The sequence below is a fragment of the Aurantiacibacter odishensis genome, from assembly GCF_003605195.1.
Classification (GTDB): Bacteria; Pseudomonadota; Alphaproteobacteria; order Sphingomonadales; family Sphingomonadaceae; genus Alteraurantiacibacter; species Alteraurantiacibacter odishensis.
Genome location: NZ_QYOS01000021.1, coordinates 222,914 through 280,085 on the forward strand (window position 1 = coordinate 222,914; position 57,172 = coordinate 280,085).

Sequence of the window (57,172 nt, forward strand, 5' to 3'; positions counted from 1 at the left end):
ACCCGCGCCGACGAGGAACTGGGCTGGCTTGCCGCCGCTCTCGATCACTCTGCCTACGAAGCGCAGTGGCGGATCCCGTCGTTCACCGCGTTCAGCGAGAATCGTGATCCCTCGCCGCTCTACCGCGAGTTTACTCGCGTGTTGCGGACGGACGCGAATTGGCACGAGAATGCCCATCGGCCGCGCGTCCTGAAAGTGCCGCAGTTCTCCGAGGACTTGCCTGCCCTGCTGGCACAGTTTCCCGACGCACGCGTGGTGAGGACCAATCGCTGCCCGGACGATACGGCGGCCAGCGCGGCTTCGCTGATTGCCAACCAGATGGCGATGCAGTCAGACACGGTCGACTACGCCTGGATAGAGGCGGAAGTTGCCCGCAAGATTGCGCTGAGAGAGGCGCGGATGGATGCAGCGCTTGCCGGTTTCGAAGGGCCACTGACCACCATCAATTTTGATGCCCTCAACCTCGACTGGAAATCCGAGGTCCGACGCGTCTATCAAGACCTGTCCCTTCCGCTGACCTCCGATGCGCTGGAGGCTATGAGCGGCGAACAGGAACGCGCCCAAGATTCGCCTCATAAGGCGCACAGCCGGCAAATGCGCACCTTCTCTGAAACGGCTGCGTAACGGGCTATTGAAGGCTTGGTTACGCGGAGGTGCGCGAACCCGGCGCATCGAGATTGAAGGAAATGCCAGCCTTTTCAGGCAATAACATTCGCGCAAGCGGCATGGCTTCCGCGCCGTAGCTTTGCCAGAATGCCAGCTTTCCCGCATCGACCCGCGCTCGCCAAAGTTTGTCCGTTGCCAACTGCGGGTTGCTGGCCCGCGCCTTGCCTCGCACCAGCACTTCGTCACCGCGCAGCACGATGTCTTGCTCGTCGATTTGGAAATCCGCATCCATGTCGAAAAAAGCACGCGTTGCCACCAAGGCGTTCTCGCGGCCTTCAACCCAGCCGCCGGTGCTATCGACGAAACGACAGTTCTCGGCCAAGATTGCGGCAATATCTTCGTAGTTACGCGTGTTTAGCGCCGAAATATAACGGCGAACAACTGAAACCGGAGAACTCTTGCGGGATCGGAAGATAGCGATCTCCAAGCAAAGCCGATGGCGGGGACGAACACATTTTCGCCGAATTATCGACTCCGGATACACTTGATACCACAGGCAGAACGGAGCGCCTAACGCTCCCGTACATCTGGCGCTTCTACATCAGCGGAACCGAGCTTTCGCACTAACTGCGCTGCCCCGTTACTTGCGCAATCATCGATGGCGTCAACTTGTTGCTGTAGGACTGCCATTCCAACATCCGGCCACCTTTCACACAGGCGCGCCACTGCGTTGCCGCCCCCATTTCGGTGCTGGTCGTTTCGGACTTGCCGGAGACCAGCACGTCCTCGCCGCGCTCCGCCATGTCGCTGACGTGCAACTGATAGTCGGGAGCAAGTTCGGCCACCCGTCGAAACAGCTCCATGGCCGGGGCTGCCCCGCGCAACTGCTTGTTGGAATTGTCGATGATGCAGAAGTCTTCGGCCAGCAACCGCTCCACGGTTGCGAAATCGCGCGCATTCAGGGCGTCCACGAAGGCACGGACCGTCTGAGACGGCGACTTTCTGAGCCAGGAAAACACATCAACCTCCCGCGACCCTTCGTTCGGACACGTGCGGTCTTTGGGGAAAAACTGTTTAAAAACAGAAACCCCCTGCGACCCGTGGCAACGATACCACCGATCGAGGGGGTCTGAAAAGCAGTTCCGAAGAACGCTAAGGTTAATTAGCCGACGATTTCGTCTTCGTTGAAGAAGTATTCGATTTCGATCTTGGCGTTTTCATCGCTGTCCGAACCGTGGACCGAGTTCGCCTCGATGCTCTCGGCATAGGTCTTGCGGATGGTGCCTTCGTCGGCATCGGCCGGGTTGGTCGCGCCCATCACCTTACGGTTGCGCAGCACGGCGTCTTCGCCTTCCAGCACCTGCACTACAACCGGGCCGCTGATCATGAAGTCGACCAGTTCGCCGAAGAATGGGCGTTCCTTGTGAACGGCGTAGAAGCCTTCTGCCTGTTCGCGGGTCATCTGGATGCGCTTGGAAGCGACAACGCGCAGGCCGGCGTCTTCCAGCATCTTGGTGACGGCGCCCGTCAGGTTGCGGCGGGTGGCATCGGGCTTGATGATCGAGAAGGTGCGGGTAACCGCCATGGGAAGTTCCTTTGCGAAGTAATGTTCTGTTGTTGAGATTGCGCGCGCGCCCTAGCGCCCTCGCCCACGCAGGGCAAGATGGCTTGCGTGGCGGAGCAACCGAAGGCGGCTCAGCCGGGGTGGATCAGTTCAGGCCCTGTCCGACGACGAGTTGCCCGGTTGTGGTGTCATCAGTGCCGGACGCGTTGAAGCTGAACGTCTGGCCGTTCTCACCCTCGCCGCCGATCATCATGCTGCCGTTCGTGGTCATCTCCATCTGGATCTGGACTCCGGCGGCCTCTGCCTGTCGGCGATAGAACGAAACCATGTCCTCGGGCGACGAATCGCTCTGCATGATTACGAGCGCGCCCTGCCCGTCCCCTTGGTTCATCGTCGTCGTGGAAACGACGCTTGCGCCGGGATAGAGCGAGAAGCCGTCGGGCAGGTCTACCGCGGAGCCCGTGCCGGAATTGATGACCATTGCCTGGCCGTCTTCCCCGGTGATCCGCATGGACGTGTCGCCGCCGTCGCGGTCGACTTCGTAGGAGACAGTCTCGCCGTCTTCGGTCTCGATCGTGCCTTCATCGGAGCCGCCGCAGGCAGCAAGAAGCAAGACAGCGGCGGAGAGGGTGAGAAGTGTGCGCATGTTTTTCCCCCGGTTGTAGCGCAGGGAATGTCCGCCTGCCGAGCGTGAAGGTCAAGGCCCCTCGACCCAGCGACCGGCCTGCTGCTTCCAGAACTTGCGCTCCATACCCTCGCGGTCCTGCAGGGCTTTCCACGTCTGCCGGGCCCCGGAGATGGTTTCCTGGTCGAACAGGAACAGCACCCGCTGGAAGCTGTCGCCCGGTTCGCGCCACTGGCCATCGGCGATCAGGAGGAAGCTGGCACCGTTGGCGGGATCGACCTCGTTCGACAGCAGGATGGGTTGCACCGCGTCGTGTTCGTCCCCCGCAATGCCATTGGCAAGGAACGCTTCGGGCTGGGCTTCCCACAGCGCCTTGCTCACCTCTTCCAGCAGCGACAGGTCGTCCGCCACAACCAGCAGCCGTTCGCCCGCCTGCCGCACCTTGCTGGCGAGCAGGGCGACGGCAGCGGGAGCAGGGTCGGTGGAAAGGAGGTAGAAATCCACTCTCATACCGGGTTCTGTCCCTTCGAGCGTTTGCAGCGTTCGGAACAGTATTTCACGTTGTCCCAGTCGCGCTCCCACTTCTTGCGCCAAGTGAACGGCAGGCCGCAGGCAGCACAAGTCTTCGTGGGCAGGTCTGCCTTCTTTCGCATCCTGCCCACGAGAGCGCTTAACCCTTCACCGTGTTGCGGATGAAGCGGTCGAGCAGGCGCACGCCGTAGCCGGTCGCGCCCTTGTCCCAGGTCGCGCCGGGCTTGTCGGACCAGACCATGCCGGCAACGTCGAGGTGTGCCCAGGGCGTGTCATTCTCGATGAAGCGACCGAGGAACTGCGCGGCGGTGATCGAGCCTGCGTAGCGGCCACCAATGTTCTTCATGTCGGCGATCGGGCTGTCGAGCAGCTTGTCGTATTCCGGCGCGAGCGGGAAACGCCACAGCTTGTCGCCCGACTGCTTGCCTGCGTGCAGCAGGTCCTCCGCCAGATCGTCGTTGTTGGAGAAGACGCCTGCGTGCTCATGGCCCAGCGCGATCAGCATCGCGCCAGTGAGCGTGGCAAGGTCCACGATGCGCGAGGGCTTGAATTCCTTCTGCACCCAGGTCAGCGCGTCGCACAGCACCAGCCTGCCTTCGGCATCGGTGTTGAGCACTTCGATGGTCTGCCCCGACATGGAAGTCACCACGTCACCGGGGCGCATCGCCTTGCCGTCGGGCATGTTTTCAACCAGGCCGCAGACACCGATAACGTTGGCTTTCGCCTTGCGCAGCACCAGCGCCAGCATGGCCCCGGCCACGGCGCCTGCGCCGCCCATGTCCCACTTCATGTCTTCCATGCCCGGCCCGGGCTTCAGCGAGATGCCGCCGGTGTCGAAAGTCACGCCCTTGCCGACAAAAGCCACCGGCGCCTCGCCCTTGGTGCCGCCCATCCACTTGATGGCAAGCAGGCGCGACGGGCGTTCGGAGCCCAGGCCCACGCCTAGCAGCGCGCCCATGCCCAGCTTTTCCATCTCCGCGTCGTCGAGCACCACCAGTTCCGCCCCGGTTCCCTCGAACCGCTTGTTGCAGCGTTCAACGAAGCTCTCGGGGTAGATGATGTTGGCAGGCTCGGCCACGAGTTCGCGGGTGAACTCCACGCCGGTCGCCACGGCCTGCGCGTCTTCCCATTCGGCCTCTGCGCCTTCGGGAGCGCCGATCACGACGACCTTGGTCAGCGTGCGCTTCTGTTCGTCACGCAGCTTGGTGCGATAGTGGTCCCACCGCCAGGAACGAAGGCGCGCGCCCATCAGAACGGCGGCGGTCTCTTCCGCGTCGAGGCCACTGGCCTCGGCATCAAGCGCGATCTCGGTCTCGCCGCTCGTCAGATACTTCGCCGCCAGCGCTGCACCGGCTTTCTCGAGCGAAGCATGGCGATTCTCGGCCTTCTTCTTGCCCGCACCGGCCAGAGCGAGTCGCACCAGTTTGCCGCCGTCTTCGGCGAAGCCATCGAACACCTGGCCCGGCTTGCCGGTGAAACGGGTGGCTTTCGCGCCCTCGGCAACGGGCATCGGCAGGTCGGTGGGCAGCTTGTCCTGCTCCACGATGCGGGCGACGATGCGGGGGGTGTCGGTTTCCTGCGAGGGGCGGAATTCGATATCCATAAAGGGGGGCTCCGTTGAGGATTGTGGTTTTTGCGCCGCAGCCTGTCGCAGCGCGGCAAAGCTTGCGTTGCGATTACGTGCGCGTGGTGCAATAGGCAAGCCATGCTCCCCGGCCGGCTTCCCGCATTGCCCGACTGTTCGCTTCGCGTGTCCCTTGTCGGCGCGGCGACTGCGCTCGTGCTCGGCGGCTCCATGCCCGCGCTGGCCCAGCAAGGCGCCGCCCCCGGTGTGGAGACAGCGATCGAGCCCGTGCAGACCCCGGAACCGGGGGACGACGAGGAACAGGGCTTCCCGCTGATCGACGATTCAATCCTCGCAGCGCAGGATGCCGACGGCTCTCCGCGAGAAATTGCGTTTGAGGCGAGCGAACTGCGATACGACCAGGATACGGACACCATCACGGCTGCGGGCGATGTCATCCTGCGATCGGGCGACCAGTCGGTGCGCGCCGATGCCGTCACCTGGAACCGCATGACCGGAGAAATCGTCGCAACCGGGTCAATCCGGCTGGTGGACGAAAACGGGAATCAGCTGTTCACAGATCGCCTCGTGCTGACGGACGAACTGGAAGCCGGCGCGATGGACAACCTGCTGCTGGCGTTCCGTCAGGGCGGCAGGCTGGCCGCGCTGGAAGCTGCGCGCACCGCGAACGGCGATATAGAACTGACCCGCGCCGTGTATTCCAGCTGCGCTGTGACGGATGCCAACGGCTGCGACAAGAGCCCTAGCTGGCGGGTGACTGCAGAGCGGGTCTATTACGATCAGGAAACCGCGCGCATCCGCTTCCGCGGCGCCTACCTCGAACTGTTCGGCGCGCGCATTCTGCCGCTGCCCGGCCTTACCGTGCGGGCCGACGGCGGGCCGAGTTCGGGCTTCTTCATCCCCGATATCGGCCTCACCGCTTCCAACGGTATCGAGATTACGGACAGTTATTACTGGCGGCTTGCCGACAACCGCGACCTTACGCTGTCCGGCTACATCTACACCGAAGCCGCGCCGATGATTTCGGGTCAGTACCGCCACCTGACAGGCAACGGCGCGTTCCAGGTGACGGCCTATGCCACCTACGGCAGCCGCATCCCGCTCAATTCCACACAGGTCACCAGCGAGAAGGACGTTCGCGGATATTTCTTCGCCAACGGCCGCTTCCAGCTCGACGAGAACTGGACCGCGCAAGGCTCCATCCGTTACGCCAGCGACCGCACGTTCCTGCGCCGTTACGACATCAGCCGCGAGGATCGCATCCGTTCTGTGGTGGAACTCAGGCGCCAGGACGAGAACTCCTACGTTTCCATTGCCGGCTGGGGCACGCAGGCGCTACTGGTCAGCACGGACCAGGGGCAAGTGCCGCTTGCCCTCCCGCTGATCGACGCGCGCTACCGGCTGGAAGACCCAGTCCTGGGCGGACAGGTGGAATTGCAGGCGAACACGCTGGCCATCACCCGCGCCGACGGGCAGGACACGCAGCGCGCATTTGCCCGCGCGCGCTGGGACATGCGCCGCATTACGCCGATGGGGCAGGAAATCACCCTCACCGGCCTCGTGCGCGGCGACATCTATCATTCGGACGAAAACCTGCTGACTTCGGTGGATCTCTACCGCGGGGAAGAAGGCTGGCAGACCCGCGGCGTCGCCACGGCAGCGCTGGATATCAAGTGGCCCTTCATCGGCGAGTTCCTGGGCGGATCGCAGATTCTCACGCCGCGGGTACAGTTCGTCGCCTCCCCCGAAATCCGCAATCTCGACATCCCGAACGAGGATGCGCGCGCCATCGACCTCGAGGACTCCAACCTCTTCGCCCTCAACCGTTTTCCCGGCTACGACCGCGTGGAAGACGGCGTCCGGATGACCTATGGCGTCGACTGGCAGGCGACCTTCCCCGGCTGGCGACTGGAAACCTCCGTGGGCCAGTCCTACCGCCTTAACGATGCCTTCGATCTGTTTCCCGACGGCACCGGTCTCAACGAACAATGGTCGGACTTCGTTGGCCGCACCGAGGTTCGCTATCGCGATTTCCTGAAGTTCACCCACCGTTTCCGGCTCGACAAGGATAACCTCGCCGTGCGCCGCAACGAGGTGGACGCGACTGTCGGCACGGACCGCACCTATGTCGAGCTGGGCTACCTGCAGCTCAACCGCGATATCGACTTCACCCTCGAAGACTTGCAGGACCGCGAGGAGATCCGCCTGGCAGGCCGCGTTGCCTTTGCCCGCTACTGGTCAGTCTTCGGCTCTGCTGTCGTCAACCTGACGGACCGCAACGAGGACCCCCTGCTTCAGGCCGACGGGTTCGAACCGCTGCGCACGCGCCTCGGCATTGCCTACGCCGACGATTGCCTGGAATTCGGTTTCACCTGGCGGCGCGATTACATCCAGCTGGCCGACGCGCAATCGGGCAGCAGCTTCCGCATCTACTTCAACCTGCGCAATCTCGGCTTCAACTAGGGGCATCCCTTCGCGTCTTTTGCCCGCTTTTTGACTGCGATCATTGGCAGGCCTTCATCATTTGGTTAGGAGGATCCGGCTCAGCGGGGGTTAAGCTGCGGTTCGCCAATGCCACCCTTGCCCCAGGGTGCCTTTTTGCAAAGGGCACCCACACACAAGACAAGGTAACAACTGATCGTGTTTGCGACGAAAATGCTGAAATATTCTGCCGCCGCAGTCGGCGCCGCGCTGCTCGCCACCTCTGCAAACGGGCAGGTGCAGGTGCAGGGTTCCGATGCCTTCAACCTGCCGGACGATATTTCCTTTGTTATCGAGCCGCAGGACCCCAACGTCCGCCGTGCCACGGCTCGCGTCAACGGCAACATCATCACCGGTACCGATGTCGACCACCGCGTCGCCCTGATCCTTTCCGCGCAGGAGCAGGAGTTCCCGCCCGAGGAAATCCAGCGCCTGCGCCTGCAGGTGCTGCGCAACCTGATCGACGAGACCCTGCAGGTGCAGGAAGCCGCCGCGCAGGAAATGGAAGTCACTTCGGAAGAGGTCGAAGCTGCCTACGAACGCTTCGCGCAGGAAGCGCGCGGCATGACGAAGGAAGAACTGGACGCCTATCTGCGCTCCATCGGTTCGTCGCCGCGTTCCATCAAGCGCCAGATTCAGGGCGAACTGGCCTGGGATCGGCTGCTGCGCCGTAACGTCCAGCCTTTCGTCAACGTGTCGGAAGGCGAGGTCAACGAATTGGTCGAACGTCTGAACGCCTCGCGCGGCACGACTGAATACCGGCTCGGCGAGATCTTCCTTTCTGCCAACAGCGCGAACAGCGAGCAGGTGAAGACGAACGCCGACCAGATTATCGAACAGCTTCGCGCAGGCGGCAGCTTCGTTGCCTATGCGCGCCAGTATTCGCAGGCTTCCAGCGCCATCGTGGGTGGCGATCTTGGCTGGATCCGCCTCGAGCAGTTGCAGCAGCCGACGCTGGAAGCGGCAGCCCGGCAGATGACGCCTGGCCAGCTGGTAGGCCCGCTGGAAATCCCCGGCGGCTACTCCATCCTGCTGATGATCGACCAGCGCCAGATCGGCATGGCCGACCCGCGCGATGCCATTCTCAGCCTGAAGCAGATCAGCATCAATTTCCCCGCCGGCACTCCGCAAGCGGAAGCCGAGGAGCGTGGTGCCGCCTTCGTGGAAGCGGTGGAAAGCATGAACGGCTGCGGCGATGCCAACCTGCGCGCCGCCGCAATCGGCGCGCAGACGGTCGACAACGATCAAATCCAAGTTCGCCAGCTGCCCGAGGCTCTGCAGCAGGTGATGCTTCAGATGAACGTGGGCGAGACGACGCCGCCGTTCGGCGACCTTTCCGAAGGCATCCGTGTGCTGATGCTATGCGGCCGAGACGATCCGCAAGAAACGCAGGGTCCCAGCACCGACCAGATCATGGCCCAGCTGGAGGACGAGCGCGTCAACCGCCGTGCCCAGCGTTACCTGCGTGACCTTCGCCGCGACGCGGTGATCGAATACAACTGACACGCCGTGCCCGATTCCCTGCCGCTTGCCGTAACTATCGGCGACCCGGCAGGGGTCGGCCCGGAAATCATCCTCGAGGCATGGTCCCGGCGCGACGAATTGCGCCTGCCCCCCTTCGTGGTTTGCGGCAGCGCCCGCGTCCTGCATATGGCAGCGCGCGGTCTCGGCATTGCTTTCCCCGATAGCCTGATCGTCGATGCGGGCGTTGATGCCGCCTACACGCCGGGAGAGCCGAAACGCGATGGCGCGGCGCTGGCCCGCGCGGCCCTCGCGGAGGCGCTGGAAATAGTGAAGTCGGGTGAAGCTGCTGGCGTCGTCACCGCGCCCGTGTCGAAAGCCGCGATCTACGCCGTGGACGATACTTTTGTCGGCCAGACCGAGTTTTGCGCCGATGCCTGCGGAGCGCCGCGTGACAGCGCCGTGATGATGCTCGCCGGTCCCTCCCTGCGCACCGTTCCCATGACGGTGCATTGCGCCCTTGCCGAAGTGCCTGCGCGCATCACACACGACTTGATCGTGGATCGCACCCGGATCGTGGCCCGCGCGATGAACACCGATTACGGGATCGAGTCCCCGCGCATAGCCCTCGCCGGCCTGAACCCGCACGCAGGCGAAGACGGCCGCATGGGCCGCGAGGAGATCGAGGTCATCGCGCCTGCCATTGTGCAACTTCGCAGCGAGGGGATCGACGCCACCGGCCCGCACCCGGCCGACACGTTGTTTGCGCCGCACAAGCGTGGGACCTATGACGTCGCGATCGCAATGTATCACGATCAGGCGCTCGTCCCTCTCAAGACGCTCGATTTCGACGAGGGCGTGAATGTCACTCTCGGCCTGCCGGTTGTGCGCACCTCGCCCGACCATGGAACGGCCTTCGATATCGCGGGCAAGGGGATCGCTCGGCCCAACGCCATGATCGCGGCGATCCGCATGGCCGGAGAGATTGCCGCGCGCCGGGCTTCTCTCGGATGAGCCTTCCTCCGCTACGCGAAATGATCGCCCGGCATGGTCTCTCCGCCAGCAAGGCGCTGGGCCAGAACTTCCTGTTCGACGAACAATTGCTGGACCGCATCGTTGCCATTCCCGGCGATCTCGAAGGCAAGGCGGTCCTCGAAATCGGTCCTGGTCCCGGCGGCCTGACGCGCGCTCTCCTCCGCGCCGGTGCGCGAGTGACCGCCATCGAACGCGACAGCCGCTGCATCCCCGCCCTTGCCGAACTGGAGCAGGCATTTCCGGGCCAGCTACGCGTGCTCGAAGACGACGCCCTGGCCATCGATCACGCCGAGTTGATGGGAGGGCCCTTCGCCGTTGCGGCGAACCTGCCGTACAATATCGGTACCTTGCTGTTCACCAGGTGGATGGGCGGGGAGACCTGGCCGCCTGCGTGGTCGAGCCTGACGTTGATGTTCCAGCAGGAAGTCGCCCAACGGATCGTCGCGAAGCCCGATACCAGCGCTTATGGCCGGCTGGCCGTGCTGGCCCAGTGGCGCGCCGTGCCGAAGCTGGCGATGAAGGTTCACCGCAGTGCCTTTACCCCTCCGCCCAAGGTGATGAGCGCCATCGTGCATATGGAGCCGCGCGAGGCGCCTGCCGGCGTTTCGGCGCGGGTGCTGGAACGACTGACCGAAGCCGCTTTCGGCCAGCGCCGCAAGATGCTGCGCCAGAGCCTGAAAGGACTGCCCGGCGCGCTCGATGCGCTGGAAGCCTGCGACATCGACAACACCCGCCGCGCGGAAACGCTCACCGTAGAGGAGTTCGTAACCGTCGCCCGCGCGCTTGGCGATCAGAAGATGAGGTAGGTGACGATCAGGTAGGCGGTGGAAAGTGCCGTAAGACCAAGCACAGAATAAACGGTGACGAAGCTTATCAACGACGCATCTTCCTCGATGCGCACGGGTTCCGGCTTCTTGCCGACCCTCCGCTTCGCGTTGCGCCCGTCCATCAGCGAATGGGCATCTATCTTTTCGCCGAGGCGAACTCCGAAACGGCGGCCTTCGACCCAGCGAACTTGCCCGGCAACTTCGCGGGACTGGAAGTGGATCGTCACGAATTCGCCCCGTGCGGGCGGCTGCGCCATGTTGCCGAGCAGTCCGCGCGAGCTGACATCCGAAATGCGCGCTTCACGGCTGCCTCGAGAGTCCGCGAGTTGCGCCTGCAGCATCACGTTTTCGCGCTGTTCTGCCCTTGGCTGCCTGCCGCCTGCCAGCATCTTTTCCTCACAAGAATGGGATTGCGCACGATCTAGCTGCAAAGCGTTAGGGCTTGGTAAAGCATCTGCGGCGGATTCCCCTCATTTCTCCCGCTTCAGAAGCCGCTGGCGCAGGAGAGTTGCATTGGACCGCCCGAAGCGTCATGTGGTTTTCCATGCAACCACTCTCCCAGACCGAACGCGACCTCGTCTCCGGCATCGACCAGCAACGGATGTTGTCCCGAACGCAGGAGTGGGCAGCGATCAATTCCGGTACCGACAACCTCGAAGGGCTGGCCCGCATGGCGCAGGCGCTGTCCGAGGCGTTTGCCGCTCTGCCCGGCGATGTAACCCTGCGCGATCCCGCGCCCGTCGTCGTTGTCGACGCCGACGGGAGAGAGGTCGAGAAACCGCATGGTCGTCACCTGGTCTGCAGCGTGCGTCCGGAGGCGGAGAGACGCTTTCTCCTGACCGGTCACATGGACACCGTTTTCGCGGTGGATCATCCTTTCCAGGAACAGCAGTGGCTGGACGACGAGACATTGAACGGTCCCGGCACCGCCGACATGAAAGGCGGCATCGCAATCATTGCCGAGGCGCTGATGGCGCTGGAAACCAGCGATGTGGCATCCAGCATCGGTTACGACGTGATGATCAATGCGGACGAGGAAACAGGCTCGCTCTCCTCCGCCGCGCTGATCGACGAACTCGCGCGCGGCAAGTTCGCCGCGCTCACTTACGAGCCGAGCGCCCTGCCCAATGGCACGCTGGCCCATGCGCGCGGAGGCAGCGGCAATTTCTCGGTCACGTTCACCGGCAAGAGCGCCCATGCCGGGCGCAACCCGCAGGACGGACGCAATGCGATCGTCGCCGCCGCCGACTGCGCCGTGCGATTGAAAGCGATGCAGCACGCCGACCTGCCGATCAATCCCGCCAAGATCGATGGCGGGGCAGCCAACAACGTCGTGCCCGATCACGCGATCCTGCGCTTCAATATCCGCCCTAAGACGACCCAAGCCGCCGAGGAATTCTCCCGCAATCTCGATGCCCTGGTGCAAACTCTTGCCAGGGAACATGATCTTGCGGTTGTCCTGCACGGCGGCATTTCGCGTCCGCCGAAACCCGTGGATGAGAAGGCGCAGAAGCTGTTCGATCTCGTCCGCGATACAGGCGCTGCGCTGGGCCATACCATCGGCTGGCAGAGCACCGGCGGCGTCTGCGATGGCAACAACATTGCCGCCAACCACGTTCCGGTGGTCGACACCATGGGCGTGCGCGGCGGCAAGATCCATTCGCCGGACGAATTCATGATCGCCCCCTCGCTCACCGAACGCGCGCAGCTTTCCGCGATCGTGCTGCACCGCCTTGCCACCGGAGACATGCTTTGAGCTTCGTAATCCGCCCCGCTGCGACCGACGACCTGCAGCACCTTTACGAGATGGCCAAGCTGACCGGCGGCGGTTTCACCAACCTGCCGCCCGATCGCAATTCGCTGACCAGCAAGCTCGAAGGCTCGGAAGCGGCGTTCCTGCGCGAGGGGCAGGAAATCGTCGGCGAGACCTTCGTGCTGGTGCTGGAGAACACCAAGACGAACGAGGTGCGCGGCACGTGCCAGCTGTTCACAGCCGTTGGGCACCAGTACCCCTTCTATTCCTACCGCATCAACACGCTGACCCAGTATTCCAAGGAACTGGACCGGGCGGTGACGGCGGAACTGCTCAGCCTGGTGAACGATCTTGGCGGCACCAGCGAAGTGGGTGGGTTGTTTCTGCATCCCAACGAGCGCGCGGGTGGCCTCGGCCTCCTGCTGGCGCGCAGCCGCTATCTCTTCGTCGCGGCCCACCGCCATCGGTTCGGCAGCCGCATTCTGGCAGAACTGCGCGGCATTATCGATGAACGCGGCGGCTCGCCCTTCTGGGATGCCATCGGGGGCAAGTTCTTCGGCATGAGCTTCCAGGAGGCAGACGAGTTCAACGCCATTCACGGCAACCAGTTCATCGCCGACCTGATGCCCAAGCACCCCGTCTATATCGCCATGCTGGACGAGGAAGCGCGCAAGGTCATCGGCCTGCCCCACCCCAGCGGTCGCGCGGCCATGCGGATGCTGGAGAACGAGGGTTTCTCCTATCAGGGCTATGTCGACATTTTCGATGGTGGCCCGACGATGCTGGCCGATACGGACAAGGTCCGCTCCATCGCCGATGCCCACCACGGCGAAGTGCTGGAAGACACCCTGGAAAAGGGCGAAAAGGCGCTTATCGCAGCGGGCGAGTTCAAAGATTTTCGCTGTTGCTACGGCGCGCGAGAGATTCGCGAGGACGGCATTGCCATCGACGCGCAGGCGGCGGAACTGCTGCACGTCGGCAAGGGAGACAAGGTCTGGAGTATCGCGCGATGAGCAAGCTCGTTGAAATCAATTTCGACGGCATTGTCGGACCGAGCCATAACTATGCCGGTCTCAGCCTCGGCAACCTCGCCGCGACGAAGAATGCCGGTGCCACCAGCTACCCGCGCGCTGCTGCGCTGCAGGGCGTGGCCAAGATGCGCGGCAACATGGCGATGGGACTGGCGCAAGGCTTCCTCCTCCCCCTGCCCCGCCCCGATACTGACTGGCTTGACGATCTGGCGGCCGACCCCGACACCGACCCCGCGCTGGTGGCAGGCGCATGGTCGGCCAGTTCGATGTGGACGGCCAACGCTGCCACTGTCAGCCCCGCGCCCGATACGGCGGACGGAAAGTGCCACCTGACTGTCGCCAATCTCGTAACCATGCCCCATCGCAGCCACGAATGGCCTGACACGCTGGCGCAGTTGCAGCTGGCCTTTGCCGACGGCGATCACTTCGCCGTTCACAGCCCGGTCCCACCCTGTTTCGGTGACGAGGGCGCGGCCAATCACATGCGCTTTGCCGGAAACCACGGCGAGCCGGGGCTGGAAGTTTTCGTATATGGCAGGCCCGGCGGCAGGTTCCCCGCCCGCCAGCATGAAGAGGCGAGCCGCATCGTCGCGCGCAAGCACGGCCTTGATCCCGCGCGGGTGCTGTTCGTTGAACAAAGCCCGGAGGCTATCGAGGCGGGCGCGTTTCATAACGACGTGGTTGCCGTGGCGAACGAAGGCGTCTTGTTCACGCACGAACTGGCTTTTGCGGACCCGCAGGGCACATACGACACGATCATAGCGCGCTGTCCCGGCACGCAGGTGGTGGAAGTGCCCGCAGACCGCGTCAGCCTTGACGATGCGATCACGTCCTATCTCTTCAACGCTCAGTTGCTTACTCCGCCCTCCGGCGAAATGACGCTGGTCGTGCCGGAGGAATGCCGCGACAATTCCAACGTCTGGAACTGGTTGCAGGATATGCTGGCCAGCAACGGGCCGATCCGTCACGTGAACGTGGTGGACGTGCGCCAGTCCATGGCCAACGGCGGCGGCCCGGCCTGCCTGCGCCTGCGCGTCGTGGCAGACCCTGCAACAGTAGACCCGCGCTTCATGCTGGACGATGCCAAGGCGGACAAGCTGGAGTCCGTGATTGCCGACTACTGGCCGGAAACCATCGACCCAGCCCAGATCGGCGACGCGGAACTGGCCGCGACTGTAAGGACTGCGCGATCGAAACTTCTGGAAGTGCTCGGGATTGACGAACTCGCCTGACGCCATTTGACGCCCGGTGGGTGTCGGTTTGTCTTACACTCCTACCTGTCTTAACCATAGAATCGGCGGAACTGCGTGCTTGGCACGGTAGTTGCGATGATATGCGTTAAGAAAGGTGCATGATGCTGAAGAAGATTTCCCGCCTGTTTGTCATCAAGACCCGCTGGGAAGCCTATCTGATCATCTACGCCCTGGCCTTGGGCGCCATGGAACGCGGCACGCACTATCTCGATCGCTTCCCCGGCTGGGGCGGCTGGATGCTGATGGCAGCCTGCAGCGGCGCGGTATTCCTCGGCGGCGCGAAGATTCTCGATTGCCTGAGATACGAAAAGGCGGAGAAAGAGGCGGCAAAAGCACGCGCCGATTTGTCGTGAGAAAACCGCAGCATAAGCCCTTCCGCGAGAATATGCCCGGCAATTACTTGCCAGCCAACAGGGCTGGCTGGCTATACACGATTGCCTTCGTAGTGACTGCGCTTGCTATCGTTCTGATCGGACATCGGATCAGCGATTGGCTGGAAAACTTTTGGCCCGCAGCAGTGTCATGGGTGCTGTTCGTGATCGTGACGATCGGCTTCGTGCTTTTCGCCAGGCGCCATAGCTGAATGAAGGTGGGGGTTTCTGTTGCTAGCTACCCCCGGAGCCCCGGAATCCGCTTCTGTTGCCCGGTGGGTCCAACCGCGCTTTAGCTTTGTAAATTCAGTCCGTTAGGACATCAAATTACGCAGCGATTGCGAGTGCTTCGTTATCGTTGGCACTTATAGGTTTTGAACAGTTTTACGGGTTACTCAGCCCGAGCAAAAACACCGTCTTTCAGCACACGTCGATCCTGGTTCGGCCCCGTCAGGAACGGCAGGAAACTGCCGTTTTTGGTGGAGCCGCCGGGTACTGCCCCCGGGTCCGCTGTACCTATTACACGGCGCACTTTATCGCCATAGCCCGCCGAAGCGAGCAAACTCCATATAGGCGATAATCGCTTAATGTGAAGTGACAGCAAGGGTCAGGGAGCGGACAGCAAGGGCCGCTCCCCGTGCAGACCCCTAGCCCATCGGGCCTTTCCCCGGCGCGGCAGGTGCCCCGCCTTTCAGCGTGTCGCGAATTTCGGCGAGCAGTTCAATTTCGGTCGGGCCGGCGGGCTCTTCTGCCGCCGCTGCTTCCTCTTCCTTCTTCTCGAACCGCTCCTGCACCCGCTTGGTGTAGCGGACCAGCATGAAGATCACGAAAGCCAGGATCACGAAGTTAATCACGGTGGAAACGAAGTTGCCCCATGCCAGCACGTTCGCCCCCGCCTCGCGCGCGGCTTCCAGCGACATTCCGGGCTCGATCATGTCACCGCCTGCCAGCACGATGTACTTGTCGCTGAAATCGACATTGCCGAAGATCGCGCCGACGAGCGGCATGATGATGTCCGCCGTCATGCTGGCGACGATCAGGGCGAAGGCCCCGGCGATGATGACCGCCACGGCCAGTTCCATCACATTGCCCTTGGCAATGAATTCCTTGAATTCCTTCAGCACCGACTGGTCCCCTTCCTCGTCCTGTTGAACCGGCCCGAAGGTTGCCGGAAAGAGGAAAGGTTGCAAGAGGTCGCGATCAGGGCTGCGCCGGTTTTCCGCGCATTTCCGCCAGAATCTGCTTCAGCACGTCGAGCTGCGGATCGGTGGGGATGTCCCCTTCTTCCGAGCTGTCCGCCGCCTGCTTCTGCTTTTCCTGCATCTCGTCCAGCACCCGGTTCACCGTGCGCAGGATGAAAAACAGCGCCAGCGCGATGATGAGGAAATCCACCGTCTGGGTGATAAAATCGCCGTAGCCGATCATCGCCACCCCGGCCTCTTTCAACTGCGCGTAATTGGTGACGCTGCCTTCGTAGCCCTCCGGTATCTCGCCAAGCCGCACGAACCAGTTGGAAAAGTCGATATCGCCGAAAATCCAGCCGATCACCGGCATGATCATACTCTCATTCAGCGAAGTCACGATCCGCCCGAAAGCCGCGCCGATAATGACGCCAACGGCAAGGTCCAGCACGTTGCCGCGAGCTATGAATTTCTTGAATTCGGTGAACATGTCCGTTCCATCCCCTTGTGATTACGCAATCGGTGTAACGCGAAAGGTTCAGGGAATGTCCCGGCGGCTGTTCTTGAACGCGCGCACCGCCGTGCTATATAGACAATACACCAAGTGCATTGGAGGGAATACAGGGTCATGTTCACGCGTCTGGCCAAGGCGGCCACACTCATCGTCGGCACGTTCGCGCTATCTGCCTGCGGCATCAACTCGGTGCCTGCGGCGGAAGAAAACGCCAAGGCCAAATGGGCCGACGTGGAGGCCGCGTTCCAGGAACGCGCCAACCTGCTGCCCAACCTTCAGGAAATCGTGATGAGTTCCGCCGAGGAAGAGCGCGAGACGCTGCAAGGCGTGATCGAAGCGCGTGCTTCGGCCACGCGTCCGGAAATCCAGGTCGATACGGACGACCTGAACAACCCGGAAGCCATGGCGCAGTACCAGGCCGCGCAGAACCAGTTCGGCAGCGCCCTGTCGCGCCTGCTCGTTTCGGTCGAACGTTACCCCGAGCTTCGCAGCCAGGAAAACTTCGGCCGCTTCATGACGCAGCTGGAAGGCAGCGAGAACCGCGTGCGCATCGCCATCCGCGATTACAACGAAGCCGTGCGCCAGTATAACACCACGATCCGCACCTTCCCCGACACGATCGGTGCGAACATCATCCACGGTGCGGAACCGATGGTGCCCTACGAAGCCGCAACCGAAGGCGCCGAAGTCGCACCCGAACTCGATATGCGCAGCGAGTGATCGCCCGCAGTCACCCTCGCCCGCACCTGCGGCACATCATCGTCCTGCTCAGCGCCCTAGTGGCGTTGTGCTGGGCGAGCGTGGCCCTTGCCCAGCCTACCTTTCCGGAGCGCGGAACCGCACCGGTGCTGGACCAGGCGAACATCATCGACGAGGCGACCGAGGCGCGGCTGACGCAGCAACTCGACGAGTTCGAGGAGCGTAACCAGCGCCAGTTCGTGATTGCCACGGTGGAAAGCCTGCAAGGCTACGACATCGCCGATTACGGCTATCAGCTTGGTCGTGAGTGGGGCCTCGGCGATGCCGAGAACAACGACGGTATCATCCTGCTGGTCGCGCCCAACGAGAAGCGTATGCGGATCGAGGTCGGCTACGGGCTTGAACCCATCATCCCCGATGGCCTGGCCTTCGAATATATCGAGGGCATGAAAGACTATTTCCGCGCCGGAGATTTCTCCGGCGGGATCGAATGGGCAGCAGGCCAGATCATCACCCAGCTCGAATTGCCGCCCGAAGAAGCGGCGCAGATCGCGCAAGCTGCCAGCCAGCAGCGCGCCAGCGACGGCGGCTTCCCCATCGGCACGCTGATCTGGCTGGGCTTCATCCTCTTCTTTTTCGTCCTGCCGATGATGGGCGGCAAACGTCGCCGCTATCGCCGTGGCGGCGTTGGGGGCGTGGTGGGCGACATCATCCTGTGGGAAGCCGGCAAGGCCATTGCTCGCGGTGCCTCGGGCGGAAGCGGCTGGGGCGGCGGAGGCGGCTTTGGCGGTGGTGGCTTCGGCGGCGGCGGTGGCTTTGGCGGCGGCGGTGGCTCTTTCGGGGGCGGCGGCGCCTCCGGTGGTTGGTAGGGGGAGGCTGGTAACATGCCGATTCTCGACGAAGCGCAGCACAAGATCGTATCCGATGCCGTTGGCGAGGCAGAGCTTTCTACCAGTGGCGAAATCGTGCCGGTCCTTGCCCAGCGGTCCGATGCCTATTCCGATATCGCGCTGATGTGGGCCGCCGCGATTGCCTTTACCGCAATGAGCATATTCGCTGCCCTCCCCGCCCCGTTCCTCGATTTGTGGGACAGCCTCGTCGGCGGGTGGGAGCACGAATGGACGACCGGTGAAACGGCCAGCATGACCATCGCTTTGGGCCTGATCGCCTTTGTCGCAACATGGCTGCTGTTGCTGATCCCGGCCCTGCGCATCGCACTTGTGCCGTCCCCGGTGAAGCAGCAGCGCGTGCGCGAAGAGGCGATCCGCCACTTCAAGGTGGGTGCCGATGGCCGCACGCACGGCCGCACCGGCGTCCTCCTTTACCTCTCGATGCAGGAACACCGGGCGGAAATCGTTGCCGACGAACCGATCCACGAGAAAGTGGACGCGGAAGTCTGGGGCGAGGCCATGGCCGATATGCTCGATGAAATCCGCAAGGGATGCATCGCAGAGGGCATCGCCGCCGGGGTTCGCGACGTTGGCGTGGTTCTCGCGCAGCACTTCCCCCGGAAAGACGACGATCGCAACGAATTGCCGGATCGCTTGATCGAACTGTAAGCCCGCGATAGCGCAGCGGTCATGAGTGACGCCGACCAGCTACCGCCCGAAGAGATTGCCTGGGAAGGCAAGTGGATCACCGCCAAGAAGCGCGGCAAGTGGGAATTTGCCTCCCGCGCCCGGCAAATCCGCGCGGCCGTGATCCTCGCCATCGAGGATGGCGAAGTGCTGCTGGTGGAGCAATTCCGCGTCCCGCTGGGGAAGCCCTGCCTCGAACTGCCCGCCGGATTGATCGGCGACGATGACGGCGGCGAAGACGACGATCCGCTGAGCGCCGCAAAGCGCGAGCTGGAGGAAGAGACGGGCTACACCGCCGCGCACTGGGAAGACTGCGGCGAGTTCTTCTCCTCCCCGGGTATGGTGAGCGAGAGCTTCACGCTGCTGAAAGCGACCGGGCTCACCAAGGTATCTGAAGGCGGCGGGACAGACAGCGAGGATATTACCGTGCACCGCGTGAAGCTGACCGAAGTGGAGCGCTTCATCGCCGATTTCCGCAAGGGTGGCATCGGGATCGACACCCGGATGCTCCTGCTGTTGGGTCCGAAATTGCTGGGAGCGAGCGCATGAAGGTTGCCGTACTGGGATCGGGCGCGATGGGGTGCCTGTTTGGCGCGGCGTTCCACCGCGCGGGGGCCGAGGTCACACTGGCGGACGTGAACGCCGAGCATGTGGGCGCGATCAATACGCGCGGGCTGGAAGTCGACCTGCGCAGCGGCACCGAGACCCTGCCCATTCGCGCCGCCCTGCCCCATGAAGTCACCGATCCGGTCGACCTGGTGCTGGTGTTCACCAAGACCTTTCACACCAAGGCCGCGCTGGAAGGCATTGTCGCTGCCATCGGCGAGGACACTCACCTGCTCAGCTTGCAGAACGGGCTCGGGAATGACCGCCGGCTGGCGGGCTTCGTATCGGATGACCGCGTGATGGTGGGGGCCAGCATGCTGCCCAGCGATCTCGTCGGCCCGGGCTGCATCCGCAGCCACGGAGAGGGCTATTCCAAGCTCTACCCCGCATTCGGCGGCGATACCGCTATGGCGCGGCGCGCGGCGGACCTGCTGACGCAGGGGGGGCTGGAAACCGTGCTCGACCCGAAGATTCACGAAGGCATCTGGTCCAAGGCGATTTTCAACGCGACGATGAATCCGCTGTGCGCCCTCACCCGCCGCACGCCGGGTTTCCTGGGGGCCAACGCGGAATCGCGCGCGACTATCCTTGCCGCCGTGGCGGAAGGCGTCGCCGCCGCCCATGCCAATGGCGTGATGCTGGACGGACAGCCGATCTACGACCTGACCGAAGTCAGCATGGCCGACCATGCCGACCACGAACCCTCCATGCTGCAGGATCTGAATGCCGGTCGGCGCACGGAAGTCGATGCGATCAACGGCGCCATCGTCACCGCCGCCAAGGAAGCGGGCGTGGAAGCGCCGGTGCTCGAAACCCTGTGGCACCTCGTCAAGCTTGAGGAGGCGAAGCTGGCGAATTGACGCCCTTGCCACGATGCATCTTTGACTTTGTCTGATTTGGGAGTAGCAAGCCCGTCAGGCAGAGGAGAGGGAGCCGATGGCCAACAAGAGCGTGACATTCTACGACCTGCAGGTCTCCACCGGGGCTACGATCAGCCCCTTCGTATGGGCCACGAAGTTCGCGGTGAAGCACAAGGGGCTGGACCTCGATATCGTGGATGGCGGCTTCACCGGCATCATGGAACGAACCGGCGGCAAGACGGAGCGGCTACCCGCGATCGTGGACGAGGGCAAGTGGGTGCTCGATAGCTGGGGCATCGTGGAATACCTCGACGAGACCTACTCCGATGCCCCCGCCCTGATTCCGCACGAAAGCGTGGCGGTGATGCTTAAGGCGCTCGACGCGTGGTTCTGGGGCGCAGGCGTCGGGCCATGGATGCGCTGCTATTGCGGCGACTACCGCGACATCTGTTTCGAACATGACAAGGAATACGTCACCAGCTCGCGCGCCGTCATGCTGGGCGGACCGCTGGAGGACGTGCAGAAGGGCCGCGAGGACCGCCTGCCCGCCATCTCCGCCGCGCTGGAGCCGTTGCGCTTGGCCTTGCGCGAGAGCGACTTCCTTGGCGGCAGCGCGCCCAACTATGCCGACTATCGCATCATCGGCGGCTTCCTGTGGCTCGCCTCGCTGGCGCAGACCCCGGCGCTGGCTGCCGACGATCCCCTGCGTCCGTGGTACGAGCGGGTCTGCGCGCTTTATGGCGGACTGGGTGAGCATCCCGGCCTGTTCCCGATCTTCGGTCTCGAACAGCGCGAAGGCGACCCGGACCTGTTCAACCGCGAAGGCGGCAAGGGCGGCATCTTCAAGCGCAACACCGGCCCGGCCTCGACCCAGGCCGAGACGCAGATGATCGGCGAGCCCAAATGAGCGAGCGGCTGCGCGTCCTCGTCACCCGCCGCTGGCCCGAAGCGGTCGAATGCGCTCTGGCCGAGCGGTTCGATGTGGTGCTGAACGAAAGTGACGAGCCGCTCGGCCAGGATCAACTGGCGGGTGCAATGGCCGAGTTCGACGTGGTGGCCCCCACCGTAAGCGACTGCATCGATGCCGATGTGATCGCAGGTGGCGAGCGGATGAAGCTGATCGCCAATTACGGCGTCGGCTTTGATCATATCGACCTTCCCGCAGCGAAGGCTAAGGGCATCTTGGTATCGAACACCCCCGGCGTGCTGACCGATGCGACGGCGGACCTTGCTCTCACCCTGATGCTGATGGCCGCGCGACGCGCCGGCGAAGGCGAGCGCGAACTCCGCAGCGGACGTTGGACAGGCTGGCGCCCCACCCATCTCATCGGCAGCGCTTTGAAAGGCAAGGTGCTGGGCATAGTCGGCATGGGCCGCATCGGCATGGCGACGGCAGAGCGCGCCAAGCACGGGTTCGGCATGAAAATCGCCTATTTCGCGCGCGGCCCCAAGAACGAGGCAAAGGCGCTGGAAGCCGAGTTCTGCCCCGACCTGGAGACGTTGCTGGCGAAATCCGATTTCGTCTCGCTCCACATTCCCGGCGGCGATGCGACCAGCAACCTGATCGATGCGCAAGCGCTCGCGGCGATGAAACACGGCAGCTATCTCATCAACACCGCGCGTGGCGGCGTAGTGGATCACGACGCGCTGGCCGATGCGCTGAAAAGCGGCCACCTCGCAGGCGCGGGTCTCGATGTTTACCCGGAGGAACCGCAGGTGCCCGAAGCCCTGCTGGAGCTGGAGAACACGGTTCTGCTGCCCCATCTCGGCAGCGCCAATGCCGAAACGCGCGAAGCGATGGGCAGGCGCGCGATGGCGAACATCGAGGCTTTCGCCAAGGGCGAGGATTTGCCAGACCGCGTGGCATGAGCGATCCCATTGCCGATCTGATCGAGGCCGAGGGCCTGCCCGAAAGCTACCGCGAAGTCGTCGAACAGCATTGGCAGCCGCTAGCCACCCGGATCGCCCGCCTGCCTGCCAGCCGGGCGCCGCTGGTGATCGGTATCAACGGCGCGCAGGGCTCCGGTAAAAGCACGCTGTGCAAGTTCCTCGAGGTGCTGCTCTCCCGGCGGCAGATCCGCGCGGTTACGCTATCGCTCGACGATCTTTACCTAACCCGCGCCGAGCGCCAGAAATTGGCCGAAGAGGTCCACCCCCTCTTCGCCACCCGGGGCGTTCCCGGCACCCACGCCGTCGCCATGGGGCTTGGCATCATCGAGGACATGCTGGCAGGCCGCGCGCTGGACCTGCCGCGCTTCGACAAGGCGACGGACGACCGCGCCGCCGAGGGCACGCGGATCACCGGCCCGGTGGACGTGCTGCTGCTGGAAGGCTGGTGCGTCGGCGCGAAGCCGCAGCACGCCGCCGCGCTGGCGGAGCCGATCAATGCGCTGGAGCGGGATGAAGACCCCCATGGCGTGTGGCGCAGCCTCGTCAACCACTGGCTGAGCGAGGACTACGCCCGCCTCTTCGACCAGATCGACCTGCTGGTGATGCTGAAAGTCGCGGACTTCGATGCCGTGCGCCGCAACCGCGCCTTGCAGGAGGAAAAGCTGCGGGCAGCCAATCCCGATGGACCCAACGTGATGGACGATGCCGCGCTGGAGCGCTTCCTTGCTCACTATGAACGATTGACCCGTCACATGCTGGCCGAAATGCCGGGCCGCGCCGATGTGGTTATCGACATCGGGCCGGATCAGAACCCCCTGCCACCCGCAAAAGATTGACTTTGCCCGATGGACTCGCGCGCAAGCTGGACTTAGTCTCCCCGTCCGGAGGGTGACGCGCCGCCAAGAAGGCGCGCACCGGGGAGGACACGTTCGAATGCTTGCAAAGCGCATTGCCACCGCTTTCATGGCCGCCGGCCTCGCTTTCACGACCGCATCCTGCGCCGATGCCGTGGCGGGCGACGTGAACGAGGAACGGCTGCTGAATGCCGACAGCGATCCTGACAACTGGATGGCGCACGGGCGCACCTGGGCAGAAGATCGCTTCAGCCCGCTGGACCAGATCAACGCCGGCAATATCGACCGCCTGCGCCTCGCCTACACGGTGGAGTTCGACACCAATCGCGGGCAGGAATCGACGCCCATCGTGATCGACGGCGTGATGTACGTGTCCACCGCGTGGTCGAAAGTCATGGCTCTGGATGCCGCCACCGGCGAGCAGTTGTGGTTTTACGACCCCGAAGTCGACGGCGCGAAAGGCGCGCACGCCTGCTGCGACGTGGTGAACCGCGGCGTCGCCGTGTGGGAGGGCAAGGTCTTCGTCGGCACGATCGACGGGCGGCTGGTGGCACTGGATGCCGAGACCGGCGCGGAGCTGTGGGACGTGGTTACCGTCGATCAGAGCCAGCCCTACACCATCACCAGCGCCCCTCGCGTGGTGCGCGGCAAGGTCATCATCGGCAACTCCGGCGCCGAAATGGGCGTGCGCGGCTATGTCGACGCCTACGATGCCGATACCGGCGAACAGGTGTGGCGCTTCTACACCGTGCCGGGCAACCCGGCGGACGGCCCCGATGGCGCAGCGTCCGATGCCGTGTTCGCCGAATTCGCGACCGACACCTGGGCTGGCGAATGGTGGGAAATGGGCGGTGGCGGCACCGTGTGGGATTCCATCGTCTACGATGCCGAGCTGGACCAGCTGCTGGTGGGCGTCGGCAACGGCAGCCCTTGGAACCACCGTGCGCGCAGCAATGGCGAAGGCGACAACCTCTTCCTCGCCTCAATCCTGTCGCTCGACCCCGATACCGGCGCATACAACTGGCACTACCAGCTTAACCCCGGAGAGACGTGGGACTACACCGCCACGCAGCAGATGATCCTCACCGATCAGGTGGTCGATGGAGAACTGGTGCCCGTCGTGATGCAGGCCCCGAAGAACGCGTTCTTCTACGTGATAGACCGCCGCGACGGATCGCTGATCAGCGCAGAACCCTACGCGATGCAGAACTGGGCCGAGCGGATTGACCTGGAAACAGGCCGCCCGGTGGAGATTCCCGAGGCGCGCTACGAGAACGCGCCCTACCTTGTCACGCCCAGCGGCATCGGCGCGCACGCCTATCACCCGATGAGCTATTCGCCGCAGACGGGCCTTGTCTATATTCCCGCGATGCAGCCGCCGTCTGCCTACATGGACGATGTGAACTACACCCGCAACATCGGTCGCTGGAACACCGGCGTTATCTTCCTGACCCCGCCGGAAGGGCTGGTGCCCGGCGATACGCCGGAAGCGCGCCGCGCCTACCTTACCTCGATCACCAAGGGCGAACTGGTGGCCTGGGACCCGGCGGCGCAGGAAGCGCGCTGGACCATCGAGCGCGAGTTTCCCTGGAACGGCGGCACGCTGGCGACGGCGGGCAACCTCGTCTTCCAGGGCCTGCCCGACGGCACCTTCAACGCCTACAACGCAGGCGACGGCACGCCGCTGTGGAGTTTCAACACCGACCGCGGCATCGTGGCGGGCGCGATTTCCTATGCCGTGGATGGCGAACAATACGTCGCCATTGTCGCGGGCTACGGCGGCTCGATGGGCATGGCCACGCAAAGCGACTGGATGCGCCGCCCGCCGCCCAACGGAATGCTGTTCGTCTTCAAGCTGGACGGAGAAGGCGAGTACGAGAACCTGCCGCCGCAGCAGCTTGCGCCCTATGTTGCGACCGACGAGACGTTCAGCGCTGCGACGATCGAACTCGGCCAGCAGACCTATCTTGGCTTTTGCACCATCTGCCACAACGGGCCGGTCAACCCGAACCTGTTGCGCAGCGTCTATGCCACCGACGCGACTGCGTGGCATTCGGTGGTGATGGACGGCGTGCTGTCGGACAACGGCATGGTCAGCTTCGCGCCGTGGATCACGGCCGACCAGTCCGAGGCCGTGCGCGCCTATGTGCTCGCCGAGGCTGCTCGCCGCGCTGCCGAGGAGAGCGAGTGATGGACGAGACCGACGTCCTGATCGTCGGTGCAGGGCCGGTGGGTATGCTCACCGGCCTTGCCTTGGCGCAAGGCGGCGCGAGCGTGCGTGTGCTGGAGAAGGAGCCGCACATCATCAACAGCCCGCGCGCGGCAGTCTACTTTCCCTCGACGCTCATCGTACTGGAGGAGCTTGGCTTGCTCGACGAGCTGCTGGAGATCGGTTTCACCAACCGGATGTTGGGCACGCACATCCCCGAATTCGGCTATCACTCGGTGGTAGAGACGAAGCCGGTCGAGGGCATTCCCTTCGATTACCAGCTTCACGCAGGCCAGCACGATGTGGCCCGCGTGGCCATGGAGCACGCGCAGAAGCTGGGCGTGGAGGTGCTGTTCGATCACGAAGTCACCGCGCTTTCAGAGGACGACGATGGCATCACCGTCACCGCTGGGGGAAAGGATTTTCGCGCGAAATGGCTGATCGGCTGCGACGGCGCGCGCAGCACGGTGCGCAAGGTGGCGGGCATAGAGTTCGAGGGCCACACCTGGCCCGAGCGGTTCATCGCCACCAACGTGAAATTCCCGTTCGAAGAAATCGGGTACGAGCAGGCGAACTTCGTCTGCGATCCGGTGAACATGGCAGTGATCGCGCAGCTCAATCGCGACGGCCTTTGGCGCTGCACCTACATGGAAGACGCATCCCTGCCGCTGGAGACTTACGAGGAGCGCATCCACGAGCGCTACGAATGGTTCTTGCAGGGGCGCAAGGATTACGAGATCGTCTCTTCCAGCCCCTACATGCTGCACCAGCGCGCGGGCGAGACGCTGCGCAAGGGCCGCGTGCTGCTGGCGGGCGATGCCGCCCATGCGACGAACCCGTGCGGCGGGCTGGGCCTGACCTCGGGCGTGTGGACCGGCGCGGTGCTGGCAGACGTGCTGGGCGCGGTGCTGCGCGGCGAGGAGAACGAGGAAATCCTCGACCGCTTCTCCGAAGAGCGGCGGCGCATTTTCTGGGAGATCGTCTCCCCCGCGGCGACCGAGAACAAGCGCATGTTGCAGGAGAGCGATCCGGCAGCGCGCCAGCAGGACCTCGCCCATATCAGCGCGCTGGACGAGAACCCGGAAAGCGGCGCGCTGCTGATGCTGTTTGCCTACAAGGTGATCGGCGACGTGCTGCGCGAAGGCAGCCGCTGGGCCGATGCCGACCCCAGCGACCGGGTGGCGATCAACATCAAGGGCAGGCAGGGACAGATCCATTGAGAACCTTACGAACATTCCTCGCCGGTGCCGCCGCGCTCGCACTCACCCTGCCCGCCGCCGCGCAGGAAGAAGTGGCGGACGGCGATTGGCCGCACTATGCGCGCACCCATTCGGGTCAACGCTATGCGCCGCTGGCGGACATTAACCGCGATAACGTGGGCCAGATCGAGCGCGCCTGGGAATACCGCCTGCGCCCGCAGGGTGGCGGCTTCATCCTCGCCGGCACCGTGCCCAGCGTGGTCGACGGGATCATGTACCTGCCGCTGGGCGATGCCGTGGTGGCGCTGGAAGCGCATACGGGCCACGAAATCTGGCGGCACGCAGTGGAAGGCACGACCGTGCGCCGCCGCGTCACCTACTGGGCGGGCGACGGGAACGGCGCGCGGCTCTACTACAACGGCGGCAACGAGATCGTCGCGCTGGACGCGGCGACGGGCGAGATCGCGACCGATTTCGGCGAGAATGGGCGAGTGCCGTTTGAAGTGCGCTATTCCTACCCGCCCAGCATTTTCGGCGATGTGCTGGTCATCGGCGCCTCCACGCCCGAACTGCCCAGCGGCCCGCTCGGCAACCAGAAGGGCTACGACGCGCGCACCGGCGAGCTGTTGTGGGAGTTCAACACCGTGCCCCAGCCGGGCGAGATCGGCCACGAGACCTGGCTGGACGACGGCTGGCGCGACAGGCCCGGAAACAACATGTGGGTCTGGTACATGAGCGGCGATGTCGAGACCGGCATGATCTACATGACGCTCGGCTCTCCCGCGCCGAATTACTACGGCGGAGACCGTCCGGGCGACAACCTGTTCGGCAATTCGATCCTCGCGCTGGATGCGCGCACGGGCGAATACCGCTGGCATTTCCAGACCATCCACCACGACCTGTGGGACTGGGACCTGCCCGCCCCGCCGGTGCTGATCGACGTGGAGAAAGACGGCGAGACCATCCCCGCCCTCGCCCAGACCGGCAAGCCCGGCCTGATGTACATCCTCGACCGCCGTACGGGCGAACCGGTTCACGGCGTCAACGAGATGCTGGTGGCGAGCGCGGATGTGCCGGGCGAATGGTACTCCCCCACCCAGCCTATCCCCGTTGCGCCCGAACCGCTTTCCCGCATGTGGTGGACGCCCGACGACGTCGTGACTGTAGAGGATACCAACGCGGAGCACGTGGCGGCCTGCCGCGCCCTGCTGGACAGCTACGGCGGCAGCTTCTTCAACGCCGGGCCCTTCACGCCCTTCTTCCTGCACGAGGAAGGCGATCCCCCGCGTGCCAGCATCAACATGCCGCACAATGGCGGCTCCAACTGGGGCGGCAGCGCGGCGGACCCGAACACCGGATACGTCATCGTCAACACCAGCGAAAGCGGCTCCATCGGCTGGATCGAGAAGCGCGATCCGGAGGGCGATTACGGACGCGGCACGGCGGCCAGTTCGCAGGAATACGATCGCGGCAGCCTCAGCGGACCGGGCGCCTATTCCTCCTTCTCTGCCAGCTTCACGGCAGAGGATGGCTCGCAAGTCACCCTGCCCTGCATCCGACCGCCCTGGGGCAGACTGGTTGCGGTGGATGCCAACACCGGCGAGATCGCCTGGGCATCGCGCCTCGGCACCACGCCCGAACTGGGTGCGGACAAGCAGGACACCGGCGCGAACAACACCTTCGGCGGGCCGATGGTGACGGCGGGCGGCCTAGTCTTCATCGGGGCGACGTCGGACGGCATTTTCCGGGCCTTCGATTCCGTCACGGGCGAAATAGTGTGGGAGGAAAAGCTGGACTATGCGGCGATGACCGTTCCCATGAGTTATCGCGGCGCGGACGGACGGCAGTACATCGCCGTGGTGGCCGCCGGATCGGGCTTCGGCCCGTCGCAGATGGGGCCCAGCGGCCCGCTCAACAACGAAAGCCTGATTACCTGGGCCCTGCCCGAGAAATCGCCAGAGGAATGACAATGCGCACCCTGCTCACCACCATCGCCGCCACCGCGCTCGCCGCCTGCACCGCCACGGCGCAGGATCGCGGCGAGGTCCGCACCCCCGAAGGCGCGCTGCTCGATACCAGCGCAGACCTGCACTACGCGCCCGGAGAACTGACCGAGGCGCAATTGCAGGCCAGCAATGGCGACATGTTCGAACAATCGTCGATGAACGTCTTCCGTCGCTTCCCCCGCGAACTGACCGAGGAGATGGTCAACTTTTACGTCAACGCGCTTGGTCTGCGTTCGCTCAACCCGATCCAGCTCACCAGCACCCAGCAGATGATCCTGACGGGCGTGGGCAGCGGACAGGTCAAGCTGTCGGCCGGCCAGCAGGGCGATCGCCAGTACGATCTTTCCGGCGGTATTACGGGCGGCACCGGCATTCGCTACCTGCGCTTCACTTACCCGGATGCAGACGTGGTGCGAGAGCGGTTCGCCGCAGTGGGTCTGCCTGTTCCGACCTTTACGCAAGAGGACGGCTTCGCTTCCGCAGTGCTTTCCGATCCGGCGGGACTCGGCATCGTGATCGCAATTCATCCCGAAGCGCAGGACCGTTCGGACGACGGCGTGGGCGTGGGCATCGCGGTGTCCGACCTTGCAGCATCGCGGGCTTTCTACCGCGAATTCGTGGGGCTGGAGGAAGGCGAGCCGTTTACATCGGAGCAGCTCGGGCTGACGCTATATCCCTACGCCCACGCGGAAACGACGCTGCTGCTTTACGAAGTGGGCGACGGACTGCCCGCCGATACCGGCAGTTCCGGCATCCAGTACGTGGTAAGCGATGCCGCGTTGGCGGCTGCGCGGGCCGATTACCGCGACATCCCGGTCGAGACGCCGCTCAACAGGCTGGCCGGTTTCGATCTCACTACCGTCTGGCTCAACGATCCGGACGGGGTGACGAACTACTTCGCGCAGGTCGGCCCCAACTCGCGCACCGCGCGCGAGGCTGCCGGAGACTGATACGAAAAAGGGGGCCGCAAAGCCCCCTTCTCCGTTCGCAAGCTGATCGAACGATCGTTAGTCGGCCTTCTTCGCCACAATGTAGCGAGAAAGCGTTTCCAGTTCTTCTTCGGAAACCATGCCGCCGAAGCTGGGCATGGCACCCTGACCGTTGGCGATAATCTGGTTCACGTATTCAACGCTGAGCGCGGCATTGCCGTCGAGCGAGGGGCCGATGTGGCCGTAGCCGTTGGCATCCGCGAAGGCGTGGCACGAACCGCAGCCGTACTGGCTGAACAGCGTGCGGCTGGCCTCGGCCTCGGCCTCGGTCACGCTGACTTCGGCAGCGGCATCGGCTTCGTGTTCGTGAGCGGAATGATCGTGCTCCTGCGCTACGGGCGCGAAGGCGGGCGCGGCCAGCGTGGCGGCACCAAGCGCGGTGAGCGCAATCTTTCCAAACGTCTTCACAGTCACGGACATCTCTATAAAACCCCTTCGAAATTCATGGCGGGCTGGTATTCGAAAACCGGCCCTAGTCAAATTATGGTATAACAGAGTCAAGCTTTACCGCAGATTTATCGCGGTGGTGGGCATGGAAAATAGTTGGACATTGTCAACAAAGCGGCGCACTACCATGTCAGATGCCTGACAGCAAGCAGGCTTATCGCTGCCCAGAAAACGATGGAGAACAGGGCATGAAAACCGAAAACCGCATCCTTCTCGCCGCGCTGGGGTCGCTGGCTCTTGCCGCCTGCAACCAGGCGGAGGAAGTGCCACCGCTGGGCACTGCGCAGCAGATGATGGCGCAAGAGGTGCAGCCTACGGCGGAGATATTCTGGAACGCGGTCGGCTCCAAGAGCGAGCTTGTCGATAACGAGCCCGTCTTCACCGAATGGCAGCCAGAGGGCGATGCCGAATGGGGCGATGTTCGCGCCGCCGCCGTGCGGCTGGGAGAACTGGGCGAAATCCTGCAGACCCCCGCTTATTCCGAAGGCCGCGGCGACGACTGGATCGCTTACTCGCAGGGGCTGGTACAAGCGGCAGCACAGGCGGAACAGGCGGCGGCGGCGCGCGATCCGGAGGCCGTGTTCGAGGTTGGCGGCACGATCTATGCCGTGTGCAGCGCCTGTCACCGGATGTATCCGCCCGAACAATTGCCCGAAGGCGTGACGGTGGACGATATCGCCCAGCCGCGCCCGAACGAGGACATGACCCTCGGCGAATATGTCGAGGAGACCGATGCGGAATAACGCCGCCCTTCTACAGAATGCTACACTGATTCCGGGCGTAATGGCGATCGTGCTGCTCGCCATGCCGTTAGAGGCCCTCGCCCACGATGTGGCGGAAGGCGACAAGGCATTCGTGCGCACGATCGACGGGCCGGCGATCATTCCCTTCATGTACCTTGGCGCCAAGCACATGGTGACAGGCTACGATCACATCGCCTTCCTCGTCGGCGTCGTGTTCTTCCTGCACAAGCTGCGCGACGTTCTGCTTTATGTCTCGATGTTCGCCATCGGGCATTCGATCACCCTGATCGGCGGCGTGCTTCTGGGCACGGGCGTGAACGCCTACATCGTCGATGCCATCATCGGCATTTCCGTGATCTACAAGGGCGTGGAGAACATCGGCGGTTTCCGGAAACTCGGCTGGAGTTTCGACACCCGCATCGCCGTGCTGGTGTTCGGCCTGTTCCACGGCCTGGGTCTTGCCACCAAGGTGCAGGACCTCGGTGTTTCGCCGAATGGTCTGCTGACCAACCTCATTGCCTTCAACGTGGGCGTTGAACTTGGCCAGGTCATCGTGCTGACGCTGGTGGTGCTGGCGCTGGCCGCATGGCGGCACACCGACAGCTTCAAACGCTATGCTTTCGCTGCCAATGTGGCGCTCATTCTGGTCGGCGTGGCGCTGACCGCATACCAACTGCAAGGATATTTCTCGTCATGAGCAAGGGACCCTACATCGCCGCCGGTGTTGCTGCCGCAGGGGCCGCGCTGGCCGTCTTCGTGATCCTTCCCGCCGAAACCGGCTACGATCCCACGGGCGTCGGTGCCGCGCTGGGGCTGACCGAAATCGCCGAGCCGACCAATCTGGAACTGGAACGCGGCATGGCCCGGATGGAACAGCAGGAAGTGCTCGCCCTCTCCGACACCGCCCTGCCCGCGTCGGACGGGATTACCGATGTCTGGGAATACGAGCTGCTGCCGTTCGAATCGGTAGAGTTCAAGTACACAATGCCCGAAGGCCAGCCGATGACGTTCCACTGGCAAGGCAGCGGCACCCTCGCCTACGACATGCACGCGCACCCCTTCGACGGCGGGGAGGAGGTCACCGAGAGCTACGGGGTGGACGAGGCGCAGGAAATGCACGGCCGTTACACCCCCGCATTCACCGGCATCCACGGCTGGTTCTGGGAGAACCGCTCGATGGACAATGTCACCTTGCGGCTGGAAGCGAGCGGCCCGATGAGCGCCGCCACGGTCTTTACTGCGTCCGGCGAAATCGACCGTCCGCTGGAAGGCGCTGCCGAGGGACCCGAAGGTTCCGTTGCAGGCCACGCGATGCAATCGGGCGAGACGGACTGATCGAGATTTCACGAGTCCGAAAATTTCGGATTTTATCAATTTCGATGCCGTTTCACCCTTGTTGATCGGGGTGCATTGCGGCTAGGCAGGGGCTTGAAAGACAGCCCTCAGGGCTGCGCAAACCTATGGGAGCACGGGCTTGACCACTGCAATTCGCCGCAATCGTTCCGCAACCAAGGGCGCGCTGCGCCTTGCCCTTGCCACTTCGCTGGGGCTGGCACTGGCTGCCTGCGCCGCCACGCCATCGGGCGATGTTGCCTCGGCCTCGTCCGCCGCAGTCGCCGGGTCCAGCTTCGATCACCGCAGCTGGGATTCCTACCTCGGCGGGGCGGACAGCTCGCAGTATTCGGCGCTTGCGCAGATCGACCGTTCCAATGTCGACCAGCTCGAAGTCGTATGGGAATTCCCCACCGGCGAAGGTGCACCGCCGCTGTTCAACCCGGTGGTCGCGGGCGGACGCATGTACGTGATCAACGGTGAGAACCAGCTGGTCGCGCTCGATCCGGCCAGCGGCGCGCAGATCTGGGAAAGCAACTTCGAAGGCCGCATCGGCACGCGCGGCATCAATTACTGGACCGATGGCGCGGGCGACGAACGCCTGATGGTGCTCAACAACGGCGAACTGCGCGCCGTGAACGCGGCGACGGGCGAAGTCATCACCAGCTTCGGTGGCGATGGCGGCGTGGACTTGCGCGATGCCCTGCCGGACGACGTAGTGCAGCCCGGCCCGTTGCAGACCAACAATCCGGGTCGCATATACCGCGATACCATCATCATGAGCCTGCCCGCAGGCGCGTACGACTACGCCGGTTCGCCTGCCAACATCCAGGCCTACGACGTGCGCACCGGCGCGCTGAAGTGGACTTTCAACACGATCCCGCGCGAAGGCGAGTTCGGCCACGACACCTGGCCCGAAACCGGCGATTTCAACGAGTACGGCGGCGTCCACAACTGGTCCGAAAGCACCGTTGATACCGAGCTTGGCATCGTGTTCATCCCCACCGGCACCCCCCGCTACGATTTCTACGGCGGCAACCGCGAGGGCGACAACCTGTTCGGCAACTCGATCATCGCCATCGACGCCGAGACGGGTGAACGCATCTGGCACTTCCAGACCGTGCACCACGACCTGTGGGATTTCGACCTGCCCGTCGCCCCCAAGCTGATGACGATCACCAAGGACGGTGAACAGATCCCGATCGTGATCCAGGGCACCAAGCACGGATACATCTTCGTATTCGACCGCCGCGACGGCACGCCGATCTGGCCGATCGAGGAGGTGGCCGTGCCCGAAAGCGACGTGCCCGGCGAACACGCCAGCCCGACGCAGCCGATCCCCACACTGCCCGAGCCTTACATGCGGCTGTCGTTCACGCCGGACGACATCAATCCCTACCTGCCCGAAAGCGACCAGGAAGCGCTGCGCGAACTGTTCGCCAATTCGCGCTGGGGCGAAGGGCCGTTCGTGCCGCCCAGCATCCAGGGCACCATTTCCTTCCCCGGCCACAATGGTGGCTTGAACTGGGGCAATGTGGCCGTCGATCCCGACCGCCAGCGACTCTACGTCGTCAGCCGCGAACTGCCGCTGATGCTGAAGCTGATGCCGGACCGGCGCGAGGAAGCGCTGGAAGCCATGCCGAACGCCGACGAGGAGGACCTGCCCTATCGCTGGCCGGTCAACTTCATGCTGCAATCGAACGGCATGGGCGCGATCAAGCCGCCGTTCTCCAACCTCACCGCCTACGACATGAACACCGGGCGCAAGATCTACTCCATTCCCAATGGCGAGATCCTGACGCTGGAGGAGCAGGGCATTACCGGCGTTGGCGCACAGACGCCGCGCTCCGGCCCAGTCGCGACCGCCGGTGGCCTGCTGTTCGTCAACACGGCGAGCGACCGCGCCTTCCGCGCCCGCGATGCCGACACCGGCGAAGTGCTGTGGGAACATCGTTTCGACGCGGCGACCGAAGGCGTGCCCGCCGTTTACGAAGTGAACGGTCGGCAGATGATCACCGTGCCGGTGGGCGGCGTGGGTCACTTCCTCGGCGGTCTCGGTCTGCCGGAGCCGGGCCCCGGTCGCTATGTCACCTTCGCCCTGCCCGAAGGGGCCGAGTGATGCGCAGCGCATCCTTCCTCGCGGCAAGCCTTGCCCTGCTTATGGCAGGCGGGGCTGCCGCGCAGGAGGACCTGACCCAGCTTCCCGCGCCTTCGGACGACTTCCAGCCGAGCCTGACCAGCTGGGGCGAGCCTGATTTCCGTGGCGGGTGGCCGATCGACCACTTGAACGGGCGCACCCCGTTCCAGCGGCCTTCCGAATACGGCAACCGTCAGCTGCTGACCGAAGAAGAATATAACGAGCGCGCACAGGCGGTCGCCCAGCTGGAACAGCGCTACGAAAACGAGGAATCCGAGGGCACCATGGGCATGGGCCACTGGGCAGAGGTGGCCGCAGCCAACCGCCGCACCAGCTGGATCACCGCGCCGGCCGATGGCCAGCTACCCGCCTACACGCCGGAAGGGCAGCGCCTTTCCGATGCCATGCGCTCCACCTGGGCCGCCGGGCAGCATTTCGACTGGGTGGACGACTTCGACAGCTGGGATCGCTGCATCACGCGCGGTCTGCCGGCCAGCATGTTCCCCTTCATGTACAACAACGGCATCCGCATCTTCCAGGCACCCGGCCTCGTCGCCCTGCAACTGGAAATGGTGCACGAAGTGCGCATGATCCCCACCGATGGGAGCGCGCACCTGCCGCGCCAGATCGGGCAATGGATGGGCGACAGCCGCGGCACGTGGGAAGACCACAACACGCTGCGTGTCGATACCGTCAACTTCCGTCCCGGCCCCAGCGCCACCAACATCGGCACCACCGGCTCCCCGCGCGAGAACGATACGCCGGTGAGCGAAGAGGCGCACCTGGTGGAGCGCTTCCACATGGTGGGCGAGGACGAAATCATCTACGAATTCACCTGGACCGACCCGGTGGTATTCGAAGAGCCGTGGTCCGCCCGCCTCGAATGGCAGCGCGACGACGATTACGGCATGTACGAATACGCCTGCCACGAAGGCAACGTGCAGATCCGCAATTACATCACCGCCAGCCGCGCCGAGCGCGCTGCACAGGATGCCAGCGAGTGATGCGCGCCGGGGGGATCTGTCTTGGAATCGCACTGGCGGCATCGTGCCCCGCCAGCGCGCAGGACGTTCCCGCCGACCTGACCGTCATGCCGCCCGTCCCCACCGAATTCGCGCCGCCGCGCACCAGCTGGGGCGATCCGGACTTTCGCGGCCATTTTCCCATCGACATCATCGCCCGCATCCCGTTCGAGCGCCTGCCGGAACACGGCGACCGTTTCTGGCTCACTGAAGAGGAATATGCCGCGCAGCAGATGGGCGGCGACACGGCCGATGCGCGTTATGAGGCGGACGATGAAGCGGGAACGCTCGGCTACCGCAGCTTCATCACCGCAGAGGCATCGGGCCGCCGCACCTCGTTGCTCGTCTCTCCCGCAACCGGCAAGCTGCCTGCACTGACGGCAGAGGCCCGCGCCAGCTACGAAGCGGGCCGTTCGAGCTGGACCGACGGGGTCGATTTCGACTGGGTTTCCGATTTCGACACCTTCGACCGCTGCGTCACGCGCGGTTTCCCGGCCACGATGTTTCCGCACCGCTACAACAACGGCCTGCGCGTGATGCAGGCACCGGGCCGCATCGTCATCATCACCGAGATGGTGCACGAAGCGCGCGTAATCCCGATCGTTTCGCGCGATGATGCCGAGGCCATGCGCTGGCCTGCCGACGTCCGCACCTGGATGGGCCAGTCCATCGGCTGGTGGGACGGCGATACGCTGGTGGTGGAAACCACCAACATCAAGACGGGCGACAGCGTGAGCGATGATCACATCGCGCGCGGCCCCTCCCCGCTCAATCTCGCTACTCACGGGCGGGAGCCGTGGAATATCCTGCCCACCAGCGAGGACGCCCGCGTGACGGAGCGCATCACGATGACCGGGCGGGATTCGCTGGTCTACGAAGTGACCTACACCGATCCGCAAGTCTTCACCGCGCCGTGGACCGCGCGTCTCGATTGGACGCGGGACGAGGACTACGAGATTTTCGAATACGCTTGCCACGAAGGCAACGTGCAGATCCGCAACTACATCACAGCCAGCCGCGCCGAGCGAGCAGCGGCGGGCGGAGGAGACCGATGATCCGCAAGACCATTTTCGCACTCGCAGCCGCTTCGCTGGCCCTGCCTGCCACAGCGCAGCAGGTGCCCGACGACCTGACAACGATGCCGGCCGTTCCCGACGATTACACGCCCACCCAAACGCCATGGGGCGACCCGGACTTCCGCGGTAGCTGGCCGCTCAACGACATTGCCGAACTGCCGGTGAACCGCCCTGCCCAGTACGGTGATCGCTTCTGGAAGACTGAAGAGGAAATCGCCGCCGAGCAGGGTCGCGTCGAACAGCTTGAAGAAGCCTACGAGAGCGAGGACGAGGAAGGCACCATCGGGCTTGGCCACTGGATCGAGTACCAGGCGGGCAGCCGCCGCACCTCGATGATCGTTTCCGCGCAGGACGGGCGCCTTCCCGACCTGACACCGGAAGGAAAGCGCCGCGCCGCGCTGATGCGGGCAAGCTGGATCACCGGCCAGACCTTCGACTGGGTGACCGATTTCGATAGCTGGGATCGCTGCATCACGCGCGGCTTCCCCGCCAGCATGTTCCCCTTCCGCTACAACAACGGCATCCGCATCTTCCAGTCGCCCGGCAACGTCACGATCATGCTGGAAATGCTGGGGACGCGCATCATTCCCGTGTCGGGCGCAGGCGAGCCGTGGCCCGAAGGCGTGGAAGGCTGGTTCGGCAACAGCCGTGGTCGGTGGATAGACGACAACACGCTGGAAGTCGTCACCACCAACATCAAGCCGGGCGCATCGGCACTGAATGTCGCCACACGCGGCGTGCCATCGGGCAACACCCTGCCGATGAGCGAAGAGGTGACGGTGACGGAGCGGTTCCACATGGTCGGGCCCGACACCATCACTTACGAGATGGAATATTCCGATCCCGTCGTGTGGGAAGACGACTTCACGCTGCGCGCCAACTGGTCGCGCGACGACGATTACGAGTTCTACGAGTACGCCTGCCACGAAGGGAACGTGCAGGTGCGCAACTACATCACTGCTGACCGCACCAAGCGGCAGCAGGAATACGAACGCGGCGCGATGGTGGAACCCATCGATCCCGACGCAGGCCCGCCCCCGGCGATGGACCCTGCCAGCCGCGGCGCCCAACAACGAAATTCGCAAGGAGACTGAATGATGCCCGTTACCACCCTGAAAAAGCTCGCCATCGTTTCGGCAAGCGCCCTTGCGCTGGCCATGCCCGCCGCCGCGCAGGATGTCGTGCCCGACGATCTGACCACGATCGCGCCGGTGCCCACCGATTTCGATCCTCCGCGCACGGCCTGGGGCGATCCGGACCTTCGCGGCACTTTCCCGATCGACAACATCGCCCAGCTGCCGATGCAACGTCCGGCCCGCTACGGTGACCGTTTCTACCTCACCGAGGAAGAATACGCGCAGCGCCAGGAAGAAGCAGGACGCAGTGACGCCGCCTATGCCGCCGAAGACGAATCCGGCACTATCGGCATGGGCCACTGGGTGGAATCCGATGCCTCGGGCCGCCGCACCTCGCTGCTGGTCTATCCAGAGGACGGCCAGCTTCCGGAAATGACCGAGTGGGCGCAGGAGCGTTATCAAGCCGGTCGTTCCAGTTGGACGCCGAACACCCATTTCGAATGGGTTTCCGACTTCGATACCTGGGACCGCTGCGTGACTCGCGGCTTCCCTGCCTCGATGTTCCCCTTCCGTTACAACAACGGCATCCGCGTGATGCAGGCGCCGGGCTTCTTCATCATCTCGCTCGAAATGATCCACGATGCCCGCGTGATCCCCGTTGTCGCCAACAAGGCGGAAGCCGATGCCATGCGCTGGCCGGAAAACGTGCGCACCTGGATGGGCCAGTCGATCGGTTGGTGGGAAGGCAACACCATGGTGATCGAGACCACCAACATCGAGGATGGCGACAGCGTTTCGCAAGACAACTACGAACGCGGCCCCAGCCCGCTGAACATGGCCACCTTCGGCGTGCCGCCGTTCAACACGATCCCGACCAGCAAGCAGGCGAACGTGATGGAACGGCTGACAATGACCGGGCCGGATCACATTGTCTACGAGCTGACCTATTCCGATCCCGAAGTCTTCACCGACAAGTGGACCGCGCGCCTCGACTGGACGCGTGACGAGGAATACCAGTTCTTCGAATACGCCTGCCACGAAGGCAACGTGCAGATCCGCAACTACATCACGGCGGCCGCGGCCGGTGTCGAGAACACCGAAGGCGGCGCTGTCGATGGCGAAGGCGGCGGCCACTAAGACTACGACAGCATGCGGGCGCGCCGGGAGGACCGGTGCGCCCGCTTTAATTATGCCTGCGGAGACAGGCGATGATCAGATGGGATGGACGCGATGATGAGGACTTTTGCAACGAGCACGGCGCTGGCGCTGGCCGGGATGACTTTGGCGGGCTGTGCAACTGCTCAGGAGGTTCCCTCCGCCGCATCCCCGCAAGTCGCCGAAACGCCGATCGCGAGCGGTCCTGTCGCCACGCAGAACGGCATGGTTCAGGGCGTCCCCTCCGACGCCGTGGAGGGCGTGACCGTTTTCAAGGGCATCCCGTTCGCAGCCCCTCCCGTCGGCGAGCTGCGCTGGGAAATGCCGCAGCCCGCCGCCAGCTGGGACGGCGTGCTGGTGGCCGACGAATGGGGCGACAACTGCGTGCAGAACCCTGCTCCGCAGCGCTTCCCCGTCAATTCCGCAACGGACATGCCGGACAGCCCAGGCACCTCGGAGGACTGCCTCTACCTCAACGTCTGGACGCCAGCCGACAGCCCGAGCGAGAACCTGCCCGTCATGGTCTGGCTCTACGGTGGTGCCTACAACGAAGGCGGTGGCTCCAGCCCGTTCAGCCAGGGCGATTACCTGGCCGACAAGGGCGTGGTGATGGTGACGTTCAACTACCGCGTCGGCTCTCTCGGCTTCTTCGCCCATCCCGAACTGACCGAGGCAAACGGCGCCAGCGGCAACCAGGCGCTGGGCGATGCTATCGCCGCGCTGCGCTGGGTGCAGGACAACATCGCAGCCTTCGGCGGCGATCCCTCGCGCGTGACGATCTTCGGCGAGAGCGCAGGCTCCGCCATGAACGCCGCCCTCGTCGGTGCGCCGCCCGCGGAGGGCCTGTTCGCCCGCGCCATCGCGCAGAGCGGCACGTTCCAGGGCCTCAACATCGGGCAGATGGTGCCGCGCGAGACGGCGCAACAACGCTCGCTCGGCGCAGCCGAAGAGAACTTCGGCACCACCAGCCTCGCAGAACTGCGCGCGCTTCCGGCTGAGGAAATCCACGCCAACATTCCCGGCCAGGGCATGATCGTGGATGGCCGTATCATCCCCGAAGACCTCGCGATCACCTTCTCGCAAGGGCGGCAGTTGCCGGTGGACGTGCTGGTCGGCTCCAACGAGGACGAAGGCAGCTTCACCGCCATCTTCGGCCCGCCTGCCACGCTGGAAAGCTGGCAGCAGGGCGAAGCCATGCGCTGGGGCGAACAGGCGGAACTGGGCCGCGCGGCCTATCCCGTCACGACGGACGAGGAAGCGCGCTTCACCGCCACCCAGCCTTTCGGCGACAACATGAGCTGGCTGATGCGGCAGTATGCAGAGTGGCAGGGCGCGATCGGGGAGCAGAGCTATCACTACTACTTCCGCCACGACCCTCCTTACGATGAAGGACGCGGCGATCTGGGCGCGGCGCATACGGGCGAAATCCCTTATGTGTTCGACAACCTGTGCGCCCCGCGAACCTTCCCCGGCGGTTCTTCGGTGGAACTGATGTGCGGCAACGAGACCGAGGAAGCATTCGCCGATCAGGTTTCGCAATACTGGGTCAACTTCGCGCGCACCGGCAATCCAAATGGCGAAGGCCTGCCGCAGTGGCCCGCGATCGGGCAGCTCGATGCGAACGAGGTGTTCGTACTCGATGCCGATAGCTCGGGCGTTGCCGAATGGTTCGGCACGACCAAGGCAGACCTTTACGCAGCGATCTACCAGGACCGGGTTGGAGGTCCGCTCGGGCTGGAATAACACCGGATAAACAGGCTTTTGGGGAGAGGGGCCGATGAAGATCGTACACGGATTGCTCGCAGCGACGGGCCTGGCGGCGCTTGGTCCTGGCACTGCCGGCATCGCGCAAGGTAACGCGGAGGACACCGCCCGCGCCGCCTATCAGGCCAATTGCGCCGCCTGCCACGGGGCGGACCTCGACGGAGGACAATTCGCCGGTTCTCTTAAAGGTGCGGCGTTCCTCTCGCGTTGGGGCGATCACCCGGCGGGCGATCTCTTCCAGTATATCCGCACCTCCATGCCCCCCGGTGGCGGTGGTTCACTGGACGCGGGCACTTACGAGGCGATCACCCGCCTGATAGTCGCCGAGAATGGCGGAGAGACGGGCAGCGAGCTTGCCGGGCTCATGGTGCCAGCCGCCGGAAGCGCGGAGGACGAGGCCGGCAACGAGATCGGCCTGCCCGGCATCAGCAGCCGTTACCCTTTCCCTGAATCGCCGCCCCTGCCGGACCTCTTCGCCGACTTCACACCGATGACGCAGGCCGAACTGGTGAACCCGGCGGACGAGGACTGGGTGGCTTGGCGGCGCAGTCAGTCGGGCCAGGGATTCTCGCCCCTCGCCCAGATCACTCCTGAAAATGTGAACGACCTCACCATCGTCTGGGCCCAGGCCCTGCCCGTCGGCCCCACGATGGCAGAGCCATTGGTGCGTGACGGCGTGATGTACGTCCATGCCTATGGCGAGCAGGTGTTCGCTTTCGATGCCGCTACGGGGCGGCAACTCTGGCGATACCAGCGCCAGATGCCCGAAGGCACGCTGATGCAGGGCAAGAAGACCATCGCCCTGTGGGGCGACAAAATCATCATGGCCACCAGCGACCTGCACATGATGGCGCTGGACGCGCGCACCGGCAGGCCGGTGTGGGACGTGGCCATACCCGATGCGGAGGACACACGCAGCAACGGCGGCCCGCTGGTAGCGGACGGTGTCGCGATGATCGGCCTTGCCACGCAGCGCGCGGGCGGCGGCCTGATCGCGGCCTTCGATGCCGAAACAGGTGAGCACCTGTGGAACTTCGACACCGTCGCCAAGTCCGGCACGCCGGGCGGCGACACATGGAACGGCCTGCCGGACGACGAGCGTCACGGCGGCTCCGTCTGGACCAGCGGCAGCTACGACGCGGAAACGGGCCTTGCCCTGTGGGGCGTGGCGCAGACCTACGATACCGGCCCTGTGCGAGACGTGATCCCCGGCGGCAACAACGACGGGCTGTTCACCAACTCCACCCTCGCGTTCGAGCCGCGCACCGGGGAGCTGGTCTGGTACTTCCAGCACATGGCGAACGATCAGTACGATCTCGACTGGGTGTTCGAACGCGTGGTTGCCGATATCGAAGTGGACGGGGAACAGCGCCACGTCGTCATCACCGGAGGCAAGGAAGGCCTGTTCGACACCATCGACGCGCGCACCGGCGAATATCTCTCCACCGCCGACATGGGCTTCCAGACCTTCATCACTGACATCGATTCCGAAACCGGCCGCAAGACGCCGGACCCTGCCCTGCTGCCGGGCCGCGACAAGGGTTCTGTCTTCATGTGCCCGCACGCAGGCGGCGGTCGCAACTGGAGCCCGACGGCACTTACGCAGGACAACGCCATGCTGTTCGTCAACGCGCGCGATACCTGCATGGAACTGCGCCCCACCGAAGGCGGCTTCCTGACGAGCGGCGTGGATATCTATTATTCAGCCCCTGCGGACAGCGATGGCAACTTCGGCATACTGCAGGGCATCGACATGGAAACCGGCGAAGTCGCCTGGGAACACCGCCGCCGAGCGCCCTACAACGCAGGTGTCCTCGCCACGGGGAGCGGCTTGCTGTTCACCGGCGCGATGGACCGCCAGTTCCTGGCCTACGACCAGTCGACCGGGGAAGAAGTATGGCGCACCGGACTTCCCGGCGTGCCCAATGCCAGCCCCATCACCTACGCGGTGAACGGCAAGCAATACGTCGCTGTCGTCACCGGCATGGGCAACCCGCTGGCATTCGGCCTGCCGAACTTCACGCCCGAAAGCCCGCTGCCCGAAGTGAACAGCGCCAGCGTCTACGTCTTCAGCCTTTCCGGCGACTGAAACGAAAAAGGGCCGCTCCATCGAGCGGCCCTTTCGGTTTTTGCGGGGATGCGGGATCCTCAGTAGTAGATGCCCAGCGTGAAGCCGATGGCCCGGCCGCAGAAGACCACGCCCAGCCACAGCACCAGCGATGCCGTTGCCGCGAATTTCGCGCCGCCCGGCATGACCGGCGAGGAATCCCACTCGGTCACCGTCTTGTAGGTCACGAAGTGGAAGTAGGCCATGTTGAGACCAGCGAGCGCCAGCAGGCCCATTTTCCAGAGGAAGTACGGGTTCACCATGTAGGTGCTGGCCTTGCTGGTGAACAGCAGGGTGCCGGTGATCGCAGCAAGCACGAAGCCTGCCCAGGTCCACGGCAACGTGTCCTTGCTCATTTGCAGCACGGTCCACTTGTTGCCCGCCAGGCCCAGCAGGCGAAGGTCCATCACCAGGATGGTGCCGAACACCGTGACCAGCGCGATGACGTGGATCGTCTCCAGCGTCGGGAAGGCCCACAGGCTCTCGGCAATCGACGTGCCGAGCGAGGAATATTCGATCGATTCCCAGATATTCGTGGGTTCGGGATAGTAAGAAGCCATTGTGTCAGTTCCCCTCAAACCGGCGCGTAAGCGATCCAGCGACCGTGGGCCATGATGAGGCACCACAGGATTACGATAAGCCAGGCGGTCATCTTGGTGCCGCCACCGGCATTCCATCCGGCGCCGCCGACTGTTGCCGCGCTACGCACCGATTTCTGGAAAGCCAGCGTGATGAACACGGTGACCAGAAGCAGGATCATTTTGACCCAGAACACGCCGTTAATCATGTTGCGCACAGGCTCAGCCCACAGCATCAGCATGCCGCTGGCGATGATCCACAACAGCCCCCACCAGATCCACGGCATGTAGCGCGCGGAAACCTCAGGCACGCTGCGCGACATGCCGGCCATGTTGCTGATCCGCAGCGTCAGCATCAGCGTGGCCGCGAAGGCTGCGCCGATCCCGATGATGTGCAGGACCTGCGCAATCGGCACGCCCCAGAAATTCGTGACCAGCACCTTGTTGAAGCCGGTCGTCTCGATCCAGAATGCCCAGTCCAGCAGGAACGTCGTTCGCAGCCATTCTGTCAGTCCGAAAAAGAAATCACCCATTCCCTCTTGTCCTTATTATTTCCCCGATCGGGCGCACAGATTGACCCTGTCCGGCCCGTTTACGCCTTGATCTCGCGCAAATCCGCTAGCGACCAAATGCCATTTCGCCAAGTGTAGGCGGGAGAATCGCGGAAAAGAAGGACGCGGGCGACGCCCGCTTAACCCCTGTTTTTTCGACACTTTACCCCGCCAAGCGCGCGCCTTTTCATAGACTTAGCGCCACCCGGCCCGATCCCCTCATCCCCCGGTATGACATCTGGGGGTGCGAGGCATTGTCAAAGCCATGCAGGATGTTTAGGACAGAATCAACAAGGGCGGTGCCGAACCACGGCGCCTTTCACTGATCTGGTGATTCGGGAGATATGGGAATGCGCGTTGGCAAGGCTTGCAAACTGGCCATTCTGCTTGCGTGTTCCACTGCCTGCAGCACAGTTGCCACGGCTCCGCTTGCCGCCAACGATCACGCCGGTGCGCGGCAGATGCCGGAAGGCGACTGGCAGACGATCCACCGCGATCCTGCCGCCACTCGCTATTCTCCTCTGGCCGATATCAACCGCGCCAACGTGGGAACGCTGAAGCAGGCCTGGGCCTATCGTTACAATGCTTTCAACCAAGCGGTTCCGCTGGTGATCGACGGCAAGATGTATTTCCCCGCGCAGAACCGCATCGTCGCGCTCGATGCTGCGACAGGCGAGGAAGTGTGGGTCCATACGCACGAATTTCCGGCAAGCGACCGGCCCGGGCCGCCACCCAGCTTTGCCGGTCGCGGCCTTGGCTACTGGCCCGGCGACAGCGATCACGGCCCGCGCTTGCTGGTGACGACCGGCGGCACGCTGATGGCGTTCGACATTGCGAACGGCGAAGTTATCGATTCCTTTGGCGATAACGGCGCGGTTACAATCGATCCCGGCTACACCGGCACGCCCACCATCACCGGCAACGTCGCCATTATCGGTGCGGCCAGCCTCGAAAACCCGCAGGGCAACGAAGGCAATCCGCGCGCTTTCAACGTGATTACCGGCGAGAAGCTGTGGGAATTCGACACCACGCCCGGTGAAGGCGAGCCTTTCCACGACACGTGGGGCGGCGGTGCAGAAGGGCGCGGCGGCACCAACATGTGGGGCTTTGCCGCGACCGTGGATGAAAGCACCGGCACTGCCTACCTGCCCATCGCGGGTCCTGCGCACAATTATTACGGCGGCGATCGCCCCGGCACCAACGTGTTCGGCAACTCCGTCGTCGCGGTGGATGTCGAGACCGGCGAATACAAGTGGCACTTCCAGACCGTTCACCACGACCTGTGGGACATCGACATGAGCCACGCCGGTCCGCTGATCCCGGTAACTGCGCCCGATGGCGAGGAGCACATGGCGCTCGCCAACGTCGGCAAGTCGTCGCTGTTCTTCGTGCTGGACGCCGAAGATGGCGAGCCCGTGCTGCCGGTGGAGGAGCGCCGCGTTCCTCCCGGTGACGTGCCGGGTGAATACTATCACCCGACGCAGCCCTTTCCCGTCGTCACTCCGCCGCTCAGCCGCGTGGAAATGACCTACCAGGACATCGTCGGGCCGGAAGACACCACGCCGGAACATTCGGAAGCCTGCTATGCCATGTGGGACCGCGCAGGTGGTTTCCTGAACCTCGGCCCCTACACGCCTTTCATGTTCCGCGCCGAAGGACAGCCGCCGCGTTCCACCATCCAGTTGCCCGGCGGCATCGGCGGTGTGAACTGGGGTGGCCCGGCTGCCGATCCCACCACCGGCATGATATATGTCAACGCGCTCGACACCTCACTGGTTGGCTGGGTGGAGAAGGTAGAAGGTGACGAGCCCTATTCCTTCGACACCAGCGCCGAAGGCCCGCTGCCCGAGTACGACCGCGCCAGCGTGGACGGCAAGGGGCCGTTCTTCACGTTCAGCGCCCCGCTTTCGGGCGAATACGACGACAACGGCCGTCCGGTCGGGCCAAGCCTGCCGTGCTACAAGCCGCCGTGGGCGCGCCTGACGGCTGTCAACGCGAACACCGGCGAGATCGCCTGGGCCGTGCCGCTTGGCCAGTACGACGAACTTCCCGAAGGCCGCCGCGTGCTGGGCAACGCCGGCAGCGCCGGACCCACGGTAACGGCAGGCGGACTGGTGTTCGTCGGTGCGACCAACGATCGCCGCTTCCGCGCTTTTGACGCAAATAGCGGAGAGCAGCTATGGGAAGCACAATTGCAAGGTAACGCCAACGCCAACCCGTTCTCGTATCGGGGAAGCGACGGCAGGCAATATGTCGCGATCAACGCCGGTGGGCAGATCGTGTCATTTGCCGTGGAACAATAACCTGGGCCATGAGCCCACAGTATCTAGCAAGGTCTTGAGGAGAGAATATGCGGGGTCTTAAACATCTGGCAGCTGTCGCGACGGCGGCTGTAGCTTTGGCAACACTGCCGGCAGCACCGGCAATGGCCGACAATCACGAATCTGCGGAAATGGATCGTATCGGCGACCATCCCAACCTGAACGGTGTGTGGCAGGTGATGAACTCTGCCAACTGGAACGTGGAGCCGCACTCCGCGGGCCCGAACCCGCTGGAAGCCGGTGACCGGCTGCTAGGCGCGATCGGTGCCGTTCCGGCCGGGCTCGGTGTCGTCGAAGGCGGTTCCATCCCCTACAACGAAGCCGCGCAGGAACGCCTGCAGTACAATCGCGACAACGTGATCAACTACGATCCCGAAGCTGCCTGCTACCTGCCGGGCATCCCCCGCGCGACCTACATGCCGCACCCCTTCCAGATCGTTCAGGGCGACGGCGACGATATCCTGATGGTCTACGAGTACGCCTCGGCCAACCGCGTAATCAACATGGAAGAAGTCGGCATTCCGCCGATCGATACCTGGATGGGCACCAGCTACGGCGAATGGGACGGCGATACGCTGGTCGTTACCACGCTGGCGCAGGGTCCGGGCCTGGTGAAGCTGCCCGCGGGCGAAATGGTCGAAGGCGTGACCTGGATCGACCGTGCCGGCAACTACATCACCAATAATGCCACCGTGACGGAGCGTTTCACGCTTCGCGAAGGCGGCAACCACATCGACTATCACGTCACCGTCGACGATCCCTCGATCCTGACGGAGCCGTACGAAATGGAGATGGTTCTCTATCGCCACGTCGAGGACCACGCGCAGCTTCTCGAGTTCAAGTGCGTGCCGTTTTCCGAGCGCCTGCTCTACGGTGACTTAATCGAAGAGTAATGTTGAGATTGCTATTCGGACAAAGTCAACGTAAACACTTGTCCGTCTGACAGCTTTCGAATGTGTTTAAACCAAGGAGTTCAACCATGCAGATGAAGAAGCTCAGCGCCGCCGCAATTGGCGCCGTGCTCGCTGTGACGGGCGTTGGTGCCTATGCGCACCACTCGTTCGCCACGGAGTTTGACCGCAACAAGCCGATCCGCCTCGAAGGCAAGGTCGTGATGTTCGAATGGGTCAACCCCCACAGCTGGATCCACATCGATGCAGAGCGCAATGGCCGTACCGAGCGCTGGCGTATCGAAGGCGGCGCACCGTCCGCGCTGCTGCGTCGTGGCTGGAACAGAAATTCGCTGCCCGCGGGCACCGACATCATCGTGGACGCCTTCCAGGCACGCGATGGCGACACCCGCGCCTCGGCAGCGGAAATCCGCTTCCCCAACGGCCGCGAACTCTCGCTCGGCAACCCGACCACGGAAGCCGTGGCAGCGGCACGCCGCCGCGCCCAGTAAGCGAAGGCAACACGAACAACGCGACGGGGGGCTCCGCAAGGAGGCCCCCGTTTTCGTATGTCCGGAATAAATTGGCGAGCGCGCTTCGCGATCAGGCCTTCAACGATGCCGGGGAGGTGGCATCGTAGTCGGAGATGTGTGGGATGGAGGTGTGTACGAGGCGGGAGGGGGAAGGAAAGAGGGCCTCGTGCATCCGACTACGATGCACTCCCCAGATAGACGGCCTGTTGGCAAATGAAATACGGGCTTTGGCCCCATGGCCCTTTGGCCATGCCCTCTGATTGGGTTCAGATACCCGCTTCGACAGCCAACCGGATCATCTCTGCAGAGCTTTGCGCGCCCAGCTTCTCCATGGCGATACCGCGGTGCATCTTGATGGTCTTTTCGGACAGTCCCAGTTCCCACGCGATCTGCTTGTTGCGAAGACCGCTGGCGACCATCTGCAGCACTTCCAGCTGGCGCTTGGAAAGTTCCTTGATCTTCTCGGCCGCCCGCACGCGGCGCGTCAGGCTGGGCCCTTGTGCGTCCTCGCACAGTTCCACTTGCGAGCCGAAGAAATATTCCAGCTCGCCCTCATCGTCGAACATCGGCGCGACGACCACGGCGTTGCGGAACGGGCTGCCGTCCTTCTTGTAGTTCAGGATTTCGACCATCACGGGCTTGCGCTCGCGCACGCCCTTACGAATGGATTCCGTCAGCCACGGCTCTGTCCCCGGCCCTGCCAGGAACCGGCAATTACGACCCAGGATTTCCTCGTCGCTGTATCCGGTCAGATCCCGGAACGCCTGGTTGCAGGCAATGATCGGGTTATCGGGCAAGCGAGGATCGCTGAGCACCGATGCGACCGGGTTGGTTTCTATCAGATCGGCGACCGCCGGATCGGAGAGTTGCATTGTCTTTCCCACCACCTCATCCTTCTAGCGCAGCAATGCACATATAGCAAAGTCAACGCGTTGACTTTGCCGGGGCAATAACCGCCAGCTCCCTCCACCGCTGGCAGAATGGCGATTATCGGCCCTTCACGCTACCGAAATCTTCAATTTAACGCCGGTTTGAGGCTCCGGCGATCAAGCGCATAAACTTACGAAACGAACAGCGCCGTGCGTGGGATGGATTTTTCCGGACGGAACACAGATGCGTTTCCTAACGGATTTTGTAACTCCCCAAACCTCTCGTTCTGTTGCACATTCGTCTCCGAGCGAGCCGAGCCGGAGAACCATGGAGCAATTGTCCGTCCTGTATGTCGAGGATGATCCGATCATCGCGAATGCCACGCGCGACGGTGCGCGCCCACACGGCGTAGATATCGAGCTTGCCGATACCGGGGAGAAAGGCCTGCACCGCGCGGGCTCGGACGAATTCGACGTCATCATCCTTGACCGGATGCTGCCCGACCTCGACGGGATCGAGATCGTCACGCGCCTGCGCGCCGCCGGGGTTAGCGTGCCGGTGCTGATGCTTTCCGCCCTCGGCCGGGCCGAGAACCGGATCCAGGGACTGGACGCGGGCGTGGACGATTACATGGCCAAGCCGTTCGAACCCGACGAACTGATCGCCCGCCTGCGCGCCCTGCACCGCCGGTCCACCAACCGCGAGGCGAGCGCGATGATCCTGTTCGGCGATTTCGAATGCCATGTGAAGGCGCGCACCGTTCACCGGGCCGGCCAGCACATCCCGCTGAGTCCAAAGGAATTCAATCTCTTCAAGTACCTGATCGAGAATGCCGGCGAGATCGTGACCAAGGACATGCTGCTGCGCAATGTGTGGAACCTGAACTTCGATCCCGAAACCAACGTTATCGAGGTCAACGTCAACCGGCTGCGCCGCAAGCTGGATGAGGGTTTCGATGTGCCCTGCCTCGAGACGGTGCGCGGGATGGGCTATCGCCTGACCGCCTGATGGACTCTCTGCTTTCCAACGAACGCGTTCCCTTCCTTCGTTCGCTTTCCGGCCGCTTCACGCTGGCGGCAGTCGTGCTGTCACTCGGCATCTTTGTCGCGCTTTTCCTTGCTACCGAATGGTATGTGCGCGGTGCATCCCGGCAGGCGCTGAGCGAGGCCGTGAACACCGACCTCGCCGGGCTCGCCGATATCTACGCGACTTCGGGCCGGGACGAACTGCTGGAGCGGATCGAGGACCGCCTGGCGATGGAGGCTTACGACCAGGCCGACAGGCACTATCTGCTGGCGGATGCCACCGGCCAGCGGATCGGCGGCGACATGGCTCGCTGGCCCAGCCTTTCGGCAGAGAATTCCGCCAGCGGAACGATCGCCTTGGAGGATGGCAGCGAAGCCTACGCTCGCGCAACGCAGCTGGACGCCGACTTGCGGATCGTGGTGGCTCACGAGGCGGGTAGCGAATCCGCCCTTCTGAGCAATGTGCGTAGCGTGTTCCTGGCGGGCCTCGCACTCGCCCTTCTCGCCCTGCTCCTGCTGGGCATCGTCGGCGCCCGCGCCCTGCGCCGCCGGGTAGACCATTTAAATCGGGCGTTCTCCGAGGTCGGGGACACTTCGGCCAATATCGACTTTCCGGGATCGTGCAGCACTGATGAACTGGGCCTGCTTGCCCGCAATGGCAGCGCCATGGCTCAGCGCATCGTCGGTCTGATCGCCGCGCATCGCCACATATCCGACCAGATCGCCCACGAGATGCGTACGCCGCTGATGCACCTCGACATGCGCTTGCGGCAGGCCATTTCGGAGACAGGCGATGCCGAAGTGCAGGCGACTCTCGCCCAGTCGCGCGAGGATATCCGCGGGGTGGCACGGATGCTGGATTCGCTGCTCGACATCGCATCCAGCGAGGCGCGGCGCAGCGACCGCTCGGGCTTCGAGAACGTGAACCTTTCTGCACTGCTGGGTGACCTCGCCGACCTGTTCGAGGAAAGTGGGGCTGAGGCGGAAATCGCATTCGAAGCACGGATCGCGGACGGCATCCTGTTCGATGGAGACAGAATGCAGCTGACGCGCATGGTCTCGAACCTGCTCGACAACGCTTTCAAGTTCACCCCGGCAGGCGGCTTCGTGGAGCTGGTGCTGGAGCCCGGCCCGGTCATCCGGGTTCGCGACAGCGGACCAGGTGTGCGCGATGAGGACAAGCCGCGCATCTTCGATCGTTTCGTGCGCAGCGACGGGCAGGCCAAGGGGCACGGCCTCGGCCTTGCGCTCGTGCGCGCCATCGCGCTGCGGCACGGTCTTAAAGTCGATTGCAGGGACGGCGATCCCGGTGCAGTGTTCGAAATAAGCAAGGGGGCAAGTTCTTGAAAAAGCTGGCGGCAATCGGCGCTCTCGTTCTGTTTCCCGGATGCGTTGCCATGGCGCAGCAAGCTGGCCCTGCCGCTCCGGCCGAAGCGGGGATAGAGCGCGTCGCGGAAACGCTGGTGCGGGGGCACAAGGCGCTGGCATCGAACGGCTCGGCTCAGGTTCTGGCAGATGCGTCCACCCGCTTGCAGGACCTTGGCGCAAAACCGGCTGACGATAACGAGGCCGACAGGGCGCGGGACTGGCTCGCCGAGGCGCGCAAACGTGGCCTGGAGACCGAGACTGCACCTTTCCGCGGGCGCGTGCTTGGCCCCGCCTACCGCTCCGGCTCCCTGGCACCGGGCGAGGCGAGCGAAACATCCCAGCTTTTTCTTGCAGGAGAACAGGCCGAAGTCGTCGCCATTCCGGTGGAAAGCACTACCTTGCAACTGGAGATCGTCGAAGGCGAAGGGCAGCGCAACTGCACCCCTCCCCCGACCTCGGCCCGGTCCGTCTGTCGCTGGATCCCGATATTCACCAGCCGTTACCAGATCCGCGTGCGCAACATCGGCGAGCGACCAAGCGCGTTCTACCTCGTCACCAACTGACACGCATCCTGCCAAAGCGCTAAAGAAGCCCGGCCAATCCGTACGGACCGGCCGGGCCAGTTCCCCCCGTTTCTCCCCCTTCCCCGGTTTTGCCACCGCAGGAAAGAGGAGGCGAGATCAATTCACCTGCTGGCTGAGGTAGGCTTCGAGCAGCGCCACCTGTTCGGGCGAGTACTGGATGCCCATGCCCGCAATCGCATCGATGCCCGGTGCCACCATACCCGCCGCTTCTGCTGAGGGAGAACCATCGACAGGCACTTCCCACCGCGCCCAGCCGCTGGCTTCGCCCGAAGTTTGGGCCGCATTCGCGCCTTCCTGCCCGAAGATCGCCAGGCCGGATGCGCCGATGGTACCGTTCGCCACGCTGGAATCGGTCACGTTCATGGCAAGCGCGACATAGTCGGCCCCGGCACCGTAGAGCGTGCCCGAAACATTGACGACACAAGTCGCGGCGCAGGCATTGCCCGTCGCCGTTACGGTGTTGGTGGTGCTGGCGAACACCCCTCCGAACGTCCAGCCGCCGCTGCCGATCGAGATGGCGAACTGGCTGGCGGACGGGTTGGCCGCGCCCCCGTTGGTGGAGACGGCCCAGCCCATGCCGCCGACTTCCATCGACAGGTCATAGCCGACGCCAAGCGAGGAGAAATCGATCGCGAGATCGCCTGTCAGCGTGCCGGGAGTGGAGCCGCGATTGTCGGTGGCAGATGTGCCGCCGATAAGTTCGTATGCGATGCTGCCCGCCGGCAGGTTCACAGTCGGCGTGCCGGCCATGACGTGATAGCCGCCATTCACGCCCACAACGCTGTCCACGTTGCCGACGATGGTACGCGTCTCGACCGTACCTCCGGTCCAGCGCGCCCACGCCACGTCGCCGAGGTCGGCTGCTTCAACGATACTGGCGGAGGCCACGTCGACCGTTCCGAGAATGGAAGTGAACTTCGTCAACTCGCCATCAACGAGATCGGCGCTGCCGCCGAACCCACTGGCGAAGGAACCCTCGAAATAGGTGTAGTAGACGACGCCGTCGCGCGTGCCCGTAAAGCCGCTCGCGCCTCCGCCGGCGCCACCGCCTAGGTCGATAGCATCGCCCGCCGCAAAGGCCGCCGTCCCGTCGATGAACTGGCTGGGCGTGCTGTTCGCGCGGATGGAATAGGCAAGGCCCATGTGGCTGGCACCTTCACCTGCAAGGAAACCCTCGACAAAGCCGGTGCACGTGCTGCCGCAGAAGGCCGACGCGGAGTCCACGAAAACGGCGTTATCGCTGCCAGTAAAGCCGTTGACCACACCAAGCGTGTGGAACATGCCGTCCAGTGGATTGATTGCCAGCGTGCTCTGCGCAGGGTCGGTCAGCTTGCCGGACGTGTAGAGGTTGAAGCTATCCGCACCGCTGATGATGTCGAGGTCCAGCGCCACGACTGGGCTCGCCCCGAACACCACGGCGGCTCCGCCGGAAACCGAACCGGTCGACGTGCTCTCGTCATGCCGCGTGGGGGTGGTGAAGCCGATAAGGTCGTAAGCCACCGCACCGCTGGCGGGCATGTTAGTGAGCGGAGCGCCCGCGATCACGTGATACCCCCCGTTCGCCCCTACCGGTTGCAGCGTCTGGTTATACCAATTGCCCCCGGGCGTCCCATCGCTCCACCGCGCCCATGACAGCGTGCCGTTGCCTTCGGAGCCGGTATCGGCCAGCACCATGTCGCCGCTGGTCAGCGCCTCGTTGGGATCCAGCGATGCCTCGTAGCCTACGGGAATGCCATCGGCGTTGTAGGTCACATCGCTCAACGTATGCACATCGTCGCCAATCAGCTTGTTGGCAAAGGCAATGGACTGGTTTGGCAAGGTAACGCTCGTCGCCGCAGGAGGCGTTCCCAGGCCTGCAACCGGCGTACCGTCGGTTCCGAATACGGCTACGCCCTGCACGGCGTTGTTCGCTTCGCGATCGAAGACGTTGTATGTGAAACCCGCGTTCGATGCGCCAATGCCGAACAGGCCGCCGAACACCTGCGCCTGACAATATCCGGTGCAGGTTGTGGCCGTCAGATTCGTGATGGCGAGGCTCTGGTTCTCGAACTGTCCATTGGCATCGACGCCCATACCGCCTTCGAGCGGATTGGCCGCGCCGCCGGGCGTCTGCACCCGGTATCCCTCTGTGCCTGTCAGCACGTCGAAATTCACGCCCACCAGCGGTGCCGCGCCGCCGAAGGCAACGCCAAGTTCGCCCGTGAAATAGGCCGTGCTGCCAGCGATGTCGCGGCGGTCGGTCGGCGCGGTTCCGCCGATCAGGGAATAGGACACGATGCCGCTCGTCGGCATGTTGATCGCAGGCGTGCCGACCAGCAAGTGTTCGCTGACGTTGCTGCCGCTGGGCCCGCTGCCGACGTAGTATCTGCTCCATGCGACGGCGTTACCGATGCGGCCGAATTCGCGCAGGTCCGCGGCTCGTGCCGAGTAGTCGAACACCTGGTTGCCCGCCGTGCTGTTCAGACTGACGCGCGTGATTCTCCCGTCGGCAGTGATCTGCGCATCGCTCGTCGAGTTGATGCGCAAGGCATCCGTGCCAAAGACCCAGGCATTGATCCCGCCCAGTTCAGGCGCGCTGCCGTTGGGCAGGCCGGCAAACTGGTCGGCTATTCCGCCCGCCGCCAGGTAGGCGAGGAACGTGTTGAAGAAGGTCAACTGCTCGCCGCTGTAGGTCGCGGTGAGAATGTCTGCATCGGCCAGCGCGGCGAGATATGCCTTGATCTGGTCCGCCGTCAGCAGGGCATAGCCTGACGGCAGGCCGCCGCTAAGAAGGTAGGCATAGAACGCATCGATCGCGGCAAGGTAATCGACATAGACTGGAAGGCCCGCGAAATCCGCGGGATCGCCGCCTGCCGACAGGAAAGCAAAATACCGGGTGTAGAAAGCTCCCAGATCGCCAAGCTGCGTTGCCAGCCCGCCGGCAGACGCCAGCGCCGCGAGGTAATCCTCGATCTGCTGCGCGGTCAGCACCGTGTAGTCACCCGGCAGGCCGCCATTGTCGAGAAAGGCGTAATAGGCCTGCAAGGCGCTGACATAGTCGGCGTAGATCGGCAGGCCAGCGAACTGGTCCGCATCGCCGCCGTTCGCGAGGTAGGCGAAGTAGCCACTCAGCAGATCGGCATTCGCACCCAACAGGCTGGCAAGCTGTCCGGACTGTTGCAGCGCCGCGAGATAGTTCGCCAGCACGTCCAGATCGGTGGCGCTGAAATCGCTGGGCAACCCGCCGTTCGCCAGGAACGTGGCGTAGGCGTTCAGCGCATCGGCAAATACCGGCAGGTTGAGTACAGGAAGGCCCGTGTAGATGTCGGGATTGCCGCCGCTCGCCAGGAATTCGGTATAGCCTGCGTAGAACGTGGCCAGGTCGGGCAGGAACGCCCCTGTCGCGCCCGCCGCCTGAAGCGCGGCGACATAGGCCGCGATCTGTTCCTGCGTCAGCGCCTCGTAAGCGCTCGGCACGCCGCCCGTCAGCAGGTAGTCATAGTAGACCTGAAGCTGGGTGGCATAGCTAGCAAAGATATTGGCATTCAACCCGGCAAAAGCATCGGGATCTCCGCCGCTCTGCACGAAGGCGAGGTAGCGGGCGAAGAAATCCGCCTGCGCTCCGGGCAGCGTATCGAACAGACCGGCAGCCTGAAGCGCTTCGAGATATGCCTGCAGCGTTTCCGCGTCCTGCGCGGCGAAGTCGCTCGGCAGGTTGCCCGCTGCAAGATAAGCGAAATAGGCATCGAGAGCGGCCCGGTAATCCCCCACGAAGCCGAGGCCGCCGTTGGCCAGATAGGCGGCGAGCAGCGCGCGGTTCGCTTCCGAAAGCTGCACCAGCAGGCCACTGTCGTTCAAAAACGCGATGTAATCGTTCACCAGCTGCGCCGAATCGCCACTGAAGTCTGAGGGATCACCGCCGCCGCGAACGAAGGCGAAATAAGCTTCCACCAGGGTCGTGAACTGGCGGGTGAAGCCATCCACGTCGCCGCCCCCCGCCAGGAATGCGAGGTAAGCATCGACCAGCGCCCGGTCCCGCGCAGCTAGTCCGCCCAGGGCACCAAGGCGCGACTGGTAAGCGAGGAAGGCGTTGATATCATTCACGTTCGCGGCATCGAACCCGGAAGGCAGCGCGCCGCTGCGCAGCAGGTCGAGGTATTGCGTAACGAACCCTGCATAGGCGGTGAGGAACTCGGCACCCGAACCACCATCGGCAAGGTAGCCGATGTAGGCGCGGATAATGTCTGCTTGGGCCTGTGGGAACGGCGTGCCGCCATAAGCGCGCTCGAGCCGCCCAGCCGCCGCCACCAGCAGCGCCAGATCGCCGCTGGGAAATTTTTCCAGGCGGGGATTGGCCGCAGCCGCTTCCACCCGGCGTGCTGCACCCAGGATATCGCTGGATGCGCCAGCCGCCGCCAGTGCATCGCCGAGCGAAACCGGAAGGCCGTTCTCCGCTGCTGCTACCGGGCCGCCCCGATCCATACGTGCCACCGCAGTACGCTGGGCCGATGGCGTAGCTTGGGCGCCGTTCGACACCACTTGCCGCAGGCCGCTGCGTCCCGAACTCGCCCAGTGGGCGCCTACCCGAAAAGCGCGCTCGTTACGCCCGCGCGTCACGGTGACGAGCCCGGTCAGCGTCTGGCCCCTGCCCTGCCCATTTGCGTCAACGCTGAAACTGCCCGCGCTACCGGCGCCGGAAACGCGCGCCTGCGTTCCATCGGGCATGCGGATCACACCCGCTGTGCCTTGCGCGCCTGCCACGGTGACGGAGCCTGAATGCAGGTCCACCGCGCCATCGGCATCAATGGTGTACTCGGCGCTATCGACAAACGACAGCATCACGCCGTTCAGCAGGCGAAGCTGGGTCACGCCGCTGGACTGCGCCATGCGCTGGCCCACGCTGACGCTGCCTGTGCCATTGTCGCTGAAGATAACGTCCTGCGCGCTGGCCGGCGATGCAGAAAGTGCGAGGCCCGATACGGAAAGCAGTAGCGCGGCAAAACGGTTGCCGGCGGGACGATTGGTGATCTTGGTGCTGGTCATGTGAAGTCTCCCGGTCGGCATCAGAATTCGAAACGCAGGCCGGCAGAGGCGGTCCAGCGGTCATAATCGTAGATTGCGATGTTGCTCCAGTTGCGGGTGTATGTGACCCGCGGCTGGAGGAAGATGCTGCCCGTCAGCGCGAACTTGATGCCGCCCTGAAGGTCGAGGCGCTCGTCGGAACGCTCGGTTAGGAACAGCGGATCGGGCGCATCATAGCGGCGCAGGTCGAAGGCCCCGCCCGCCACCAGCGCGAAACGTTCGCCCAACGGCAGTTCCGCGCCGAGCGAGGCGGTGGCGAACCAGTTGGAGAAATGGTCGCCCGCCACGCGGCGCGTTTCCTCGATGCCGCCCTGCACGCTGGCAGACAGATTCTGCGTGACATACCCCACGCCGAAGGCGGCGCGATCTGCATCCAGCAGCGGCTGACCGGCGTAGTTCAGGCGATTGTACTGCGCGGAAACGGTCAGCGCCTGCCCGCGCCCGGTCATGTGCGTGTATTGCGCGATGGCGCCCACGCTGTCGCGATAGCCGGCCCAATCCAGCGCAAAGACCTGGGCCTGCGCGCTGATCGAGATCACGTCCCGATTGGCGAAGGAGTGGGCATAGCCCGCCGTGCCGGTAAGGCTTTCCTGGCTGAAAGCGGATACGTCGAAGTTCTCGCGCGCGCTGCCCAGCAGGCTGGCGAACACCCTATCCTGCCGTCCAAGGGCGTGGACACCGGAAATCCCGGCGCTGATCTCCACGAATTCATCGTCCTGCGCCCGCGCCCCCGCGCCCAATGTGCCGGGGCCAAGAAAGCTGAACAGCGGAATCGTGAGCGTCGTCAGGTCCGTTGCAGCATTGACGTTGCTGTCATGCCCCACG

At 63.9% G+C, this 57,172-nt stretch carries 54 protein-coding genes and 1 other RNA gene (2 of these 55 cut by a window edge); 38 read left to right on the plus strand and 17 right to left on the minus strand.

The genetic code is table 11. The annotated features are described in order from the left end of the window. Positions 1–624, plus strand: partial view of a sulfotransferase family protein gene (locus D4Q51_RS05405; protein ID WP_120076721.1) — the 3' portion only. 579 nt of this gene lie to the left of the window's left edge; 624 of the gene's 1,203 nt are visible here — the last part of the coding sequence; its start codon lies off the left edge, out of view; its stop codon occupies positions 622–624. Between the two features lie 19 nt (positions 625–643). Here the strand turns inward: D4Q51_RS05405 and D4Q51_RS05410 are convergent, their stop codons facing one another. The 7 genes from D4Q51_RS05410 to D4Q51_RS05440 form a co-directional block, all read right to left on the minus strand. Further along, entirely contained in the window at positions 644–1,093 is a 450-nt protein-coding gene (locus tag D4Q51_RS05410) for a nuclear transport factor 2 family protein (RefSeq protein ID WP_162925156.1), read from the minus strand. Between the two features lie 136 nt (positions 1,094–1,229). Further along, the gene (locus tag D4Q51_RS15650; RefSeq protein ID WP_276309488.1) at positions 1,230–1,625 is read right to left on the minus strand and encodes a nuclear transport factor 2 family protein; all 396 of its coding nucleotides are present in this window, start codon (positions 1,623–1,625) and stop codon (positions 1,230–1,232) included. Positions 1,626–1,768: 143 nt separating this feature from the next. Next, a complete protein-coding gene (gene ndk / locus D4Q51_RS05420) occupies positions 1,769–2,191 on the minus strand; it encodes a nucleoside-diphosphate kinase (RefSeq protein ID WP_120076724.1) in 423 nt (140 codons plus the stop codon). A gap of 124 nt (positions 2,192–2,315) precedes the next feature. Next, complete coding sequence (locus D4Q51_RS05425; RefSeq protein WP_120076725.1) at positions 2,316–2,816, minus strand: hypothetical protein; 501 nt, start codon at positions 2,814–2,816, stop codon at positions 2,316–2,318. 51 nt (positions 2,817–2,867) lie between these two features. Then, positions 2,868–3,305 (minus strand): DNA polymerase III subunit chi, encoded by a 438-nt coding sequence (locus tag D4Q51_RS05430; RefSeq protein WP_120076726.1) that lies wholly within the window; start codon positions 3,303–3,305, stop codon positions 2,868–2,870. After that, positions 3,302–3,448 (minus strand): DUF2256 domain-containing protein, encoded by a 147-nt coding sequence (locus D4Q51_RS05435; protein WP_120076727.1) that lies wholly within the window; start codon positions 3,446–3,448, stop codon positions 3,302–3,304. The genes D4Q51_RS05430 and D4Q51_RS05435 overlap by 4 nt, the downstream gene beginning before the upstream one ends. Before the next feature lie 17 nt (positions 3,449–3,465). Continuing rightward, on the minus strand, positions 3,466–4,929 hold the full coding sequence (locus D4Q51_RS05440) for a leucyl aminopeptidase (RefSeq protein ID WP_120076728.1): 1,464 nt from the start codon (positions 4,927–4,929) through the stop codon (positions 3,466–3,468). A gap of 102 nt (positions 4,930–5,031) precedes the next feature. On the opposite strand from D4Q51_RS05440, the gene D4Q51_RS05445 reads away from it, so the two are divergent. From D4Q51_RS05445 to rsmA, 4 genes are all read left to right on the plus strand, one after another. After that, positions 5,032–7,374 carry an LPS-assembly protein LptD gene (locus D4Q51_RS05445; protein WP_240624578.1) on the plus strand — a complete coding sequence of 781 codons (2,343 nt, stop codon included), beginning with the start codon at positions 5,032–5,034 and terminating at the stop codon, positions 7,372–7,374. A gap of 192 nt (positions 7,375–7,566) precedes the next feature. After that, positions 7,567–8,895 carry a peptidylprolyl isomerase gene (locus D4Q51_RS05450; RefSeq protein WP_120076729.1) on the plus strand — a complete coding sequence of 443 codons (1,329 nt, stop codon included), beginning with the start codon at positions 7,567–7,569 and terminating at the stop codon, positions 8,893–8,895. A 6-nt stretch (positions 8,896–8,901) separates the two neighbouring features. Beyond that, the gene (gene pdxA, locus D4Q51_RS05455) at positions 8,902–9,867 is read left to right on the plus strand and encodes a 4-hydroxythreonine-4-phosphate dehydrogenase PdxA (protein ID WP_120076730.1); all 966 of its coding nucleotides are present in this window, start codon (positions 8,902–8,904) and stop codon (positions 9,865–9,867) included. Further along, positions 9,864–10,694, plus strand: coding sequence for a 16S rRNA (adenine(1518)-N(6)/adenine(1519)-N(6))-dimethyltransferase RsmA (gene rsmA, locus D4Q51_RS05460; protein ID WP_120076731.1), 831 nt, complete (start codon positions 9,864–9,866; stop codon positions 10,692–10,694). Before pdxA ends, rsmA begins: the two co-directional genes overlap by 4 nt. Here rsmA and D4Q51_RS05465 read toward each other — a convergent pair. Beyond that, positions 10,679–11,104 carry a PilZ domain-containing protein gene (locus D4Q51_RS05465; RefSeq protein WP_120076732.1) on the minus strand — a complete coding sequence of 142 codons (426 nt, stop codon included), beginning with the start codon at positions 11,102–11,104 and terminating at the stop codon, positions 10,679–10,681. The genes rsmA and D4Q51_RS05465 overlap by 16 nt on opposite strands. A 155-nt stretch (positions 11,105–11,259) precedes the next feature. On the opposite strand from D4Q51_RS05465, the gene D4Q51_RS05470 reads away from it, so the two are divergent. The 5 genes from D4Q51_RS05470 (at position 11,260) to D4Q51_RS15840 (ending at position 15,335) form a co-directional block, all read left to right on the plus strand. Then, positions 11,260–12,471 (plus strand): hydrolase, encoded by a 1,212-nt coding sequence (locus D4Q51_RS05470; protein ID WP_120076800.1) that lies wholly within the window; start codon positions 11,260–11,262, stop codon positions 12,469–12,471. Continuing rightward, positions 12,468–13,481 carry an arginine N-succinyltransferase gene (locus D4Q51_RS05475; protein WP_120076733.1) on the plus strand — a complete coding sequence of 338 codons (1,014 nt, stop codon included), beginning with the start codon at positions 12,468–12,470 and terminating at the stop codon, positions 13,479–13,481. The genes D4Q51_RS05470 and D4Q51_RS05475 overlap by 4 nt, the downstream gene beginning before the upstream one ends. Next, complete coding sequence (locus D4Q51_RS05480) at positions 13,478–14,731, plus strand: N-succinylarginine dihydrolase (RefSeq protein ID WP_120076734.1); 1,254 nt, start codon at positions 13,478–13,480, stop codon at positions 14,729–14,731. The genes D4Q51_RS05475 and D4Q51_RS05480 overlap by 4 nt, the downstream gene beginning before the upstream one ends. A gap of 122 nt (positions 14,732–14,853) precedes the next feature. After that, positions 14,854–15,105 carry a hypothetical protein gene (locus D4Q51_RS05485; RefSeq protein WP_120076801.1) on the plus strand — a complete coding sequence of 84 codons (252 nt, stop codon included), beginning with the start codon at positions 14,854–14,856 and terminating at the stop codon, positions 15,103–15,105. Further along, positions 15,102–15,335, plus strand: coding sequence for a hypothetical protein (locus D4Q51_RS15840; protein WP_205689440.1), 234 nt, complete (start codon positions 15,102–15,104; stop codon positions 15,333–15,335). The genes D4Q51_RS05485 and D4Q51_RS15840 overlap by 4 nt, the downstream gene beginning before the upstream one ends. Positions 15,336–15,377: 42 nt before the next feature. Here D4Q51_RS15840 and ssrA read toward each other — a convergent pair. The 3 genes from ssrA to mscL (D4Q51_RS05505) form a co-directional block, all read right to left on the minus strand. After that, positions 15,378–15,721: a transfer-messenger RNA gene (gene ssrA, locus D4Q51_RS05495) on the minus strand. Positions 15,722–15,770: 49 nt separating this feature from the next. Beyond that, positions 15,771–16,247 (minus strand): large conductance mechanosensitive channel protein MscL, encoded by a 477-nt coding sequence (mscL, locus tag D4Q51_RS05500; protein WP_120076802.1) that lies wholly within the window; start codon positions 16,245–16,247, stop codon positions 15,771–15,773. A 76-nt stretch (positions 16,248–16,323) separates the two neighbouring features. After that, a complete protein-coding gene (gene mscL / locus D4Q51_RS05505; protein ID WP_120076736.1) occupies positions 16,324–16,794 on the minus strand; it encodes a large conductance mechanosensitive channel protein MscL in 471 nt (156 codons plus the stop codon). A 138-nt stretch (positions 16,795–16,932) separates the two neighbouring features. On the opposite strand from mscL (D4Q51_RS05505), the gene D4Q51_RS05510 reads away from it, so the two are divergent. The 12 genes from D4Q51_RS05510 (at position 16,933) to D4Q51_RS05565 (ending at position 29,668) form a co-directional block, all read left to right on the plus strand. Then, entirely contained in the window at positions 16,933–17,538 is a 606-nt protein-coding gene (locus tag D4Q51_RS05510) for a LemA family protein (RefSeq protein ID WP_120076737.1), read from the plus strand. After that, complete coding sequence (locus D4Q51_RS05515) at positions 17,535–18,386, plus strand: TPM domain-containing protein (protein WP_240624579.1); 852 nt, start codon at positions 17,535–17,537, stop codon at positions 18,384–18,386. The genes D4Q51_RS05510 and D4Q51_RS05515 overlap by 4 nt, the downstream gene beginning before the upstream one ends. A 15-nt stretch (positions 18,387–18,401) precedes the next feature. Then, positions 18,402–19,076: a TPM domain-containing protein gene (locus D4Q51_RS05520; protein WP_120076738.1), complete on the plus strand. Its 675-nt coding sequence runs from the start codon at positions 18,402–18,404 to the stop codon at positions 19,074–19,076. Between the two features lie 21 nt (positions 19,077–19,097). Next, positions 19,098–19,643 carry an NUDIX hydrolase gene (locus tag D4Q51_RS05525; protein WP_120076739.1) on the plus strand — a complete coding sequence of 182 codons (546 nt, stop codon included), beginning with the start codon at positions 19,098–19,100 and terminating at the stop codon, positions 19,641–19,643. Beyond that, on the plus strand, positions 19,640–20,560 hold the full coding sequence (locus D4Q51_RS05530) for a ketopantoate reductase family protein (protein ID WP_120076740.1): 921 nt from the start codon (positions 19,640–19,642) through the stop codon (positions 20,558–20,560). The genes D4Q51_RS05525 and D4Q51_RS05530 overlap by 4 nt, the downstream gene beginning before the upstream one ends. A gap of 76 nt (positions 20,561–20,636) precedes the next feature. Further along, on the plus strand, positions 20,637–21,467 hold the full coding sequence (locus D4Q51_RS05535) for a beta-etherase (protein WP_120076741.1): 831 nt from the start codon (positions 20,637–20,639) through the stop codon (positions 21,465–21,467). After that, positions 21,464–22,429 carry a 2-hydroxyacid dehydrogenase gene (locus tag D4Q51_RS05540; protein WP_120076742.1) on the plus strand — a complete coding sequence of 322 codons (966 nt, stop codon included), beginning with the start codon at positions 21,464–21,466 and terminating at the stop codon, positions 22,427–22,429. The genes D4Q51_RS05535 and D4Q51_RS05540 overlap by 4 nt, the downstream gene beginning before the upstream one ends. Then, the gene (locus D4Q51_RS05545; protein WP_120076743.1) at positions 22,426–23,286 is read left to right on the plus strand and encodes a P-loop NTPase fold protein; all 861 of its coding nucleotides are present in this window, start codon (positions 22,426–22,428) and stop codon (positions 23,284–23,286) included. Before D4Q51_RS05540 ends, D4Q51_RS05545 begins: the two co-directional genes overlap by 4 nt. 97 nt (positions 23,287–23,383) lie before the next feature. Then, complete coding sequence (locus D4Q51_RS05550) at positions 23,384–25,495, plus strand: PQQ-dependent dehydrogenase, methanol/ethanol family (RefSeq protein WP_120076744.1); 2,112 nt, start codon at positions 23,384–23,386, stop codon at positions 25,493–25,495. Then, a complete protein-coding gene (locus D4Q51_RS05555) occupies positions 25,495–26,733 on the plus strand; it encodes an FAD-dependent oxidoreductase (protein ID WP_120076745.1) in 1,239 nt (412 codons plus the stop codon). The genes D4Q51_RS05550 and D4Q51_RS05555 overlap by 1 nt, the downstream gene beginning before the upstream one ends. Beyond that, a complete protein-coding gene (locus D4Q51_RS05560; RefSeq protein ID WP_162925160.1) occupies positions 26,730–28,679 on the plus strand; it encodes an outer membrane protein assembly factor BamB family protein in 1,950 nt (649 codons plus the stop codon). Before D4Q51_RS05555 ends, D4Q51_RS05560 begins: the two co-directional genes overlap by 4 nt. A gap of 2 nt (positions 28,680–28,681) precedes the next feature. Continuing rightward, positions 28,682–29,668, plus strand: a complete 987-nt coding sequence (locus D4Q51_RS05565; RefSeq protein ID WP_120076747.1) for a VOC family protein — start codon at positions 28,682–28,684, stop codon at positions 29,666–29,668. A gap of 57 nt (positions 29,669–29,725) precedes the next feature. Here the strand turns inward: D4Q51_RS05565 and D4Q51_RS05570 are convergent, their stop codons facing one another. Continuing rightward, positions 29,726–30,121 carry a c-type cytochrome gene (locus D4Q51_RS05570; protein ID WP_162925162.1) on the minus strand — a complete coding sequence of 132 codons (396 nt, stop codon included), beginning with the start codon at positions 30,119–30,121 and terminating at the stop codon, positions 29,726–29,728. 221 nt (positions 30,122–30,342) lie between these two features. On the opposite strand from D4Q51_RS05570, the gene D4Q51_RS05575 reads away from it, so the two are divergent. The 10 genes from D4Q51_RS05575 to D4Q51_RS05620 all read left to right on the plus strand — a co-directional run bounded on the left by D4Q51_RS05575 (position 30,343) and on the right by D4Q51_RS05620 (position 42,548). Then, positions 30,343–30,897, plus strand: coding sequence for a hypothetical protein (locus D4Q51_RS05575; protein WP_120076749.1), 555 nt, complete (start codon positions 30,343–30,345; stop codon positions 30,895–30,897). Beyond that, a complete protein-coding gene (locus D4Q51_RS05580; protein ID WP_240624580.1) occupies positions 30,887–31,594 on the plus strand; it encodes a HupE/UreJ family protein in 708 nt (235 codons plus the stop codon). The genes D4Q51_RS05575 and D4Q51_RS05580 overlap by 11 nt, the downstream gene beginning before the upstream one ends. After that, on the plus strand, positions 31,591–32,232 hold the full coding sequence (locus D4Q51_RS05585) for a hypothetical protein (protein ID WP_205689441.1): 642 nt from the start codon (positions 31,591–31,593) through the stop codon (positions 32,230–32,232). Before D4Q51_RS05580 ends, D4Q51_RS05585 begins: the two co-directional genes overlap by 4 nt. A 139-nt stretch (positions 32,233–32,371) precedes the next feature. Then, complete coding sequence (locus tag D4Q51_RS05590) at positions 32,372–34,348, plus strand: outer membrane protein assembly factor BamB family protein (RefSeq protein WP_120076750.1); 1,977 nt, start codon at positions 32,372–32,374, stop codon at positions 34,346–34,348. Next, a complete protein-coding gene (locus D4Q51_RS05595) occupies positions 34,348–35,370 on the plus strand; it encodes a hypothetical protein (RefSeq protein ID WP_120076751.1) in 1,023 nt (340 codons plus the stop codon). Before D4Q51_RS05590 ends, D4Q51_RS05595 begins: the two co-directional genes overlap by 1 nt. Beyond that, positions 35,367–36,443: a hypothetical protein gene (locus D4Q51_RS05600; protein WP_162925163.1), complete on the plus strand. Its 1,077-nt coding sequence runs from the start codon at positions 35,367–35,369 to the stop codon at positions 36,441–36,443. The genes D4Q51_RS05595 and D4Q51_RS05600 overlap by 4 nt, the downstream gene beginning before the upstream one ends. Further along, a complete protein-coding gene (locus tag D4Q51_RS05605; protein ID WP_120076753.1) occupies positions 36,440–37,558 on the plus strand; it encodes a hypothetical protein in 1,119 nt (372 codons plus the stop codon). Before D4Q51_RS05600 ends, D4Q51_RS05605 begins: the two co-directional genes overlap by 4 nt. Positions 37,559–37,561: 3 nt before the next feature. Next, positions 37,562–38,677, plus strand: a complete 1,116-nt coding sequence (locus tag D4Q51_RS05610) for a hypothetical protein (protein ID WP_162925164.1) — start codon at positions 37,562–37,564, stop codon at positions 38,675–38,677. Between the two features lie 93 nt (positions 38,678–38,770). Further along, positions 38,771–40,438: a carboxylesterase/lipase family protein gene (locus D4Q51_RS05615; protein ID WP_162925165.1), complete on the plus strand. Its 1,668-nt coding sequence runs from the start codon at positions 38,771–38,773 to the stop codon at positions 40,436–40,438. A gap of 34 nt (positions 40,439–40,472) precedes the next feature. Continuing rightward, the gene (locus D4Q51_RS05620; RefSeq protein WP_120076756.1) at positions 40,473–42,548 is read left to right on the plus strand and encodes an outer membrane protein assembly factor BamB family protein; all 2,076 of its coding nucleotides are present in this window, start codon (positions 40,473–40,475) and stop codon (positions 42,546–42,548) included. 59 nt (positions 42,549–42,607) lie between these two features. On the opposite strand, the gene D4Q51_RS05625 is transcribed toward D4Q51_RS05620, so the two are convergent. Together D4Q51_RS05625 and D4Q51_RS05630 are read right to left on the minus strand one after the other, a co-directional pair. Next, entirely contained in the window at positions 42,608–43,126 is a 519-nt protein-coding gene (locus tag D4Q51_RS05625) for a DUF6644 family protein (RefSeq protein ID WP_120076757.1), read from the minus strand. Positions 43,127–43,140: 14 nt separating this feature from the next. Further along, positions 43,141–43,677, minus strand: coding sequence for a hypothetical protein (locus tag D4Q51_RS05630; RefSeq protein ID WP_120076758.1), 537 nt, complete (start codon positions 43,675–43,677; stop codon positions 43,141–43,143). A 368-nt stretch (positions 43,678–44,045) separates the two neighbouring features. Between D4Q51_RS05630 and D4Q51_RS05635 the strand changes: the two genes are divergently transcribed. The 3 genes from D4Q51_RS05635 to D4Q51_RS05645 all read left to right on the plus strand — a co-directional run bounded on the left by D4Q51_RS05635 (position 44,046) and on the right by D4Q51_RS05645 (position 47,418). After that, a complete protein-coding gene (locus D4Q51_RS05635; RefSeq protein WP_162925166.1) occupies positions 44,046–45,998 on the plus strand; it encodes an outer membrane protein assembly factor BamB family protein in 1,953 nt (650 codons plus the stop codon). Between the two features lie 122 nt (positions 45,999–46,120). Next, positions 46,121–46,909 (plus strand): hypothetical protein, encoded by a 789-nt coding sequence (locus D4Q51_RS05640; protein WP_120076760.1) that lies wholly within the window; start codon positions 46,121–46,123, stop codon positions 46,907–46,909. 86 nt (positions 46,910–46,995) lie between these two features. Then, the gene (locus tag D4Q51_RS05645; protein WP_120076761.1) at positions 46,996–47,418 is read left to right on the plus strand and encodes a DUF6152 family protein; all 423 of its coding nucleotides are present in this window, start codon (positions 46,996–46,998) and stop codon (positions 47,416–47,418) included. Positions 47,419–47,705: 287 nt separating this feature from the next. Here D4Q51_RS05645 and D4Q51_RS05650 read toward each other — a convergent pair whose 3' ends face one another. After that, on the minus strand, positions 47,706–48,311 hold the full coding sequence (locus D4Q51_RS05650; RefSeq protein ID WP_120076762.1) for a LuxR C-terminal-related transcriptional regulator: 606 nt from the start codon (positions 48,309–48,311) through the stop codon (positions 47,706–47,708). A gap of 325 nt (positions 48,312–48,636) precedes the next feature. On the opposite strand from D4Q51_RS05650, the gene D4Q51_RS05655 reads away from it, so the two are divergent. From D4Q51_RS05655 to D4Q51_RS05665, 3 genes are read left to right on the plus strand one after another with little or no spacing between them, the layout of a single operon-like run. Beyond that, positions 48,637–49,317, plus strand: a complete 681-nt coding sequence (locus tag D4Q51_RS05655; RefSeq protein ID WP_120076763.1) for a response regulator transcription factor — start codon at positions 48,637–48,639, stop codon at positions 49,315–49,317. Further along, positions 49,317–50,681 (plus strand): sensor histidine kinase, encoded by a 1,365-nt coding sequence (locus D4Q51_RS05660; protein ID WP_120076764.1) that lies wholly within the window; start codon positions 49,317–49,319, stop codon positions 50,679–50,681. Before D4Q51_RS05655 ends, D4Q51_RS05660 begins: the two co-directional genes overlap by 1 nt. Then, positions 50,678–51,265, plus strand: coding sequence for a hypothetical protein (locus D4Q51_RS05665; protein WP_120076765.1), 588 nt, complete (start codon positions 50,678–50,680; stop codon positions 51,263–51,265). Before D4Q51_RS05660 ends, D4Q51_RS05665 begins: the two co-directional genes overlap by 4 nt. Before the next feature lie 117 nt (positions 51,266–51,382). Here the strand turns inward: D4Q51_RS05665 and D4Q51_RS05670 are convergent, their stop codons facing one another. Continuing rightward, the gene (locus tag D4Q51_RS05670) at positions 51,383–56,308 is read right to left on the minus strand and encodes a hypothetical protein (protein WP_120076766.1); all 4,926 of its coding nucleotides are present in this window, start codon (positions 56,306–56,308) and stop codon (positions 51,383–51,385) included. 20 nt (positions 56,309–56,328) lie between these two features. After that, positions 56,329–57,172: the 3' portion of a tetratricopeptide repeat protein gene (locus tag D4Q51_RS05675; RefSeq protein ID WP_240624581.1), read on the minus strand. The gene runs 452 nt beyond the window's last position; the window shows 844 of its 1,296 coding nt (coding positions 453–1,296); its start codon lies off the right edge, out of view; the stop codon is at positions 56,329–56,331.

Bases quoted from the DNA above. Each gene is read 5' to 3' on its own strand.
- D4Q51_RS05540 (WP_120076742.1), top strand. From the start codon at position 21,464: ATGAGCGAGCGGCTGCGCGTCCTCGTCACCCGCCGCTGGCCCGAAGCG.
- D4Q51_RS05530 (WP_120076740.1), top strand. From the start codon at position 19,640: ATGAAGGTTGCCGTACTGGGATCGGGCGCGATGGGGTGCCTGTTTGGC.
- D4Q51_RS05640 (WP_120076760.1), top strand. From the start codon at position 46,121: ATGGCCGACAATCACGAATCTGCGGAAATGGATCGTATCGGCGACCAT.
- D4Q51_RS05625 (WP_120076757.1), bottom strand. From the start codon at position 43,126: ATGGCTTCTTACTATCCCGAACCCACGAATATCTGGGAATCGATCGAA.
- D4Q51_RS05610 (WP_162925164.1), top strand. From the start codon at position 37,562: ATGCCCGTTACCACCCTGAAAAAGCTCGCCATCGTTTCGGCAAGCGCC.
- D4Q51_RS05565 (WP_120076747.1), top strand. From the start codon at position 28,682: ATGCGCACCCTGCTCACCACCATCGCCGCCACCGCGCTCGCCGCCTGC.
- D4Q51_RS05605 (WP_120076753.1), top strand. From the start codon at position 36,440: ATGATCCGCAAGACCATTTTCGCACTCGCAGCCGCTTCGCTGGCCCTG.
- D4Q51_RS05485 (WP_120076801.1), top strand. From the start codon at position 14,854: ATGCTGAAGAAGATTTCCCGCCTGTTTGTCATCAAGACCCGCTGGGAA.
- D4Q51_RS05655 (WP_120076763.1), top strand. From the start codon at position 48,637: ATGGAGCAATTGTCCGTCCTGTATGTCGAGGATGATCCGATCATCGCG.
- D4Q51_RS05535 (WP_120076741.1), top strand. From the start codon at position 20,637: ATGGCCAACAAGAGCGTGACATTCTACGACCTGCAGGTCTCCACCGGG.
- D4Q51_RS05545 (WP_120076743.1), top strand. From the start codon at position 22,426: ATGAGCGATCCCATTGCCGATCTGATCGAGGCCGAGGGCCTGCCCGAA.
- D4Q51_RS05465 (WP_120076732.1), bottom strand. From the start codon at position 11,104: ATGCTGGCAGGCGGCAGGCAGCCAAGGGCAGAACAGCGCGAAAACGTG.
- D4Q51_RS05480 (WP_120076734.1), top strand. From the start codon at position 13,478: ATGAGCAAGCTCGTTGAAATCAATTTCGACGGCATTGTCGGACCGAGC.
- D4Q51_RS05520 (WP_120076738.1), top strand. From the start codon at position 18,402: ATGCCGATTCTCGACGAAGCGCAGCACAAGATCGTATCCGATGCCGTT.
- D4Q51_RS05555 (WP_120076745.1), top strand. From the start codon at position 25,495: ATGGACGAGACCGACGTCCTGATCGTCGGTGCAGGGCCGGTGGGTATG.
- D4Q51_RS05425 (WP_120076725.1), bottom strand. From the start codon at position 2,816: ATGCGCACACTTCTCACCCTCTCCGCCGCTGTCTTGCTTCTTGCTGCC.
- D4Q51_RS05595 (WP_120076751.1), top strand. From the start codon at position 34,348: ATGCGCAGCGCATCCTTCCTCGCGGCAAGCCTTGCCCTGCTTATGGCA.
- D4Q51_RS05430 (WP_120076726.1), bottom strand. From the start codon at position 3,305: ATGAGAGTGGATTTCTACCTCCTTTCCACCGACCCTGCTCCCGCTGCC.
- D4Q51_RS05670 (WP_120076766.1), bottom strand. From the start codon at position 56,308: ATGACCAGCACCAAGATCACCAATCGTCCCGCCGGCAACCGTTTTGCC.
- D4Q51_RS05645 (WP_120076761.1), top strand. From the start codon at position 46,996: ATGCAGATGAAGAAGCTCAGCGCCGCCGCAATTGGCGCCGTGCTCGCT.
- D4Q51_RS05585 (WP_205689441.1), top strand. From the start codon at position 31,591: ATGAGCAAGGGACCCTACATCGCCGCCGGTGTTGCTGCCGCAGGGGCC.
- D4Q51_RS05470 (WP_120076800.1), top strand. From the start codon at position 11,260: ATGCAACCACTCTCCCAGACCGAACGCGACCTCGTCTCCGGCATCGAC.
- mscL (WP_120076736.1), bottom strand. From the start codon at position 16,794: ATGTTCACCGAATTCAAGAAATTCATAGCTCGCGGCAACGTGCTGGAC.
- D4Q51_RS05440 (WP_120076728.1), bottom strand. From the start codon at position 4,929: ATGGATATCGAATTCCGCCCCTCGCAGGAAACCGACACCCCCCGCATC.
- D4Q51_RS05525 (WP_120076739.1), top strand. From the start codon at position 19,098: ATGAGTGACGCCGACCAGCTACCGCCCGAAGAGATTGCCTGGGAAGGC.
- D4Q51_RS05650 (WP_120076762.1), bottom strand. From the start codon at position 48,311: ATGCAACTCTCCGATCCGGCGGTCGCCGATCTGATAGAAACCAACCCG.
- D4Q51_RS05615 (WP_162925165.1), top strand. From the start codon at position 38,771: ATGATGAGGACTTTTGCAACGAGCACGGCGCTGGCGCTGGCCGGGATG.
- ndk (WP_120076724.1), bottom strand. From the start codon at position 2,191: ATGGCGGTTACCCGCACCTTCTCGATCATCAAGCCCGATGCCACCCGC.
- D4Q51_RS05635 (WP_162925166.1), top strand. From the start codon at position 44,046: ATGCGCGTTGGCAAGGCTTGCAAACTGGCCATTCTGCTTGCGTGTTCC.
- D4Q51_RS05620 (WP_120076756.1), top strand. From the start codon at position 40,473: ATGAAGATCGTACACGGATTGCTCGCAGCGACGGGCCTGGCGGCGCTT.
- D4Q51_RS05550 (WP_120076744.1), top strand. From the start codon at position 23,384: ATGCTTGCAAAGCGCATTGCCACCGCTTTCATGGCCGCCGGCCTCGCT.
- D4Q51_RS05575 (WP_120076749.1), top strand. From the start codon at position 30,343: ATGAAAACCGAAAACCGCATCCTTCTCGCCGCGCTGGGGTCGCTGGCT.
- rsmA (WP_120076731.1), top strand. From the start codon at position 9,864: ATGAGCCTTCCTCCGCTACGCGAAATGATCGCCCGGCATGGTCTCTCC.
- D4Q51_RS05630 (WP_120076758.1), bottom strand. From the start codon at position 43,677: ATGGGTGATTTCTTTTTCGGACTGACAGAATGGCTGCGAACGACGTTC.
- D4Q51_RS05660 (WP_120076764.1), top strand. From the start codon at position 49,317: ATGGACTCTCTGCTTTCCAACGAACGCGTTCCCTTCCTTCGTTCGCTT.
- D4Q51_RS05450 (WP_120076729.1), top strand. From the start codon at position 7,567: ATGCTGAAATATTCTGCCGCCGCAGTCGGCGCCGCGCTGCTCGCCACC.
- D4Q51_RS05445 (WP_240624578.1), top strand. From the start codon at position 5,032: ATGCTCCCCGGCCGGCTTCCCGCATTGCCCGACTGTTCGCTTCGCGTG.
- D4Q51_RS05435 (WP_120076727.1), bottom strand. From the start codon at position 3,448: ATGCGAAAGAAGGCAGACCTGCCCACGAAGACTTGTGCTGCCTGCGGC.
- D4Q51_RS05510 (WP_120076737.1), top strand. From the start codon at position 16,933: ATGTTCACGCGTCTGGCCAAGGCGGCCACACTCATCGTCGGCACGTTC.
- D4Q51_RS05580 (WP_240624580.1), top strand. From the start codon at position 30,887: ATGCGGAATAACGCCGCCCTTCTACAGAATGCTACACTGATTCCGGGC.